The organism is Nitrosospira multiformis (genome assembly GCF_003050865.1).
GTDB classification, from domain to species: Bacteria; Pseudomonadota; Gammaproteobacteria; order Burkholderiales; family Nitrosomonadaceae; genus Nitrosospira; species Nitrosospira multiformis_E.
Genome location: NZ_QAOK01000013.1, coordinates 1 through 57,671, shown reverse-complemented (window position 1 = coordinate 57,671; position 57,671 = coordinate 1). Strand labels below are relative to the sequence as shown.

49 protein-coding genes and 4 tRNA genes (1 of these 53 running past the window's edge) are annotated in these 57,671 nt (G+C 54.6%); 21 read left to right on the top strand and 32 right to left on the bottom strand.

Going from position 1 to position 57,671, the window contains the following annotated elements:
• The 14 genes from rpoB to C8R21_RS08345 all read right to left on the bottom strand — a co-directional run.
• Positions 1-2,201, bottom strand: the 5' portion of a protein-coding gene (gene rpoB / locus C8R21_RS08405) for a DNA-directed RNA polymerase subunit beta (protein ID WP_107762294.1). Its footprint begins 1,873 nt before the window's first position; 2,201 of the gene's 4,074 nt are visible here — the first part of the coding sequence; it begins with the start codon at positions 2,199-2,201; its stop codon lies beyond the left edge, outside the window.
• Positions 2,202-2,367: 166 nt separating this feature from the next.
• Positions 2,368-2,748, bottom strand: a complete 381-nt coding sequence (rplL, locus tag C8R21_RS08400; RefSeq protein WP_107762293.1) for a 50S ribosomal protein L7/L12 — start codon at positions 2,746-2,748, stop codon at positions 2,368-2,370.
• Positions 2,749-2,826: 78 nt separating this feature from the next.
• A complete protein-coding gene (rplJ, locus tag C8R21_RS08395; RefSeq protein WP_107762292.1) occupies positions 2,827-3,351 on the bottom strand; it encodes a 50S ribosomal protein L10 in 525 nt (174 codons plus the stop codon).
• Between the two features lie 424 nt (positions 3,352-3,775).
• Positions 3,776-4,468 (bottom strand): 50S ribosomal protein L1, encoded by a 693-nt coding sequence (rplA, locus tag C8R21_RS08390; RefSeq protein ID WP_074971993.1) that lies wholly within the window; start codon positions 4,466-4,468, stop codon positions 3,776-3,778.
• A gap of 1 nt (position 4,469) precedes the next feature.
• Positions 4,470-4,901, bottom strand: a complete 432-nt coding sequence (gene rplK, locus C8R21_RS08385; protein WP_011380112.1) for a 50S ribosomal protein L11 — start codon at positions 4,899-4,901, stop codon at positions 4,470-4,472.
• A 110-nt stretch (positions 4,902-5,011) separates the two neighbouring features.
• Positions 5,012-5,545: a transcription termination/antitermination protein NusG gene (gene nusG, locus C8R21_RS08380; protein ID WP_074971995.1), complete on the bottom strand. Its 534-nt coding sequence runs from the start codon at positions 5,543-5,545 to the stop codon at positions 5,012-5,014.
• Positions 5,545-5,889 carry a preprotein translocase subunit SecE gene (gene secE / locus C8R21_RS08375; RefSeq protein ID WP_074971997.1) on the bottom strand — a complete coding sequence of 115 codons (345 nt, stop codon included), beginning with the start codon at positions 5,887-5,889 and terminating at the stop codon, positions 5,545-5,547. The genes nusG and secE overlap by 1 nt, the downstream gene beginning before the upstream one ends.
• Positions 5,890-6,054: 165 nt before the next feature.
• A tRNA-Trp gene (locus C8R21_RS08370) sits at positions 6,055-6,130 on the bottom strand.
• A gap of 110 nt (positions 6,131-6,240) precedes the next feature.
• Complete coding sequence (tuf, locus tag C8R21_RS08365) at positions 6,241-7,431, bottom strand: elongation factor Tu (RefSeq protein ID WP_107762298.1); 1,191 nt, start codon at positions 7,429-7,431, stop codon at positions 6,241-6,243.
• A gap of 47 nt (positions 7,432-7,478) precedes the next feature.
• Positions 7,479-7,553 (bottom strand) — tRNA-Thr (locus C8R21_RS08360).
• A gap of 88 nt (positions 7,554-7,641) precedes the next feature.
• Positions 7,642-7,715: transfer RNA gene (locus tag C8R21_RS08355), tRNA-Gly, on the bottom strand.
• Positions 7,695-7,838 (bottom strand): hypothetical protein, encoded by a 144-nt coding sequence (locus tag C8R21_RS15880; protein ID WP_166636953.1) that lies wholly within the window; start codon positions 7,836-7,838, stop codon positions 7,695-7,697. Before C8R21_RS15880 ends, C8R21_RS08355 begins: the two co-directional genes overlap by 21 nt.
• Positions 7,839-7,924: 86 nt before the next feature.
• Positions 7,925-8,009: transfer RNA gene (locus C8R21_RS08350), tRNA-Tyr, on the bottom strand.
• A gap of 170 nt (positions 8,010-8,179) precedes the next feature.
• Positions 8,180-8,641, bottom strand: coding sequence for an FKBP-type peptidyl-prolyl cis-trans isomerase (locus tag C8R21_RS08345; protein ID WP_107762291.1), 462 nt, complete (start codon positions 8,639-8,641; stop codon positions 8,180-8,182).
• Positions 8,642-8,813: 172 nt separating this feature from the next.
• On the opposite strand from C8R21_RS08345, the gene C8R21_RS08340 reads away from it, so the two are divergent.
• On the top strand, positions 8,814-9,290 hold the full coding sequence (locus tag C8R21_RS08340; protein WP_107762290.1) for a YbaN family protein: 477 nt from the start codon (positions 8,814-8,816) through the stop codon (positions 9,288-9,290).
• A gap of 194 nt (positions 9,291-9,484) precedes the next feature.
• On the opposite strand, the gene C8R21_RS08335 is transcribed toward C8R21_RS08340, so the two are convergent.
• From C8R21_RS08335 to C8R21_RS08325, 3 genes are all read right to left on the bottom strand, one after another.
• On the bottom strand, positions 9,485-10,162 hold the full coding sequence (locus C8R21_RS08335) for an OmpA family protein (protein ID WP_107762289.1): 678 nt from the start codon (positions 10,160-10,162) through the stop codon (positions 9,485-9,487).
• A 243-nt stretch (positions 10,163-10,405) separates the two neighbouring features.
• Positions 10,406-11,317, bottom strand: coding sequence for a site-specific tyrosine recombinase XerD (gene xerD, locus C8R21_RS08330; protein WP_107762288.1), 912 nt, complete (start codon positions 11,315-11,317; stop codon positions 10,406-10,408).
• Complete coding sequence (locus tag C8R21_RS08325) at positions 11,304-11,807, bottom strand: methylated-DNA--[protein]-cysteine S-methyltransferase (RefSeq protein ID WP_107762287.1); 504 nt, start codon at positions 11,805-11,807, stop codon at positions 11,304-11,306. The genes xerD and C8R21_RS08325 overlap by 14 nt, the downstream gene beginning before the upstream one ends.
• A gap of 201 nt (positions 11,808-12,008) precedes the next feature.
• Here C8R21_RS08325 and C8R21_RS08320 point away from each other — a divergent pair, with 201 nt between their 5' ends.
• The 3 genes from C8R21_RS08320 (at position 12,009) to C8R21_RS08310 (ending at position 14,469) form a co-directional block, all read left to right on the top strand.
• Entirely contained in the window at positions 12,009-13,565 is a 1,557-nt protein-coding gene (locus C8R21_RS08320; protein WP_107762286.1) for a leucyl aminopeptidase, read from the top strand.
• Complete coding sequence (locus C8R21_RS08315; protein WP_107762285.1) at positions 13,562-13,984, top strand: DNA polymerase III subunit chi; 423 nt, start codon at positions 13,562-13,564, stop codon at positions 13,982-13,984. The genes C8R21_RS08320 and C8R21_RS08315 overlap by 4 nt, the downstream gene beginning before the upstream one ends.
• A 77-nt stretch (positions 13,985-14,061) precedes the next feature.
• Positions 14,062-14,469 carry a hypothetical protein gene (locus C8R21_RS08310; protein WP_107762284.1) on the top strand — a complete coding sequence of 136 codons (408 nt, stop codon included), beginning with the start codon at positions 14,062-14,064 and terminating at the stop codon, positions 14,467-14,469.
• Between the two features lie 81 nt (positions 14,470-14,550).
• Here C8R21_RS08310 and C8R21_RS08305 read toward each other — a convergent pair whose 3' ends face one another.
• Entirely contained in the window at positions 14,551-15,501 is a 951-nt protein-coding gene (locus C8R21_RS08305) for an HAF repeat-containing protein (protein ID WP_258192324.1), read from the bottom strand.
• Positions 15,502-16,193: 692 nt separating this feature from the next.
• Here C8R21_RS08305 and C8R21_RS08300 point away from each other — a divergent pair.
• The 6 genes from C8R21_RS08300 (at position 16,194) to C8R21_RS08275 (ending at position 25,233) form a co-directional block, all read left to right on the top strand.
• Positions 16,194-18,974, top strand: a complete 2,781-nt coding sequence (locus C8R21_RS08300; RefSeq protein ID WP_107762316.1) for a valine--tRNA ligase — start codon at positions 16,194-16,196, stop codon at positions 18,972-18,974.
• 110 nt (positions 18,975-19,084) lie between these two features.
• Entirely contained in the window at positions 19,085-19,738 is a 654-nt protein-coding gene (adk, locus tag C8R21_RS08295; protein WP_074972014.1) for an adenylate kinase, read from the top strand.
• Positions 19,739-19,928: 190 nt separating this feature from the next.
• Positions 19,929-21,188 carry a 6-phosphofructokinase gene (locus tag C8R21_RS08290; RefSeq protein ID WP_107762283.1) on the top strand — a complete coding sequence of 420 codons (1,260 nt, stop codon included), beginning with the start codon at positions 19,929-19,931 and terminating at the stop codon, positions 21,186-21,188.
• A 151-nt stretch (positions 21,189-21,339) separates the two neighbouring features.
• Positions 21,340-23,373: a sodium-translocating pyrophosphatase gene (locus C8R21_RS08285; RefSeq protein WP_107762282.1), complete on the top strand. Its 2,034-nt coding sequence runs from the start codon at positions 21,340-21,342 to the stop codon at positions 23,371-23,373.
• A gap of 88 nt (positions 23,374-23,461) precedes the next feature.
• Positions 23,462-23,872, top strand: a complete 411-nt coding sequence (locus tag C8R21_RS08280; protein ID WP_107762281.1) for a GlcG/HbpS family heme-binding protein — start codon at positions 23,462-23,464, stop codon at positions 23,870-23,872.
• A 290-nt stretch (positions 23,873-24,162) separates the two neighbouring features.
• On the top strand, positions 24,163-25,233 hold the full coding sequence (locus C8R21_RS08275) for an AI-2E family transporter (RefSeq protein ID WP_107762280.1): 1,071 nt from the start codon (positions 24,163-24,165) through the stop codon (positions 25,231-25,233).
• A 54-nt stretch (positions 25,234-25,287) separates the two neighbouring features.
• Here C8R21_RS08275 and C8R21_RS08270 read toward each other — a convergent pair whose 3' ends face one another.
• A complete protein-coding gene (locus C8R21_RS08270) occupies positions 25,288-26,112 on the bottom strand; it encodes an SDR family NAD(P)-dependent oxidoreductase (RefSeq protein WP_107762279.1) in 825 nt (274 codons plus the stop codon).
• A 247-nt stretch (positions 26,113-26,359) separates the two neighbouring features.
• On the opposite strand from C8R21_RS08270, the gene C8R21_RS08265 reads away from it, so the two are divergent.
• Positions 26,360-27,061: an SDR family oxidoreductase gene (locus tag C8R21_RS08265; RefSeq protein ID WP_074972025.1), complete on the top strand. Its 702-nt coding sequence runs from the start codon at positions 26,360-26,362 to the stop codon at positions 27,059-27,061.
• Positions 27,062-27,115: 54 nt separating this feature from the next.
• Here the strand turns inward: C8R21_RS08265 and C8R21_RS08260 are convergent, their stop codons facing one another.
• Both C8R21_RS08260 and C8R21_RS08255 read right to left on the bottom strand, forming a co-directional pair.
• Entirely contained in the window at positions 27,116-27,436 is a 321-nt protein-coding gene (locus C8R21_RS08260; protein ID WP_107762278.1) for a heavy metal-binding domain-containing protein, read from the bottom strand.
• 90 nt (positions 27,437-27,526) lie between these two features.
• Positions 27,527-27,799 (bottom strand): hypothetical protein, encoded by a 273-nt coding sequence (locus C8R21_RS08255; protein ID WP_107762277.1) that lies wholly within the window; start codon positions 27,797-27,799, stop codon positions 27,527-27,529.
• A gap of 82 nt (positions 27,800-27,881) precedes the next feature.
• Here C8R21_RS08255 and C8R21_RS08250 point away from each other — a divergent pair, with 82 nt between their 5' ends.
• The 3 genes from C8R21_RS08250 to C8R21_RS08240 are packed head-to-tail and all read left to right on the top strand — an operon-like array spanning position 27,882 to position 31,717.
• Positions 27,882-28,895: a Fe(3+) ABC transporter substrate-binding protein gene (locus tag C8R21_RS08250; RefSeq protein WP_219906631.1), complete on the top strand. Its 1,014-nt coding sequence runs from the start codon at positions 27,882-27,884 to the stop codon at positions 28,893-28,895.
• Positions 28,896-28,917: 22 nt separating this feature from the next.
• Positions 28,918-30,615, top strand: coding sequence for an ABC transporter permease (locus C8R21_RS08245; protein ID WP_107762276.1), 1,698 nt, complete (start codon positions 28,918-28,920; stop codon positions 30,613-30,615).
• Positions 30,616-30,640: 25 nt separating this feature from the next.
• Positions 30,641-31,717, top strand: a complete 1,077-nt coding sequence (locus tag C8R21_RS08240; protein WP_107762314.1) for an ABC transporter ATP-binding protein — start codon at positions 30,641-30,643, stop codon at positions 31,715-31,717.
• Between the two features lie 220 nt (positions 31,718-31,937).
• Here the strand turns inward: C8R21_RS08240 and C8R21_RS08235 are convergent, their stop codons facing one another.
• The 9 genes from C8R21_RS08235 to glgC form a co-directional block, all read right to left on the bottom strand.
• Entirely contained in the window at positions 31,938-32,396 is a 459-nt protein-coding gene (locus tag C8R21_RS08235; RefSeq protein WP_107762275.1) for a hypothetical protein, read from the bottom strand.
• A 175-nt stretch (positions 32,397-32,571) separates the two neighbouring features.
• Positions 32,572-33,225: a response regulator gene (locus C8R21_RS08230; protein ID WP_107762274.1), complete on the bottom strand. Its 654-nt coding sequence runs from the start codon at positions 33,223-33,225 to the stop codon at positions 32,572-32,574.
• Positions 33,226-33,237: 12 nt separating this feature from the next.
• A complete protein-coding gene (locus tag C8R21_RS08225; protein ID WP_258192323.1) occupies positions 33,238-34,680 on the bottom strand; it encodes an ATP-binding protein in 1,443 nt (480 codons plus the stop codon).
• A gap of 160 nt (positions 34,681-34,840) precedes the next feature.
• Positions 34,841-35,905 (bottom strand): lytic murein transglycosylase B, encoded by a 1,065-nt coding sequence (gene mltB / locus C8R21_RS08220; RefSeq protein ID WP_107762272.1) that lies wholly within the window; start codon positions 35,903-35,905, stop codon positions 34,841-34,843.
• Positions 35,906-36,042: 137 nt separating this feature from the next.
• Positions 36,043-39,639 (bottom strand): UvrD-helicase domain-containing protein, encoded by a 3,597-nt coding sequence (locus C8R21_RS08215; protein ID WP_107762271.1) that lies wholly within the window; start codon positions 39,637-39,639, stop codon positions 36,043-36,045.
• Positions 39,636-42,428, bottom strand: a complete 2,793-nt coding sequence (locus C8R21_RS08210) for a PD-(D/E)XK nuclease family protein (RefSeq protein ID WP_107762270.1) — start codon at positions 42,426-42,428, stop codon at positions 39,636-39,638. Before C8R21_RS08210 ends, C8R21_RS08215 begins: the two co-directional genes overlap by 4 nt.
• Before the next feature lie 25 nt (positions 42,429-42,453).
• Positions 42,454-42,777 carry a ferredoxin FdxA gene (gene fdxA, locus C8R21_RS08205; protein WP_107762269.1) on the bottom strand — a complete coding sequence of 108 codons (324 nt, stop codon included), beginning with the start codon at positions 42,775-42,777 and terminating at the stop codon, positions 42,454-42,456.
• 712 nt (positions 42,778-43,489) lie between these two features.
• Entirely contained in the window at positions 43,490-45,190 is a 1,701-nt protein-coding gene (locus C8R21_RS08200) for a glycoside hydrolase family 57 protein (RefSeq protein WP_107762268.1), read from the bottom strand.
• Positions 45,191-45,239: 49 nt separating this feature from the next.
• Positions 45,240-46,517 (bottom strand): glucose-1-phosphate adenylyltransferase, encoded by a 1,278-nt coding sequence (gene glgC / locus C8R21_RS08195; RefSeq protein WP_107762267.1) that lies wholly within the window; start codon positions 46,515-46,517, stop codon positions 45,240-45,242.
• A gap of 503 nt (positions 46,518-47,020) precedes the next feature.
• Here glgC and C8R21_RS08190 point away from each other — a divergent pair.
• The 4 genes from C8R21_RS08190 (at position 47,021) to glgA (ending at position 51,627) form a co-directional block, all read left to right on the top strand.
• A complete protein-coding gene (locus C8R21_RS08190) occupies positions 47,021-47,245 on the top strand; it encodes a hypothetical protein (RefSeq protein ID WP_107762266.1) in 225 nt (74 codons plus the stop codon).
• Between the two features lie 48 nt (positions 47,246-47,293).
• Positions 47,294-47,566, top strand: coding sequence for a zinc ribbon domain-containing protein (locus C8R21_RS16660; RefSeq protein WP_219906630.1), 273 nt, complete (start codon positions 47,294-47,296; stop codon positions 47,564-47,566).
• 166 nt (positions 47,567-47,732) lie between these two features.
• Positions 47,733-49,973, top strand: coding sequence for a 1,4-alpha-glucan branching protein GlgB (gene glgB / locus C8R21_RS08180; protein WP_107762265.1), 2,241 nt, complete (start codon positions 47,733-47,735; stop codon positions 49,971-49,973).
• A 163-nt stretch (positions 49,974-50,136) separates the two neighbouring features.
• Positions 50,137-51,627 (top strand): glycogen synthase GlgA, encoded by a 1,491-nt coding sequence (gene glgA / locus C8R21_RS08175; RefSeq protein ID WP_107762264.1) that lies wholly within the window; start codon positions 50,137-50,139, stop codon positions 51,625-51,627.
• 66 nt (positions 51,628-51,693) lie between these two features.
• On the opposite strand, the gene glgP is transcribed toward glgA, so the two are convergent.
• Positions 51,694-54,252 (bottom strand): alpha-glucan family phosphorylase, encoded by a 2,559-nt coding sequence (glgP, locus tag C8R21_RS08170; protein WP_107762263.1) that lies wholly within the window; start codon positions 54,250-54,252, stop codon positions 51,694-51,696.
• A 79-nt stretch (positions 54,253-54,331) separates the two neighbouring features.
• Positions 54,332-54,886: an oligoribonuclease gene (orn, locus tag C8R21_RS08165; RefSeq protein ID WP_107762313.1), complete on the bottom strand. Its 555-nt coding sequence runs from the start codon at positions 54,884-54,886 to the stop codon at positions 54,332-54,334.
• Positions 54,887-54,993: 107 nt separating this feature from the next.
• On the opposite strand from orn, the gene C8R21_RS08160 reads away from it, so the two are divergent.
• The 3 genes from C8R21_RS08160 to rsgA are packed head-to-tail and all read left to right on the top strand — an operon-like array spanning position 54,994 to position 57,561.
• A complete protein-coding gene (locus C8R21_RS08160) occupies positions 54,994-56,250 on the top strand; it encodes a M48 family metallopeptidase (RefSeq protein ID WP_107762262.1) in 1,257 nt (418 codons plus the stop codon).
• A 31-nt stretch (positions 56,251-56,281) separates the two neighbouring features.
• Entirely contained in the window at positions 56,282-56,623 is a 342-nt protein-coding gene (locus tag C8R21_RS08155) for a 4a-hydroxytetrahydrobiopterin dehydratase (protein WP_107762261.1), read from the top strand.
• Entirely contained in the window at positions 56,620-57,561 is a 942-nt protein-coding gene (gene rsgA, locus C8R21_RS08150) for a ribosome small subunit-dependent GTPase A (protein ID WP_107762260.1), read from the top strand. The genes C8R21_RS08155 and rsgA overlap by 4 nt, the downstream gene beginning before the upstream one ends.
• Positions 57,562-57,671: the final 110 nt, after the last annotated feature.

Genomic DNA, 57,671 nt, shown 5'->3' with positions numbered 1-57,671 from the left:
GCGTCAACATAATCCACCACGCCGCCCCGCACCGCTTTTACGGCAGTGCCGGAGTCGACAGCTACGACCCGCTCGATTCCCGTTCCGACCAGAGGTTTCTCGGCCCGCAGGCAGGGCACCGCCTGCCGCTGCATGTTGGAGCCCATCAATGCCCGGTTGGCGTCATCATGCTCCAGGAAAGGAATCAGCGAGGCAGCGACCGAGACAATCTGTGCAGGCGCTACGTCCATATATTCAATCCGGTCGGGAGTCGCCAGGGTAAACTCGTTCTTATGGCGACAGGAAACGATGTCATTGATAAATCTGCCGTCTCCATCCAGTTCGGCGTTTGCCTGGGCAATTACATATTGCCCTTCCTCAATGGCTGAAAGAAAATGAATCTCATCAGTGACCAGACCATTTGTTACCTTGCGATAAGGCGTTTCCATAAAGCCGTATTCATTGGTCTGGGCATATAACGCCAGCGAGTTGATCAAACCAATGTTGGGACCTTCTGGCGTTTCGATCGGACATACCCGGCCATAGTGAGTCGGGTGCACGTCACGTACCTCAAACCCCGCCCTCTCGCGCGTCAGGCCACCGGGTCCAAGCGCGGACACACGGCGTTTGTGCGTGATTTCAGAGAGTGGATTGGTCTGGTCCATGAATTGCGATAGCTGGCTGGACCCGAAGAATTCACGCACCGCCGCAGATACCGGCTTGGCATTGATCAGGTCATGAGGCATCAAATTCTCTGATTCAGCCTGGCTCAGGCGCTCTTTTACTGCTCTTTCGACCCTCACCAGGCCAGAGCGAAACTGGTTTTCCGCCAATTCACCGACGGAGCGTACGCGACGATTGCCCAGGTGATCGATATCATCAATTTCCCCCCGACCGTTACGGAGTTCCACCAGAATCCTGATCACCGCAATGATATCTTCGTTGGATAGCGTAGTCGCTCCATCCAGCTCGGTCTTACCGACCCTGCGATTGAATTTCATTCGCCCGACCACTGAAAGGTCATAGCGTTCGGGGGCATAGAACAATCCGGTGAAGAGCGCTTTGACTGCCTCCTCAGTAGGGGGTTCACCCGGGCGCATCATGCGGTAGATTGCAACCTGCGCCGCCATCTCATCTGCGGTTTCGTCTATCTTGAGAGTTTGCGATATATATGCGCCCTGATCGAGATCATTGGTATAAATCGTACGGATCTCTTCCACATCGGCATCCCGCAGTTTGCCCAGCAAGGTTTCCGTAATCTCATCATTGGCAAGCGCGAGAATTTCTCCCGTTTCCTTATCCACTACGTTGTGGGCCAGCACCCGCCCCAACAGGAAATCTTCCGGCACCTCAAGCCTGTCTATGTCGGCCTGCTGCATTTCGCGCACATGCTTTACAGTAATGCGCTTGTCCTTCTGGACGATGACCTTGCCGTTTTTCGACAGGATATCGAAGCGCGCGGTATCACCCCGCAAACGCTCCGGTAACAGTTCAAAAAGAATACTTTTCCGCGATATATGGAAAGAGTCAAAAGAAAAGAAATTCTCCAGGATCTGCTCGGGCGTGTATCCAATGGCCTTCAGCAATACGGTAATAGGCATTTTGCGGCGCCTGTCGACCCGAAAATAGAGGTAATCCTTGGGATCAAACTCAAAATCAAGCCAGGAACCGCGGTAAGGGATGATACGGGCGGAAAAAAGCAATTTACCGGACGAATGCGTTTTACCGCGATCGTGCTCGAAAAATACTCCGGGCGAACGATGCAACTGGGACACGATCACGCGTTCAGTGCCGTTAATCACAAATGAACCGGTGTTCGTCATGAGCGGAATCTCGCCCATGTAAACTTCCTGCTCCTTTACTTCCCTGACGGTCGGTTTGGATGCCTCCTTATCCATAATGGTCAAGCGCACCTTCGCCCGCAGGGGAGAAGCATAGGTAAGACCGCGTTGTTGACACTCCTTTACGTCGAAAGGAGGTACACCGAGTACGTAGTTGACGAAATCGAGGCGTGCATTCCTGGAATGGCTCTCGATCGGGAAGATCGACAGGAAGGCGGCTTGCAATCCCTCCGGAGCGCGTTTATCGGGGTCGACACTGGCTTGCAGGAAAGCAGCGTAAGATTCGATTTGCGTAGCGAGAAGAAAGGGAATCGGCAAGACGCTTGCGCGCTTGGCGAAACTTTTACGAATACGTTTTTTCTCGGTAAACGAATAACTCATGGAATCTCCGGGAGATCAGAAGATGGATTGACAGAAAATAGAGAACAGAGTACTTGTTTTGGCTAGCGCACTTCGTGTTCTGCCGCACAAACACGCCATCAAAATCCAAAAAACGCCAGAACCGGCGGCATGAGTAATGCCGCCGGCTTTTCTTACTGTTTTTCTTTTATTTGATTTCAGCAGTGGCGCCTGCTTCAGCAAGCTGCTTCTGGATGGCTTCCGCATCCGCTTTGGCAATACCTTCCTTGACTGGCTTGGGTGCGCCGTCCACCAGATCTTTTGCTTCTTTCAAGCCAAGCCCGGTAACGGCACGCACCACCTTGATCACATTTACCTTGCTTTCACCCACTGCGGTCAGCATCACGGTAAATTCAGTTTGTTCCTCTACGGGTGCCGCCCCGGCACCTGCTGCGGGCGCCGCTGCCACAACTGCGGCAGCGGCAGCGGAAACACCGAACTTCTCTTCCATTTCCTTGATGAGCTGGGAAAGCTCCAGCACAGTCATATTTGCAATCGCATCCAAAATTTCTGCTTTGGCTATAGCCATGATTTTCTCCTGATAATTAATCCAATAACTATGATGGTGTAACGGTCCCAAAGTAACTCAAAGCGACTGGGCCCCGGATCAAGCGGTTTCTTTCTGGTCGCGAACAGCAGCGAGGCCACGAACAAAACGTGCGGGAACTTCATTCAAGGTCCGCACAAAATTGGCGGCAGGCGCCTGCATCGTGCCCAGCAGCTTGGCAAGAAGCTCCTCGCGACTTGGCAGAGAGGCCAGACTGGCAATCTCACTGCTGGAAATCACATGGTTTGCCATGGCGCCAGCCTTGATTACCAGTTTGTCGTTGCCTTTCGAAAACTCATGCAGCACCTTGGCCGCCGCCACCGGATCACTGCCAATGCCGTAAGCGAGAGGCCCCACCATATGCTCGGATAATCCGGAAAACGGGGTATCCGAAACCGCTCTGCGTGCCAGCGAGTTTTTAAGCACCCGGAAATATATTCCCGACTGCCGTGCCTTCGCCCGCAGTTGCGTCATATGGCCGACCCCCAGCCCGCGGTACTCCGCGATGATGATGGCCTGCGCTTTGGCTACCTGCTCACTCACTTCGGCGACCACCGCTTTTTTCTCATCTAAATTTAGACTCAAGGTACTTCTCCATCAGTTAAAATGCGGCGGTAAGTGTGGTATGCTGGCTTGGGAAGCTTAACTTCGGATTGACCCGAGATTCTGACCTCCTCCCCCGTACCTGATCTCACACCGCGAAACCGGCGACCTTAAATCAGGAGTTGGATCTTTTCCTGTTTCTGGGTACGCCATCTGCGCTGGGTAGCAGGGAAATACGGAAAGTGCAACCCGGCATGGAACACCGGCTGCAAGCCCCTTCACCATGCAGATTAAGTTTTGGACAATGGCTCACTCAATAATAAACTGAGCAACAGATTGAGCGAGTCACCTCGCCTGCCATGCCAATACCCCAGCGGTCTTTGATAACCCGCCGGAAAAGCGTCCTGCCTTTCCCGACGGCCCAAAGTCTTACAATATTTATAAACAGGGAATCCAGCGCATGCACCTATCGCATGCTTGTCTGATCCACGCGCACGCCTATTCCCATTGTGCTCGAGACTGATATCTTCCTTAGATAGATGCCTTTGGATGCAGCAGGCTTGGATTTATTGAGCGCATCGATCAGCGCCATCATATTCTGGGTCAGGGCATCCACCGTGAACGAGGCTCGTCCGATGGTGCACTGTACGATACCTCCTTTGTCGGCGCGATACTGAACTTGACCGGCTTTCGCGTTTCTTACCGCACCGGCTACATCCGGCGTTACCGTCCCCACCTTGGGATTTGGCATCAAGCCGCGTGGACCGAGTATCTGCCCCAGTTGCCCTACAACACGCATTGCATCGGGACTGGCGATAGCCACATCGAATTCGATATTGCCCGCCTTGATCTGCTCGGCGAGGTCTTCAAAGCCGACAATATCTGCCCCCGCTGCCGCCGCTTCGCGGGCCTTGTCGCCCTGCGCGAATACAGCCACCCGCACGGTCTTTCCCGTCCCCGCAGGCAACACCACAGACCCACGCACTGCCTGGTCAGATTTTTTTGCGTCTATCCCAAGATTAACGGCCACATCGATGGACTCGTCGAACTTCGCGATCGCTGTTTCCCTGACAAGATTGAGTGCATCCTGCAACGGGTAATATCTTGTGCGATCCACTTTTTCCGAGATCGCCTTGAGACGTTTGGATATGCGCGCCACGTTATGCGCCCTCCACTTCTATACCCATGCTGCGAGCACTACCCGCAATGGTGCGAACTGCCGCGTCCATGTCTGCGGCAGTCAAATCCGGCATCTTTATCTGGGCGATTTCTTCCATTTGCTTCCGTGTCAACCGACCTATCTTATCTGTATGAGGTTTCGCGCTTCCCTTGCCAACTCCCGCTGCCTTCTTTATCAGCACGGTAGCGGGTGTGGTCTTCATGGTGAAGGTGAAGCTCTTGTCGGCATAGGCCGTTATGACGACCGGAACCGGCAGGCCGACTTCCATTTTCTGCGTTGCCGCATTGAATGCCTTGCAGAACTCCATGATATTGAGTCCCCGCTGCCCCAGAGCGGGTCCTATTGGCGGGCTGGGATTTGCCTTCCCCGCCGGCACCTGCAACTTGATATAGCCGACTATTTTCTTTGCCATTTGCTCTCCTATCGGGTTCAAACGAGCCTTTGAGGCTCTCCCCGTTTAATAATATGCGATATGCAATATGTGACCGAGGCCTTCCGATGCTTCCGGAAACCTTTACTGCCCTAGGCTTTCTCGACCTGGCTGAAATCCAGTTCCACAGGTGTGGGACGCCCAAAAATGGACACTGAAACCCGGAGCTTGCTTTTGTCGTAATTGACGTCCTCCACGTTGCCGTGAAAGTCCGTAAATGGCCCTTCCTTGACACGAACCGCCTCGCCCGTTTCGAAAAGAATCTTGGGCTTGGGTTTTTCCACCCCTTCCTGAATCTGATGGAGAATGTTCTGCACTTCCTTCTCGCTGATAGGCGTAGGATTCATGGCCGTACCGCCAATGAAGCCCGTCACCTTCGGCGTGTTTTTGACCAGGTGCCATGTTTCGTCGGTCATCTCCATCTCGACCAGCACATAGCCTGGGAAAAATTTCCGTTCGCTGAGATTTTTCTGCCCTGCTTTCATCTCGATGACTTCTTCCACAGGAACGAGTATCTGTCCGAACTTGTCCAGCATTCCAGCGCGACTGATCCGCTCCTTCAGCGTACGCTGCACACTCTTCTCGAAACCGGAGTAGGCATGAACCACATACCACTTCTTATCCATCACCCTTCCTGTCCCATGAGATATTTCACCGCCAGCAGCAGGCCTGCGTCTATCATCCACAGGAACATGGCCATTACCAGAACGAAGGCAAAAACGATACCCGTCGTCTGCACCGTTTCCTTCCGGTTCGGCCATACCACCTTCTTGGTCTCTTCCCACGATTCCCTGCTGAACGCGTAAAACTGCTTGCCCTGAGTGGTAAACGACACCACCACGGTCGCAAGAACGAGGCCTCCGAGAACTGAAATGACGCGAATTACCATTGCGTTATCGCTCAGGTAATAAAATCCGGCAATACCCGCAATCAGCAGCAGAAGCGCGAATCCCAACTTGATCTTATCCACTAACCTATCCCACTCTGCCTTTTAATGCCTGCCAGCAGACGAAGCGGTGCGCGAGCAAAATTCATGCGCAACCTCACTGCACGACCTGATACCACGACGTATTACGAGGCCCTGCTTCCCCTGGAAACATGCAGTTATTGATGATTTTGAAATGACATTTCCTGATGGCAGGCCAGGAGGGCATCGAACCCCCAACCTTCGGTTTTGGAGACCGACGCTCTGCCAATTGAGCTACTGGCCTGTGCTTTGAACAAAGACAAAAAAATGAAAGACTCACCTGAGTTCATATGAATGCAAGCCTCTTTCTGAGTGCAAGGCTCTTCAACGATGGAGTCGACCTCGGGCAAGACGCTATTCGATAATTTTTGCCACGACACCTGCGCCAACGGTCCTGCCGCCTTCACGAATCGCAAAACGCAGGCCTTCTTCCATCGCAATCGGCGCAATCAGGTTTACCGTCACCGATACATTGTCCCCAGGCATCACCATCTCCGTGCCCCCAGGCAACTCGATTGCACCCGTCACATCCGTCGTCCGGAAGTAAAACTGCGGCCGGTATCCCTGGAAAAAGGGAGTATGACGCCCACCCTCTTCCTTGCTCAGAACATAAATCTCGGCTGTGAACTTGGTATGCGGGGTGATGGTCCCAGGCTTGGACAGCACCTGTCCGCGCTCCACTTCTTCGCGCTTGGTGCCCCGCAGCAACACACCCACGTTGTCTCCTGCCTGCCCCTGGTCCAGAAGCTTGCGAAACATCTCAACGCCCGTGCAAACAGTCTTGATAGTGGGCTTCAAGCCTACTATCTCGATGTCTTCCCCTACCTTGATGACCCCACGCTCAACGCGCCCCGTCACCACCGTCCCACGACCAGATATGGAAAAAACGTCTTCAACCGGCATCAGAAAAGTCCCGTCCACCGCCCGCTGAGGCTCCGGAATGTAGCTGTCCAGCGCTGCCGCCAACTTGTAGATGGAGGGCTCGCCTATGTCGCTCTGGTCGCCTTCCAGCGCCTTCAGGGCAGAACCAATCACTATCGGGGTGTCATCCCCGGGAAAACTGTATTTGGACAGCAACTCGCGCACTTCCATTTCCACCAACTCCAGAAGTTCCGCATCGTCCACCATGTCCGCCTTGTTCATATAGACGATAATGTAGGGAACCCCTACCTGCCGCGCCAGAAGAATGTGCTCCCGCGTCTGCGGCATCGGTCCATCCGCCGCTGACACCACCAGAATCGCACCATCCATCTGGGCTGCACCCGTAATCATGTTCTTCACATAGTCCGCGTGTCCAGGACAGTCAACGTGCGCGTAATGCCGCTTCTCCGTCTCATACTCCACGTGCGAGGTGTTGATCGTGATGCCCCGCGCCTTCTCTTCAGGCGCCGAGTCTATCTGCGCATAACTCTTCGCCTCGCCACCAAACTTCTTCGCCAATACCATCGTGATCGCCGCCGTCAACGTGGTCTTGCCGTGGTCCACGTGTCCTATCGTCCCTACGTTGATGTGCGGCTTCGTCCGCTCAAATTTGCTCTTTGCCATGATGATCCTTTTTAAAGCATTTTTTTGAGTTCTGTAATCGACGCCTATGGAGCCCATGGCCAGGATTGAACTGGCGACCTCTCCCTTACCAAGGGAGTGCTCTGCCACTGAGCTACATGGGCAAGCACGTCCTTGCCTAAACAATACCCCGCAACAATTTTGCCAATTTTCTAATGTTTTTAATTAACGCTCATTTCTCCGCTTCAAGTCTGGAGCGGGTGAAGGGAATCGAACCCTCGTCGTAAGCTTGGAAGGCTTCTGCTCTACCATTGAGCTACACCCGCATCGGGCACGATCAGGACCAGAAAATCCAGTGAAGCATTCAACAGCTCTTCGGAGAAAAAATCATCGAACCGCACAGCCAACGCACCATCTGCGCTCCCATTCACCAGAACCAGACCCGCCACGCAAAGCGATCAAGACACAAAAATCTCAAGACACAAAAATCTCGAGACACAAAAAACTACAACGCCCGCATTATCAGCTTCTGATCTGGTGGAGGGGGAAGGATTCGAACCTTCGAAGGCAGAGCCGTCAGATTTACAGTCTGATCCCTTTGACCGCTCGGGAACCCCTCCAAACGAAACCGTTAATTGTGAATGTTTCATGCGGATAAGTCAACGTGGATTTCAGGGTTTTTACTCTGGTATCGGCGTTATCCGCGCGAGGGGAAAACAACGAGTTGAGTTGCTGAATCGGGTAGAATTCGCATTCCCGCGGCGAGGCAGCCACGCGCGAAAATCGGTGATCAGTGTGTCGAACCCTGACGCAATCCCAAAAGCTCTACCTCGAAAATCAGGGTAGCGTTTGACGGGATAGCTCCCCGCCCTTCCGGTCCGTAGGCCAACTGGGGCGGAATGATCAACGTGCGCTGGCCTCCCACTTTCATCCCGATCACGCCCCGATCCCAACCTTTGATGACCCGCCCCGCGCCGATCAGAAACGAGAAAGGCATACCACGGTCGCGCGAGCTGTCGAACTTCTCACCCTTTTTGTCAGGAGCGCTCGCATCGTAAAGCCAGCCTGTATAGTGCACCTCAACCATCTTGCCCACCGCCGCTTCTTCGCCGCTCCCTATTTTGGTATCCTGCTTGATGAGCTGCGTCACGGCTGATGCGCCCTGCCCCGTTTCCGAAACGGCGGATTGGGGCAACAGCAACGCACCCAACATGAATATTCCCAAACTGATCAGTGTATTTACTCTGGACATGAGGACCTCGAAAATTGAAATGAAAACCTTCCATACTTACTGCCTCTTATTATACCGTCAACCCGTAGGGCGACTGTAGCGTCATGAAGGCTTTCGTTCAGGGATTCCTTGCTCATTGCTCATTGCTCATGTACTCATTTAATCGAGGCGCAAAGCGTATGAAGGAGAGTTCATGCAGGATCGCTTAAGCGAAAAGGTCGAAGAGGTATTTACCAGCAAAGAGACGTGTTCCAGGCAGGCGGGAGGATCACCTGCGCGCCTGCATGACTCGCGCCTTGTGCGCTCCCTCTACCTCGTGGCCGGATTCGTTGCCCTGATACTCGGCGTAGTGGGAATTGTGCTGCCAGTACTCCCGACAACCCCTTTCGTGCTGCTGGCAGCCGCCTGTTTTGCCCGCAGTTCCACGCACTTCCACGACAAGCTCCTCTCCAATCCCATCACCGGTCCCATTATTCGCGAATGGATGGAGCATCACAGCATTCCGCGCAAAGTGAAGCGTTGGGTATATCTGTTGCTGGTGCTGTCGCTGGGGAGTTCGGTCCTGATGATGCCCTCTGTCTGGCATCAGGGGATGCTCGTTCTGCTGGGTGTCATCCTGATAGCCTTCATCTGGCGAATTCCGGTCAGAGAACCGGATGCTGACACATGACGAGCATGGCCGCGCTGCCGCCCGATGGCAAGACGGCAATTACAGGCTGCAAGCTTCTATCCCACACTGGGGGAACACCTGCTTCCAGGCATATGAGTGCTTCCGTCGGCTCCTCCAGGCTCCCCGGGCGGCACGCGTCCTCCCCGAGAGGACGCATTGCTGCAAAATGTTTACGCTTCCTGAATAATCCTGACTCAATATTGCTGGGAAGCCTCTTGCGGTTCGGCAACGTAGATTTCAACCCGCCGATTCCTTGCCCTGTTCTGAGGTGTGTCATTGGCGACAATAGGCTCCCGGGAGCCGCGACCATCAATCCTTATGCGGTTTGGAGAAACCCCTCGACTCACCAGATAATCCCGCGTGCTGGCCGCCCGGTTCACGGAGAGGGGATTATTGATCGCATCGCTGCCAGAGCTGTCCGTATGGCCGATAATGGTCACCACTGTAGCAGGATTATTGTTCAGGCCGGTGGCAAAACTATCCAGTACCGGCTTGAAGTTCGGCCTGATGCCTGCACGGCCGGCATCAAATGAAATATCGCTGGGAATATCCAGTTTCAGTCTGTTATCCGGAGTTTTTACAACTTGTACTCCTGTTCCCGCTGTGGCCTGCTCCATTTCCTGTTTCTGCTCTTCCATTCTCCGGGACCAAACGTTTCCGGCGATGGCACCGAGGCCAGCCCCGGCCGCTGCACCGATTGCCGCGCCTTTCCCCTTACCCGCAATTGCTCCGATCAATGCGCCTGTACCAGCACCGATGCCCGCGCCGATGGCAGTGTCTCTCGTTCTGGTGCTCTGGATTTCGGGTGAGCTTGCGCAGCCACCCAATGCCAGGACTATTGCTATTGAAATAACCGATAATTGATTACGCATGACTTCTCCTGTTTTGTGGGGAATTATTGCTTGAGAACTCCTGCTATCGCTCTTCAGCGGTTCCTTAGACTTTAGCAGAGTTGCAGGCATATTCAACGGCAGATGCAATTCACTCTTGAGCATCAACCGCTTGCCGACTGGCGATCTGGGCTGACTGAGGTCACCCTACGTCGGCATGGTTTGTTTCTTGTGGAGGGGAAAACGATTTTCTTCGATCGGGATTCCGGCCCGTAAAATTTTGCCTCACCCTCTCGGATGATGCATTTGGTGGATTCTTTTCAATCTTTCGCGTGCGACATGAGTGTATATCTGTGTGGTTGAAATATCCGCATGGCCGAGCAGCAGTTGCACCACACGCAGATCAGCACCATGATTGAGCAGATGAGTCGCAAAGGCATGACGCAATCCATGCGGCGACAACGGCTTCGTGATACCGGCCTGCCGCGCATAGCGTTTAATCAGATACCAGAAAGCCTGACGAGTCATGCCTGCGCCGCGGTAAGTGACGAACAGCGCATTACTTGATTTTCCATCCAGCAGGGCAGGGCGGATTTCCTTGAGGTAGCGGATCACCCATTCCAGCGCCTCTTCCCCCAGCGGCGTCAGGCGCTCTTTTCCGCCCTTCCCCATGATGCGCACCACGCCCATGTCCAGGCTGATCTGCCCGCTTTCCAGGCTTACAAGCTCTGAAACCCGGAGGCCGCTGGCATAGAGCACCTCGAGCATGGCGCGATCCCGCAATCCCAACGGAAGGTTCACAGCGGGTGCGCCAAGGAGGGCTTCCACGTCAGTCTCGGTCAAGCTCACCGGCAGACTGCGAGGAACCCTGGGTGTATCGATGTTGAGGGTGGGATCTGCATTGATCTTTCCCTGGCGCAACAGAAAGCGGTAAAACCGCTTTAGGCTCGAGAGCTCGCGGCTGGTGGTGCTGGCCTTGATTCCAGCGGAAAACCTCCCCGTCATGAATCCCAGCAGATCGGAATGCGTGACCGTCAGGAAACTGCTATCGCCCGGCTTCTGTCGGGCGAACCAATCACCGAACTGCTCCAGATCGCTGCGATAGCTCTCCATTGTATTGCGCGAGAGCCCATCTTCCAGCCACAGCGCATCGCAGAATTCGTCGAGCAGTTCCGCGTCCTGCTCAGATACCCTCATGCTGCAATAGCCAGCGCTTAATGGCGAGCGGCAATCCATCGCTGGCGTTCATGAATCCTCCAAGGCTCCCGCTTTTGGCGATAACACGATGACAGGGAATAACGATGGGCAACCGGTTGGCTCCGCAGGCCTGGCCTACTGCGCGCGGGGCGGAATGCAGTTCCATTGCGATAGCGGCATAACTGCGCGTCGCGCCAGCCGGAATATCCTGGATGGCTTGCCAGACACGACGCTGGTGAATCGTTCCGCCAACGTGCAATGACAAATCGAACGCGAAACCAGGATCGGCAAGGTATGCCTGTAATTGATTACATACTTCCATGGCGAGAGGATTTTGCGGAGCGAGAGTGGGCGTATCCGGCGGCAGATATTCTATATCTGTCAGCCAGTCTTCGTCCGTGCGAAGGCCGAGCACGGCAAACGGTGTGGCAAGCTTGGCCTGATAATCTTCTGGGGGCTTCACCCGCCGTATCGACTTCTGTCTGATCATCCATTCCTCCCCCATCGCTCTGACAACTCCGGCACTGCCGCTCACCGTTACAGCCGCATTGCAGGGTGAACAGGAATTCTATTACGAGATTTTTTGAAACGGCGTGTATCTGCTTTGACTTTATGCGAATAGTCCGGCGATAATCGAAGCATTATCCGGTTTGAACAATCTGCCCGCAAGCCTTGAATCGAGGAGCAAGCTGTGAAATTTAATATAAAGAACGGAACACCCGAGAAACAGCGCAGTGCCTGTGTGGTTGCAGGCATTTTCGAACAACAAAAATTAACCCCTGCTGCCGAAGCCCTGGATAAATCCGCAAACGGCTACATTACCGGCATCCTGGGCCGGGGAGATATGAAGGGCAAAGCAGGCTCGACGCTGATGCTCCATAACGTGCCCAACAGCGCCTGCGAGCGCGTATTACTGGTGGGGCTCGGCAAAGAGCAGGAACTCGGCGACAAGGGATACCGCGATGCAGTACGGGCAGTGTTCAAGGCGCTATCTGACACCAGCGCTGCCGATGCCACCCTGTTTCTGCTGGAAGCGCCCGTAAAAAACCGCGATCTCTCCTGGAAAGTCCTGCAAATCGCAGTCGGCGGACTGGAGAGCATGTACCGCTTCGACCGGCTGAAAAGCAAGGTCGAGGAAGCCGAACCGAAGCTGCACAAAATTACCCTCGGTGTCATCAAGCCGCTCACCGGAGAGGAACAGGCCGCCAGTGAGGAGGCTCTGCAGCAAGGACTGGCCGTGGCCGATGGCATGAGCCTGGCCAAGGATCTGGGCAATCTTGCGCCTAATATCTGCACCCCTACCTATCTTGCGGAGCAGGCCATGGATATGGCCAAGACCTATAAGCTCAAGGTGACGGTGCTGGAGCAAAAGGATATGGAGAATCTTGGCATGGGCGCATTGCTGGCCGTGGCTCGCGGTAGCCGCCAGCCTCCCAAGCTGATTGCTCTGGAATATTGGGGTGGGGCGAAGAAGGGAAAACCTGTTGTGCTGGTAGGAAAAGGTGTCACCTTCGATACGGGCGGCATTTCCCTCAAGCCAGCGGCGGAAATGGATGAAATGAAGTACGACATGTGCGGGGCCGCCACCGTACTGGGCACCATTCACGCTGTTGCAAAAATGGGCCTTCCAGTCAGTGTGGTCGGCATTATTCCAGCCACCGAAAACATGCCCGGCGGCAATGCCACCAAACCTGGCGACGTCGTCACGAGCATGTCGGGACAAACCATAGAAATTCTCAATACGGATGCCGAAGGCAGGCTGATCCTGTGCGATGCGCTGGCCTACACCGAACGCTACGAACCGGAAGCGGTAATCGATGTTGCCACGCTCACCGGCGCCTGTGTCATAGCGCTCGGTCACGTTGCCTCGGGCCTGTTGAGCAATGATGACGAACTGGCCCGGGAACTGCTGGACGCCTCGGAGCGCGCGGGGGATCGCGCCTGGCGCCTGCCGCTGTTCGACGAATATCAGGAGCAACTGAAAAGTAATTTCGCCGATATAGCCAATATCGGAGGCCGTGCTGCGGGCACCATTACCGCCGCCTGCTTCCTGTCGCGGTTCACCAAAAAATATCGCTGGGCGCATCTCGACATAGCCGGCACGGGCTGGAAATCCGGCAAGGAAAAAGGCGCGACCGGCCGCCCGGTACCGCTGCTCACCCAGTTTCTGATCAGCCGGACTACCAGACAATCCGGTAACACCGGCGAGACCGGCAGCCGCAAGGGCCGGCGCAAATCGAAGGAATGACGGAAATCGACTTCTACTCGGGCGAGGGGGACCGGCTCCATACCGCCTGCCGTCTGGTTGCAACAGCAGCGCGGAAAGGATTCAAGGTCATGATTTACGCGCCTGACATGACTACAGTCGAGCAGATCGATAAATTGCTATGGACTTTCTCTGCGATTGATTTTATTCCACACTGCAAGGCAGGCGACAAGCTGGCTGAGTTCACGCCGGTAATACTCAGCGATAGTGGAAGGAATCCGCCGCACGATGATGTATTGCTCAACCTGGGTCCTGAGAATCCCCCTTTCTTCAGCCGCTTCCGGCGACTGATTGAAATTGCCGGCAACACGGATGAAGATACCCGGGCGGCAAGGAAACGCTACCGGTTCTATCAGGACCGTGGCTACGAAATACGGCATCATCGCCTGAGCTCCGTATAGCCTGGCGGCTCATCAAATCACGCCACAGGCATCAATTCCCGGGATTCCGCCACCTCCCTTTACCAGCCGGCATTTCAATGAGAAACAGCAAAAAAGCTTCGCAGGGTGAATATGACGAAATTCTGCACAAACTGGAAATACTGCTGAGCAGGCACCAGGACATATCATCCACGCCACTGACTGAAAACGATAGCCACTTGACCGCCGGCTCATCCCGTTTGTCCGGAACCGCGACGAAGCAGGCACGGGCAGACAATATCCCCACCCTCACAGAGGTCGCCGCCAGGCAGTCCCCGTCCGGTACCAGCATACCCACCCTCACGGAAGTCATGCATTCCACGCCCTCGACACTTTCCCCTACCGATATAACCGTACTGCTGGAGAAAATTCTGGATGAGGCGCTGAATGAAACCGGCACCGCCTTGAATCCGAATGCACGCACGGCACTGATACAGACCCTGAAATCGCGCCTGTTCGGTCTTTGAAAGCGATAGTGGAGCAGGCGTCCATTCCGGCCCGTCGTGCTTGACCTGGAAATGAGCAGGATCAGCGGCGGCACATCGGTACTAGGCTTTGCTTCCCGACTTCTGCCACCATACCAGAAACCCGACCAGGCCCAGGCCCGCGAATATCAGCATATAGGCGTTGGGTTTGGGAATATTGGCAATAACGATCACCTGTCCCGCGTTATTGATGCTGATGGCGCCCGTTATAACATATCCCGGCGGCAACCAGGTCAGTGAATTGAGGTCTGTCATGCCTACGCCATTGGGACCGGTGATAAAGGCATGCTCATCACCGGTAGCCATGGTGGACCATCCCACCACCTGTCCGGCATCGTTGATGTCAGTGGCGATACTGTAACCTCCACCCAGCGTCCCGAGATCGGTCATCCCCACGCCATTGGGGCCGGTGATGAAAGCGTGCGTATAACCAGCAGCCGTGCTGGAATCTCCCACCGCCTGCCCGGCATCATTGATGCCATAGGCGACACTGGAGTCTCCACCAAGCGTCCCGAGATCGGTCATCCCTACGCCATTGGGGCCAGTGATGAAAGCGTGCCTCACGCCTCTCCCAACCACCTGCCCCGCATCATTGATATCGTGAGCAACAGTTGTGAGTCCATCCGGCAGGCTTCCCAGGTGGGTCATACCCACGCCATTGGGACCGGTGATGAAAGCGTGCCGATACTCCTTGACGGTGTACCCCGCCACCTGGCCAGCATTATTGATGCTGGTGGCGTAACTGGCATGTTCTCCCAGCGTCCCCAGGTCTGTCATGCCCACACCGTTAGGCCCGGTAATAAATGCATGCAAATTACCTGTGGCTGTCTGCGAGTACCCTACCACCTGCCCGGCATCATTAATGCCAAAGGTTACGCTGGAACCACCACCCAGCGTCTTGAGATCGGTTCTGCCAGCGCCGTTGGGACCGGTGATGAAAGCGTGCCGATATTCCTTGGCGGTGTACCCCGCCACCTGGCCAACGTTATTGATGCCAGTAGCGTTACCAGTCATTCCACTCGGCACAAGAGTGATCAGTCGGTTGCTGTTGAGGTCCAGAATGTATAAACATTGTAGCTGTGCAAAGGCAGGGAAAACAAAGCACAATCCGGTACTTAAGGCCAACAGCGGGATCAAGCTCTGCATTCTGGAATTACTGGTCATTTTCATCATTCTCTCTCCAGTAAATGGTTTTCAGAGATGCGAGGCTTCCCGATTTGATGAAACATGCTGGCAACGCTCCTCTTCGCGCCACATGACTCTCACCTGCCATTACAACAATCCAGCTTAAAATCTGTCAGGCAAAAAATATATGAGCCGATCGGTCTATCCAGTCAGGGCAAAGCGCTGTGTTTTGAGCAGTAATGAAAACTCAAGCTGAGACACGGGTTTGGTGAGTTATCAACAGACCTGTCCACGCCAATCGGGGAAAACCTTGATCGGAATCTACGTTCCAGTGACGTTCAAAGCACGCCATTATTGATTGGGCTGGCTTCCGGTTTGGCTGGATTCCCGCTCAGACCCGGAATGACGAGATCCATAGTATTTTCTGGCTGGATCAATAGGGATGGCGGGACAGATTCCCAATGCTTTCACGGAATGCTCCTGACCGGACAAGATGGGGGCACAGTTAAGAGGGAGAGCTGCGCTGCCGGACCTTGCGCCTTCCGTTATAATTGCGGGTTTTCCGCCAAACGATCGACAGTATGGAACTCGAAAAAAGCTTTGATCCCCGGACTATCGAATGCCGCTGGTATTCGCGCTGGGAGGCCGAGGGCCATTTCCGGCCTGGACCGACGGGGACTGCTGGTAATCAAGCCCCTGCATACTGCATCATGCTGCCGCCGCCCAACGTAACCGGCACGCTGCACATGGGACATGCCTTTCAACATACCTTGATGGATGCGCTGACGCGTTATCACCGCATGCGTGGAGATAACACATTATGGCAGCCGGGCACCGACCACGCCGGAATTGCCACCCAGATCGTGGTGGAACGCCAACTGGATCAGCAGAACATTGACCGGCGCACTCTGGGACGTGAAGCGTTTCTCGCCCGCGTGTGGGAATGGAAAGAGGAATCCGGCTCCACCATCAGCCGCCAGATGCGCCGTATGGGCGCCTCCTGCGACTGGTCGCGGGAACGCTTCACTATGGATGAAGGGCTCTCCCGCGCCGTGACTGAAGTTTTCGTGCGGCTTTATCGCGAAGGCCTCATTTACCGCGGGGAACGTTTGGTGAACTGGGACCCTGTGCTGCAAACTGCCGTTTCCGACCTCGAAGTGGTATCGGTAGAAGAAGAAGGATCGCTCTGGCATATTCTTTATCCCTTCGAAAAGGATGCCGGAGGGAATCAGGATGGGGCAAAACCGGAAGGACTGATTATTGCCACTACCCGCCCGGAAACCATGCTGGGCGATATGGCGGTAGCCGTGCATCCCGACGATGAGCGCTACCGGCATCTGATCGGCCGCCACGTCCGCCTGCCATTATGCGAGCGCAGCATACCCATCATCGCAGACGCCTATGTCGACCCGGCATTCGGCACGGGGTGCGTCAAGATCACTCCCGCGCACGATTTCAACGACTACCAGATAGGACAGCGGCACAAACTCGTTCCGCTCGGTATTCTTACCTTGGATGGAAAGATCAATGACCTGGCGCCCGCCGAGTATCAGGGATTGGATCGTTTTGCGGCCCGCAGGAAAATTGTCGCCGATCTGGAAGGACAGAATCTGCTGGTTGAAACAAAACCGCACAAGCTGATGGTGCCGCGCGGTGATCGCACCCAGGCTGTCGTTGAACCGATGCTTACCGATCAATGGTATGTCAGCATGAACGGGCTGGCGAGGCAGGGCCTGGAGGCGGTGGCGAGCGGGGAAGTGAAATTCATTCCGGAAAACTGGACACACGTATATGACCAGTGGCTCGAAAATATCCAGGACTGGTGTATTTCCCGCCAATTATGGTGGGGCCATCGGATTCCCGCATGGTATGACGAGGACAATAACATCTTTGTCGCGCACAGCCTGGAGGAAGCGCAACAGCTGGCGGACGGGCGCAAGCTGGTGCAGGACGAGGATGTGCTGGATACCTGGTTTTCATCCGCACTGTGGCCATTCTCCACGTTGGGTTGGCCGGAAAAAACACCGGAGCTTGAAACATTTCTGCCGACCTCGGTTCTGGTTACCGGCTTCGACATCATTTTTTTCTGGGTAGCGCGCATGGTGATGATGTCCCTGCATTTCACCGGCAAAGTGCCTTTCCGGGAGGTATATATCACCGGCCTCATCCGCGATGCGGAAGGGCATAAGATGAGCAAATCCAGAGGCAATGTGCTGGACCCACTGGATCTTATCGACGGCATTGCACTGCCGGATCTGATCGCTAAGCGCACCAGCGGCCTAATGAACCCGCGGCAGGCCGAATCTATCGAAAAAACCACGCGTAAGCAGTTTCCGGAGGGAATCGCGGCGTTCGGCGCAGACGCGCTGCGCTTTACTTTTGCCAGCCTCGCCTCTCACGGCCGCGACATCAAGTTCGATATGCAGCGCTGCGAAGGCTACCGGAATTTCTGCAACAAGCTCTGGAATGCGGCGCGCTACGTGCTGATGAATTGCGAGGGCAAAGATACCGGTCTGGCGGAATCGGCGCCTCTGGAATATTCGGATGCCGACCGCTGGATCATCAGCCGGCTGCAACAGGCGGAAACCGCGGTCGCGCAGGCTTATCAGGATTACCGTTTTGACATGGCAGCCCGCGAAATCTACGAATTCGTCTGGGATGAGTATTGCGACTGGTATCTGGAGTTCGCCAAGGTACAGCTGAATTCCGGCAACGAAGTGGTACAGCGCACTACCCGCCGCATCCTGGCTCGTGTCCTGGAAACGGCTTTAAGACTCGCCCACCCCCTCATTCCATTTATTACCGAAGAGCTGTGGCAAAGCGTGGCTCCGCTCGCTGGCAAGCAAGGGGCGAGCATCATGTTGCAGCCTTATCCTGAAGCCGATCCCTCCAAATTCGATGAAGCCGCGACCGGGAATATCGCTGCGCTCAAGGAAATGATCAACGCCTGCCGCACACTGCGGGGTGAAATGAACCTTTCCCCGGCATCGAGGGTACCGCTTCTGGCTGCAGGCGACGGAAAAACACTCGCCAGCTTTTCTCCCTATCTGAAGGCGCTGGCCAAATTATCGGATGTCGAAATCGAACAGAATCTGCCCCCCGCCGAAGCACCGGTGGCGATCGTGGGTGAATTCAGACTGATGCTGAAAATCGAGATTGATATTGCTGCGGAGCGTGAGCGGCTGACCAAAGAGCTTGATCGTGTCCAGGCGGAAATGGAGAAGGCGCAAGCCAAGCTCGCCAACAGTAATTTTTTGGCGCGCGCGCCGGCAAAGGTGGTGGAGCAGGAAAAAGAACGCCTTGCCAGTTTCGGTGCGACATTGGGGAAACTGAAAGAGCAACTTCAGAAACTGGGTTGCTGAATCGGGTCAAAAAGTTCAAGAGGCGGATGGCCTGCGCTATAATCCCCCGTTTGACAACGAAATGAATTTCGCCCCCGCCTCGCCCGCGGGCTTTATAAAAAGGAGGAATAATCATAATCGTCTTATTGGGTGGTCCCGGTGCGGGAAAGGGAACTCAGGCCAGCTTCATCAAGGAACATTTCGGCATTCCGCAGATATCGACAGGGGACATGCTGCGCGCAGCCGTCAAGGAAGGCACCGAACTGGGTCTCATGGCCAAAAAGATCATGGACGAGGGCGGTCTTGTTCCGGATGACATCATCATCGATCTGGTGAAAGCGCGCATTGCACAGCCGGATTGCAGCAAGGGTTTTCTGTTTGATGGTTTTCCCCGCACCATCCCGCAGGCGGATGCGATGAAGGCTGCCGAAGTGCTTGTCCAGTTCGTCATTGAAATTGATGTATCCGACGAAGAGATTGTCAGGCGCCTCTCCGGTCGGCGCGTACATCCTGCCTCGGGGCGCATTTACCATCTGATATTCAATCCGCCCCGGGTCGATGAGAAGGATGATGTGACCGGCGAGCCCCTGATACAGCGTGATGATGATAAAGAGGAAACGATACGGAAACGGCTCGAAATCTATCACGCCCAGACCGAACCATTGGTAGAATACTACGCCAGATGGTCAGCTAGTGGCGAAAAAGATGCTCCCAGGTATGTGAAAATCACGGGGGCCGGATCAGTGGAAACAATCCGCGACGCCATTTTCGCGTCGCTGAGATAACTTCAGTCAAACTCCTGGTGGAACTCAAGCCTGGTATCACCGCCGTTTTAATTCGCTAAGAGAGCAATACGCAACGGCAGTAATCCTCGTTGCCGTCTGCATGCATGGCGCCGGCACTGTTGCGCCACGGGAGAAAGCGTGCGTACGCTGACGGTAGATGTTGGAAGATTTTAATAATCGGGGGAGAAATATGGCAGCAAAAAATGCTTTTTATGCTCAATCCGGCGGCGTTACCGCCGTCATAAACGCTTCCGCAGCCGGTGTAATTGAAACCGCCCGCAAGCAAAGCGGAAAGATAGGCAAAATTTATGCGGGGCGCAACGGGATCATCGGCGCGCTTACCGAGGATCTGATCGATACCGGACAGGAATCCGATGCCGCAATCAGCGCATTGCGGCACACGCCCTCCGGAGCGTTCGGGTCCTGCCGCTACAAACTGAAAAGCCTTGAACAAAACCGGCGGGAATATGAACGCCTGATCGAAGTATTCAAGGCTCATGACATCGGCTATTTCTTCTACAACGGCGGTGGCGATTCAGCGGACACGTGTCTCAAGGTATCGCAACTGTCCGGCACGCTTGGCTATCCCATTCAGGCCATTCATGTGCCAAAAACGGTGGATAACGACCTTCCCATCACAGACTGCTGCCCTGGCTTCGGCTCGGTGGCGAAGTACATCGCCGTATCCACGCTTGAAGCCAGTTTCGACGTGGCAAGCATGTCAGCAACGTCAACGAAGGTGTTCGTGCTGGAAGTAATGGGACGGCATGCCGGCTGGATAGCAGCCGCCGGAGGCCTGGCATCCAGCCCGGAGCGTGAAATTCCCGTCATCATTCTCTTCCCCGAAATCAGGTTCGACAAACAGAAATTCCTCGCCAAAGTGGACAGTTGTGTCAAGAAATTCGGCTACTGCTCGGTGGTGGTATCGGAGGGCGTAAAAGGAGATGACGGCAAATTCCTCTCCGACCAGGGTGTGCGTGACGCCTTCGGGCACGCGCAATTGGGAGGAGTAGCGCCGGTGGTGGCGAACATGGTAAAGGAGGGACTCGGACTCAAATATCACTGGGGTGTGGCGGACTATCTGCAACGCGCGGCGCGTCACATCGCGTCCAAGACCGACGTCGAGCAGGCGTACGCCATGGGCCAGGCCGCCGTGGAATTCGCGGTCCAGGGGCACAATTCGGTGATGCCCACCATAGAGCGCATTTCCGCCAGGCCCTACCAGTGGAAAGTAGGCATGGCGCAGTTGTCGCAAGTCGCCAATGTCGAAAAAATGATGCCCGAGAACTTTATCACCGAGGATGGTTTTGGCATTACTGACCTGTGCCGGGAATATCTGGCACCGCTTATCGAGGGTGAAGACTATCCACCCTACAAGGATGGTCTGCCGGACTACGTACGACTGCAGAATGTGGCGGTCCCGAAAAAATTGAGCGGCTTCACGCTTTGAGCCGCTTTAACCTGGCGTAACCGGAAGCGCATACATATTGTTCACAGGAGCGCTTATGGGCAGCAAAGCAACCGCTGAGCAACGCTCTCTGTGAACATAACGCTGCATCTTGTATGCGTTTCCCCGTAGCCGATTTTAACTGGAGATTTAAATGAGTACTGGTTTAATCATCGCAATTGGTTGCGCGATGGCGGCACTCCTCTATGGAGTGGTTTCGATAAGGTGGATTGTAGCGTTGCCGGCAGGCAATGAACGCATGCGGGAGATTGCCACGGCGATTCAGCAGGGCGCCTCGGCTTATCTGAACCGCCAATACACCACCATAAGCATAGTGGGTGTTATTCTGCTGATGGCAATCTTTCTTGCTCTGGGCTGGCAGACCGCCGTTGGGTTTGCTCTGGGCGCATTTTTGTCGGGGCTGACCGGGTATATCGGCATGAACGTATCGGTGCGTGCAAATGTACGCACAGCGGAAGCAGCGCGGCACGGTCTCAATGCCGCGCTGGATGTTGCCTTCAAGGGGGGGGCCATTACCGGTATGCTGGTGGTTGGCCTGGGTTTGCTGGGCGTGGCTGGCTACTTTGCCCTTCTGGTCGGCATGGGCGCAAGTGAATCGCAAGCCACTCATGCGCTCGTGGGTGTTGCCTTCGGCAGTTCGCTGATCTCCATTTTCGCCCGTCTTGGCGGGGGAATTTTCACGAAGGGTGCTGACGTTGGCGCCGACCTGGTAGGCAAGGTAGAAGCCGGTATCCCTGAGGATGATCCACGCAACCCGGCGGTTATTGCCGACAATGTAGGCGACAACGTGGGCGACTGTGCAGGAATGGCTGCGGACCTGTTTGAAACCTACGCCGTTACCATTATCGCGACTATGCTGCTGGGCGGACTGCTCATCACCGATGCTGGTCCCAACGCGGTGCTTTATCCGCTGGTACTAGGTGGCGTTTCCATTATTGCTTCCATCATCGGCTGTTACTTTGTCAAGGCACGTGAGGGCGGCAAAATCATGAATGCGCTTTATCGTGGCCTGGCGGTTGCCGGTGGGCTGGCGGCAATTGCCTACTATCCCATCACGACTATCATGCTCGGTGAGGGCGTAATGATCGAGGGGAAGCTGGTCACGTCGACAAATCTTTACCTCTCTGTACTGGTTGGCCTGGCACTCACCGCCGCGATGGTATGGATTACTGAATACTACACCTCTACCGAATTCAAACCGGTACGCCATATCGCAGAAGCCTCCAGCACCGGGCACGGCACCAATGTCATTGCCGGTCTGGGTGTTTCGATGAAGGCAACAGCGTGGCCGGTTATTGTCGTATGTCTTTCCATCTGGATCACATACGAACTGGCAGGTCTGTATGGCATTGCCATCGCCGCCACCTCGATGCTTTCGATGGCCGGAATCATCGTTGCGCTGGATGCCTATGGTCCCATTACGGATAACGCTGGTGGCATTGCCGAGATGGCCGGCCTGCCGTCGGAAGTACGTGATATCACCGATCCCCTGGATGCCGTTGGCAATACCACCAAGGCTGTGACCAAGGGCTACGCGATCGGCTCTGCGGGGCTGGCTGCGCTGGTTCTGTTCGCCGACTACACCCATGCGCTCGCGAGCGGCGGCAAGAGCGTAAACTTTGATTTGTCCGACCACATGGTCATCATCGGCCTGTTCCTCGGCGGCATGGTCCCCTACCTGTTTGGCGCCATGGCAATGGAAGCCGTGGGCCGTGCCGCCGGCTCGGTAGTGGTGGAAGTCCGGCGCCAGTTCAGGGAAATCCCTGGAATCATGGAGGGAACAGCCAAGCCCGACTACTCGCGTGCGGTCGATATGGTGACAAGGGCGGCGATCAAGGAAATGATCCTTCCCTCCCTGCTTCCCGTTGCCGTTCCCCTGATCGTCGGCCTCATACTGGGTCCGGTTGCTCTTGGCGGGGTACTGATCGGCGCGATCATTACCGGTATTTTCGTGGCGATTTCGATGACCGCAGGGGGCGGCGCCTGGGATAACGCCAAGAAATACATCGAAGATGGCCATTTCGGTGGAAAAGGCTCGGAAGCGCACAAAGCAGCCGTTACAGGTGATACAGTGGGCGATCCTTACAAGGACACCGCTGGTCCGGCCGTGAACCCGCTCATCAAGATCATGAATATCGTGGCGCTACTGATTGTGCCGCTGTTGTAATTTCTTGCGTTCCCCAAAACACGCCGGACCTTCCGGCGTGTTTTGTTTTGGGACCTCGCACCTCACATATACCCGGAGGGCTTGCTTTATGAATAAAAAAGACGTGCTCACGCTCGATGATGCCAAGGTTATTGCCACCGCCGCGGAAGCAGAAGCCATGCGCAACAACTGGCCAGTGGCGATTGCGATCGTCGATGACGGCGCCCATCTTGTCCACTTGCTGCGCCTCGATGAAACGCAATTTGGCAGTGTCGAAGTTGCAATACAAAAGGCGCGTGCAGCCATTGCATTCCGCCGTCCGACCAAAGTCTGGGAAGAACATGTGGCTGCCGGAAGCATCCGTTATCTTGGTCTGCCGGGCACTCTGCCCATCGAGGGAGGTTTGCCGATCGTAGTGGAAGGGCAATTCATCGGTGCAGTGGGAGTAAGCGGTGTGCGCTCCTACCAGGATGCGCAGATTGCCCAGGCAGGACTGGATGTGCTCTTCAAAAATGCCTGAGAAAACTGCTTGTGACGTAGGATACAGCGGGTATCCTACGCTTAAAGCCTGCTGTCCTTCCTCCTGGCAAATCCGAAGCAAATTCGGGGCAAGCCCCGGCAGAAGAATATTCCCTCTTGCGCGCCCCTATTCTCAGGCTTCGTACCTCCAACCTTGCGATCGACTCTATCTGTTCGCCACCTGAGTTTGTTTTTAATTTTCTTTTTCGTACCCTCTATCAACTTAAGCTTGAGTTAAGGTAGGATGACTCCATAACGTCATCGTAACCGGTTATTAAACGTTCTCTGCACATGAACTCCCCCGAGTTGCGGCAAAAGGCCTTTTTACTGATGTTGATTGCCGTCTCCGTGGCATTCATCTGGATACTGCTGCCTTTTTATGGCACGGTATTCTGGGCGGCAGTTCTTGCCATCATATTTACACCGTTTCATCGAAAGGTGCTGAATGCCATGGGGCAGCGGCGCAACCTTGCCGCATCCACCACGTTGTTGCTCTGTGTCGTCATCGTGATTCTTCCGGTCACCATAATGGCAATTTCGCTCCTGCAGGAAGGAGCCCTCATCTATCAGAAAATCCGCTCAGGGGAATTGAATTTCGGCATGTATTTCCAGCAAATCATGAGCGCTGCGCCGCCGTGGCTAGTCAACCTGCTCGACCGTTCAGGGCTCACCAATATCGCGGAGTTGCAGGACATGCTGTCAAGCGGTGTCCTGCGCGGCAGCCAGTTCATTGCTACGCATGCTCTCAGCCTCGGCCAGAACGCTTTTGAATTTCTGGTGAGCTTCGGCATCATGCTGTATCTGCTCTTTTTTCTGCTGCGCGATGGCGACGGCCTGGCGGCCAAGATCAAGCAGGCCATGCCTCTTACCATGGAACACAAGCGGCACTTGTCCAGCAAATTCACTACGGTCATTCGCGCAACCGTCAAGGGCAACGTCGTCGTTGCTGCCATTCAAGGCACCCTGGGGGGTCTGATATTTTATTTTCTCGGCATTCAGGGGGCCTTGCTGTGGGGCTTCATGATGGCGTTTCTTTCCCTGATACCGGCAGTCGGCGCCGGCCTCATCTGGATCCCTGTAGCCATCTACTTCCTGTTTACCGGCGCTGTTTGGCAAGGTACCGTTCTCATCGCGTTCGGCGTGTTCGTAATCGGATTGGTTGACAACCTCTTACGCCCCGTCCTGGTGGGACGAGATACGAAGATGCCGGATTACGTGGTGCTCATCTCGACACTCGGGGGACTGGTCCTGTTCGGCCTCAATGGCTTTGTGATCGGGCCAGTTATCGCAGCCTTGTTCATGTCCGCTTGGGACCTCTTCGCCGCAGCGATGGATACCCCCAGGGTCGAAAGAAAAGACTGACGCGCAAGCCAGGGTCTTGCATGAACGTGATCAGAGGTCATCTAGATGGGTAGCTTATTCCCGGGAAAATTTCATTCGGAACCGAACCGCCCAGGCGAAAATACGCCCCCCAAGCAGCCATCTTGCCATAACCGACATTTTGGAATCGAGAGGTAGTGCGTGGCGGACGGGAGGAGTGGGCGCCTTCACGGCCTCCAGTACTGCCTTCGCAATGATTTCCGGACCTGGGGCTTCGGGTTCACCCGCCACCAGATTGTGTACACCGGCAAGAAGTTTTTCATAGGCTACAGGGTGCGGGATTTTCTCCATCGCCCTCAACTCGTTTGGCACAAACTCGGTCTTTATCACTCCCGGTGCAATCAGGACGACCTTGACGCCAAACTCCATCACCTCCCCTCGCACTGCATCGGTGAGTGCTTCAATCGCATACTTCGAAGCCGAATACCAGCCGAAGCCGGGGACTGAAATCCTGCTCAGCACGGAGACAATGTTGACGATACATCCCGATCTCCGCTCCCGCATGTGTGGAAGCACCGCCTGCATGAATCGGGCATAGCCAAAAAGATTGACCTCGATCTGCCGATGCGCGATTTCGAGCGGAACACATTCAACCGCGCCCGGCTGGGAGATCCCAGCGTTATTCACCAGCACATCGATCCGCCCGCGAGTCGATATAATGTGGGCTACCGCCTGCCTGACAGCTGCATCATCGGTCACATCGAGGCAGATGGGCTCGATATGGCTGGAGCGTATTTGTTCCAGCCTGTACATGCGCCGGGCGAGAGCGAATACATAATATCCGTTCTGGGCAAGAAGTTCTGCTGTTGCCCTGCCGATACCACTGGAAGCACCGGTTACCAACGCGATCTTGTCGGCCATATGTTTCTTCCTTTTATGGTTGCCATTCCTTGGGCTTTCTATACATAATGAGTCAGGCACACGGCTCGCCGGACAATTCCTGGTTTTGTTACCGGGACAGGTATCCGAGGTTTCCCTGCCTGGAACCGCAATACTGGCTTATCATGCCGTAAAATTCATCCTCTGATACTTCTTTATAGTACCTGTCACGCCACGAGCCCGTCTCTCCCGAGTATCTAATCCGTATATCCCCAATGAGGAGAAGATTATGAAAACTGCACTGATCACAGGCGCAAACCGCGGGATTGGACTTGAATTCGCACGTCAATACGCAGCGGAAGGCTGGCGTGTTCTTGCCTGCGCGCGCCATCCCGCGAAAGCAGGAGAACTTCAAATGTTGGCAAACCAGCATCCGGAGCGGGTGAAGGTACATACGCTTGATGTTGCCGATCACCGGCAAATCGACGAACTGGGACGGTCTCTTTCCGGCGAATCCATCGATTTGCTTCTCAACAATGCCGGCATCTACGCAGAGGCGCATCGTTCGGGGATATTCAGAAGCGAGGATTACGACGCCTGGATGCGCACGTTTCTGGTCAATACCATGGCTACACTCAAGATGGCGCAGACATTTGCATCACAAATCGCCCGGAGCAGTCAAAAAAAGATTGTGACCATCAGCAGTAAAATGGGCAGTATCGAGGACAATGATGGTGGGGGAAGCTATATGTACCGGTCCAGCAAGGCGGCGGTGAACATGGTGGTCAAATCGCTTTCGATTGACCTGAAACAGGCGGGAGTAATTGCAGTGGTACTTCATCCGGGATGGGTGAAAACAGACATGGGTGGGTCCAATGCCTTGATCTCGCCTGCTCAAAGCGTATCCGGCATGCGGCAGGTGATCGATCGCCTCACCCTTAAGGATTCCGGCAGGTTCATTGAGTACGACGGGAAACCGGTGCCGTGGTAGAGGATTCCTGCCGGATTGATTACTGGTCTGGCCACAATAAGCTCCCACGCCCGGTTATTCGACGATTACAGCCGTGCCGCTTGCGGAAACCATGAGCATGCCATTTTCTTTTCCCAGTACCTCGTAATCGATATCGATACCCACTACTGCATTCGCTCCAAGGTCGTGCGCACGCTGCTGCAGTTCTTCGAGCGCGATGTCCCGCGCGCGCTGCAACTCTTTCTCGTAGGTTCCGGAACGTCCACCCACCAGATCGCGGATTCCCGCAAAGAGGTCCTTGAATATATTGGCGCCCAGAACTGCTTCGCCCGCCACCACCCCGCAATATCGCGTAATACGCTTCCCGTCGATGCTCGGTGTTGTAGTAAGTTGCATATTTCTCCTGTTCAGAATTAGGGAACTATTAAAGGTCAGGACGCTTCCATCGCACCGGTAGCGAATCCCGTCCCCAACGGGAGATACCCCTCATGATCCGCCTGCTTTGGGGGGCCGCTTGCGAAGTTTCTTCAGGGGCCTTCGCCCTGGCCCTGGCGTACCATCCCGGGACCTGGGTTGTTCTGAAGGTACGGCACCTTTACGGCGGACATTCCGGTCCGGCGTGGTGGCCCGGTTTACTGGCGTAAGCGCGATTTCGAGTTCGTTGATCTCATCCCATTGAGCTTCGGTACGCTGCCTCTCCGGTATCGCAAGGAGCTGCTGCAAGCGCTGATACGGAAGAACTTGTTCTGGCTCATCCATGATATATTAACGTGCCGCTTTGCTGATAATTATTATCATTTATAATATTAGCCTTTCTGCCTTTATATCCGGAGTAAATCAAATGCCCAGTGCGCGCCTCAATCGTTATCTTACCGCAATGATATGCTGTGTCACGCTATTTACCGCGAATGCATCCGGGGCGGAGGAAGTCGTCGTCTATTCGGCACGCATAGAGCAACTCATCAAGCCCATGTTCGATGCTTTCACCAAGGATAGCGGCATTGCTGTCAAATTCGTCACCGATAAGGAAGGCCCCTTGCTCGCGCGCCTCAAGGCAGAAGGCAAAAACACTCCGGCTGACGTACTGCTTACCACCGATGCCGGCAACCTGTGGGAGGCGGCGCGGGAGGGACTGCTGCGTCCGGTGGAGTCAGAAATACTGGAAACGAATGTTCCTGCTCATCTCCAGGATCCTTTGAACCGATGGTTCGGCTTATCGATACGCGCCCGTACCATCGTTTACAACACCAACAAGGTAAAACCCTCCGACCTTTCAACCTACGAAGCGCTGGCAGATCCCAAGTGGAAGAACCGCCTGTGCATACGCACTTCCAAGAAAGTATACAACCAGTCTCTGGTGGCAATGATGATTGCCGAGCATGGAGGACCGAAAACCGAGCAGATCGTAAAGGGCTGGGTTGCCAATCTTGCAACCGATCCTCTTTCGGATGATGCCAAGGCTATGGAATACGTTGCCGCAGGGAAATGCGACGTCACTATTGTCAATACTTATTATTACGGGCGTCTGATGAAAAAGAACCCGAAATTACCGCTTGCGATTTTCTGGCCGAACCAGAACAACAGCGGAGTCCATGTAAATATTTCGGGTGCAGGCGTGACAAAATATGCGCATCACCCTCATGCGGCGATCAAGCTGCTCGAATTTTTATCCTCGGAAAAAGCGCAGAATCTGTTTGCCGACGTAAACATGGAGTATCCGGTGAACTCCAAAGTCAAAACTGATCCTGCCGTAGCCGCGTGGGGCAGTTTCAAACAGAATACGATAAATGTGAACAAAGCCGGAGAGCTGCAGGCGGAAGCAGTAAAACTGATGGATCGCGCCGGCTACAAGTAAGATATAACCGGGTGATGGTCGGGTGGAGGTAAAAGCGCTTACCGGAACGGGGACGGGGACGACGGATAGTCAAAGCACAAAAAAGGGGTTTTTCAGTTTTCCTGCCTCGAGCCGTCACGCTTCCCATGGCTGGCGGCTGATACCCCTTCTGGTCGCAGCACTCGTGCTGATACCTGTCGGCACAGTCGTTTCTTCGCTTTTTACACCAACTGGCGAAGTCTGGCGGCACTTGGCCGAAACCACGCTTCCTGACTTGTTGACCAATACATTCTGGCTTGCACTGGGCGTACTTGCCGGCGTGACGCTGTTGGGCGTGAGCCTGGCGTGGTTTACCGCCGTCTGCGAATTTCCCGGACGTCAATTCTTCTCGTGGGCGCTGTTGCTGCCATTTGCCATGCCCGCGTACGTGGCCGCATTCGTGGCACTCGGCCTCTTCGACTATATCGGTCCTGTCCAGACCGCGCTGCGCGAGTGGTTCGGTCCTGACCTCTTCTGGTTTCCAAATGTGCGCAGCAGGACGGGTGTCATCATCGTCATGATTCTGGCATTTTATCCCTATGTCTATCTGCTGGCGCGCAATGCCTTCCTCACCCAGGGCAAACGCTCGCTGGAAGCGGCGCAATCGCTGGGGCTCAGCCGTACACAAGGTTTTTTCAAAGTGGCGCTTCCCATGGCTCGTCCGTGGATCGCGGGCGGCGCCATGCTGGCTTTGATGGAAACCTTGGCGGACTTCGGCACGGTAGCGGTCTTCAATTACGATACCTTCACGACCGCTATTTATAAAGCCTGGTTTGCCATGTTTTCCCTCCCCGCGGCCTCTCAACTCGCGTCACTGCTTATTGTGATTGTCTTTGCCATGATCATCCTTGAACAACAGTTCCGCTCCCAGATGCGCTACGCGGAAATCCGGCAGAGTGCGAGGGCTCACCTCATCACGCTTTCTGGCTGGCAGAAGTGGGGAGTCACAGGCTTTGCCTCGGCCATACTATTTCTCGCGTTCCTGCTGCCGGTCGCGCAGCTCGCTGTATGGACAACGCGCGTTTTTGCACGTGATTTTGACCAAAGATATTTGGAATTCCTCTGGCATTCGCTCCTGTTGTCCGGTTTTGCCGTCCTGCTCACCTGCTCGGTCGCCCTGCTTATGGTCTATGCGGCGCGCCGTCATCCCAGCCGCGCCACACGGGCAGCAGTGCGCATTTCCACCCTTGGCTATGCCTTGCCCGGGACTGTTCTGGCAGTGGGAATTTTCATCCCGATAGCCTGGCTCGACAACCAGTTGAGCGAAATGGCCATGCAGCTATTTCACATGGAAACCGGACTGCTTATTCAGGGTACGCTCGCTACCATGCTGATCGCCTATATGACCCGCTTTCTCGCAGTGAGCTACAGCCCTATAGACAGCGCCATGCAGCGTATCACCAGCAGCATCGATGAGGCAGCTATGGGTCTCGGCTTGAGTGGATGGTCGATGTTGCGCCGCATCCACTTGCCGATGCTGAGGAGTGGAATATTTACCGCAGCAACCCTGGTGTTCGTGGATGTCATGAAAGAAATGCCGATCACGCTGATGACCCGGCCTTTTGGATGGGATACCCTGGCGGTAAGAATTTTCGAGATGACTTCCGAAGGCGAATGGGAGCAGGCTGCACTGCCTGCGGTGGCACTGGTGCTGGCAGGTCTGCTGCCGCTGATATTTTTCATGCGGCAAAGCGAAAAATAGTTTGCAGAAAAGGTTGAATCGCACCATGAAAACGCTGCTTGAGCTAAGCGATATCCGCCATGCCTATGGGCAGCAAAGGGTGGTGAACGACCTGTCACTCACCCTCGGGAAAGGGGCCATCGGGTGCCTGCTGGGACCGAGCGGTTGCGGCAAGACAACAGTGCTGAGGTGCATTGCCGGTTTTGAGCCCGTTTCTGCTGGGAAAATCCTCCTCAATGGCGCAGTGATCAGCAGCAGTAGCGTCATGATTCCCCCTGAAAGGCGTCATATCGGAATGGTGTTTCAGGACTATGCGCTATTTCCCCATCTGTCCGTCGTGGACAACATCGGCTTTGGCCTGCACAGCATGCAAAAAGCCGAACGTTCTGCACGCATCGCCGAGATGCTTCAAACCGTAGCCCTTGCTGATTCCGCAAAAAAATACCCCCACCAGCTCTCGGGAGGGCAGCAGCAGCGGGTAGCGTTGGCGCGCGCTTTGGCGCCACGTCCGGAATTGCTATTGCTGGACGAACCCTTCTCGAATCTGGATGTCAGCCTGCGCGGTCGCCTGAGCCTGGAAGTCCGCGACATCCTCAAAAGCCAGAATGCCACGGCTATTCTGGTAACGCACGATCAGGATGAAGCGTTTGCCATAGCGGACGAGATTGGCGTGATGCACCACGGTGAAATCCAGCAGTGGGATACGGCCTACAATCTCTACCACAAACCCGCCAATCGATTCGTTGCCAACTTCATCGGAGAAGGCGTTTTTCTTCCCGGAAAAATGCTCGACCGGCAGCAGGTGGAAATCGAACTGGGTACACTGGCTGGGGACGTACCGCATCGATGCACGCCGGACTGCCAGCTATGCCGGGAGGGAAACGTGGTGGATGTGCTGATCCGCCCGGACGATATCGTGCATGACGATGCCAGTCCCGTACAAGCCAAGGTTATGCAAAAAGCATTCCGGGGCGCCGATATCCTGTATACCCTGCAACTGTCCGGCGGCAGTACCGTCCTGTCGCTCGTTCCAAGCCATCATAATCATGCGATAGGGGAAAAAATAGGAATCAGGCTTGAAGCGGAGCACGTCGTGGCATTCAACCAGTCTGTACCAACTTAAACCGGGTTGTCCCGTCATGTTGACTGATTCATTGCCCACGCGGCTTATTGGTCCGGCCGGATACCATGAATCTCGTCATTCCGGGCCCGCCTCGAGTCGAGCCAAACCGAAATCCAGTCAAACCAACAATGACGTACCTTGAACGTCACTGGATGCCGGCTTCCGCCGGCATGACGTTTGTACTGTTTGCTCGCAGACTCAGCAGGGCGTTGCCAGAACTTCAGATACGGTCTTTGGAGTCTGATCCGATCCTGGCGTTATTCTCGTAGTTTGATTCGGGCGGTGTTTCCGCTGAAGTGGAATAATCGCGGTGGGCAAGTTCCGATGTCATTCTCTGATGAAAGGCAGCCTGCTTTAAAGTTTCCTCCGCGGCTCGCTCGTATTTATGCAATAAAGCTGAAGTATACGATTGCTTATCTTGCGCTTGTCTTCCATAAAGATAGCTTTTTTCTTCGTAATGCTGGAGTAGTTTCTTTTGATCTTCTACTTTTATCAGCATTTCTTTTGCAGCATTTCGATATTGCTTCGCCAACTTATCGTGGTCGGTATAAGTTCTCGCATTCTTTACAGCCTTGTGAAGATCATCATTCTGCGCTTCGAGAGGACTCATTTGCGCGCAGGAAGCCAATAGAGCAATCGCGGACAAGATCGCAACAAATGTTCCTGATTTTGTTTTCATGATAGTAATGAACCCAAATAGAATGAAAGCAGCTTCATCCTAACTCAGTCCATACTATTGAGTATATTGGGGAAACCCTGGTTTTTTACTAAGGGAAACCCTTATGCAAGTTTATATGGCGAAAGTCCAGAAAACGTCCTGACCACCTGACATAAAACGCCCAGTCAATGCCCTGCTATTGCGCTTCGCTCCAGTGGGTGGCATAACGTATCAAATCGGCGCCGTCTTTCAAGTTCAATTTGGTACGAATGTTGAAGCGGTGCGTTTCGATAGTTTTAATACTGCGGCTAAGCAATTTGGCAATTTCCTGACTGCTATGTCCGGACCCAATCAAATGCAGCACCTCAAACTCACTGGGGGTCAGGCTGTTAATCAAAGGCTCAGGCTCGGAATTTCCGCCTGCGACCCGATTCAACAGCTTGGCATGCATTGGCTTGCTCAAATAAATATTTCCCTTTAATACCTCGTGGATAGCGGTTACCAGCACTTCACCCGGCTCCTGCTTCATCACGTAGCCGCGCGCCCCGGCCCGCAAAGCGCGTTCCGCATACACGCCTTCATCGTGCATGGAGACGACGAGTACGGGTAGTGCGGGGAGCAGGATGTGTATGCTTTTTATGACCTCAAAACCGGAGAGAGTCTTGAGAGACACATCCATTAAAACGATATCGGCATGATGTCCCGCTTTGAGTGTGGCCAGCGCTTCGTCGCCGTCGCCGGCTTCTGCAAATACCTCCATATCTGGCTCGAGATTGATAAGCATCGCCATGCCGTGCCGCAACATGGCATGGTCGTCCACCAGCATTACCTGTGCTTTCGAAGCTGGCATACCGGGAAACTCCTACATCATTCGCATTTCGAGCCGCACTTCCACTCCACCTTCGGGATGTGACACGAATTCCAGTGTGCCGCCAAGCTGCCTGGCGCGATATTGCATGATTTTAATGCCCATTCCTGGCGTCGCCCCATGTTTTGTATTAAGGCCGGCAAAACCGCTGCCATCATCGCGTATCGACAGATACAGCATTTCTTCCTCGGAACCCAACAAAATTGTCACATGTTGTGCGCCGCCATGACGTATTGCGTTATTGGTAGCCTCCTGGGCAATCCGGTAAATATTAAGCGCAAGATCCTTATCCTTGATAACGACTTCCTTTTTGCATATAAAATCACAGGTAATCTTATAAGTGATTGCGATTCTCGATGCAAATGCCCGCAGCGCGGCCATCAAGCCATTGGTCTCCAGTTCAAATGGAAGCAGCCCCTGCGCGAGCTGCTTGCATTGCATCACAGCGACCTGCGCTTGAGCCGCGATGGAAGCAGCGAGCGTTGCCGCCTCCATACTCCCCGATGAGGACATTTTTTTCTGCAGCGCCTTGGCCTGATAACCAATCGCCGCAATCTGTTGCCCGAGATTGTCGTGCAAATCCTGGCCGATCGAACGCTGGTTTTCTTCCGCGATGGAAACCAGTGTCTGTTCGAGATGTTTGCGCTCAAGCCATCTCTCCAGATCACTCGCAACCGCGTCGATAAGCCGCTGCTCTTCCGGCACCAGGAATGGTTTGTCTTCGGGATAGAAGACACGCAACTGGCCGCAGGGATTGTTGTTGGCGCTAATCTTCGATTTCAGCTCGTGCCTAAGACCCTGACCGTGATTCTCGGAAGTGAAGCGCCTGCCATCGAGCTCGATCATGGCGGTAGCAATTTCCGGAAATTGCATCGCGGGTATCAGGTGCTGGAAAATCTGCTGGCAGACATTATCCAGCGATAATTCCACTCCCATGCCATGGCGAATCTCGTAGAGACAAGTGATTTCTTTCAGACGCTCGCCCAACGCCTCATCGATCTGTTTGCGCTCAAACCACCTCCCCAGATCAGTCGCGATCGCATCGATGAGCCGCTGTTCTTCCGGTACCAGAAATGGTTTATCTTCCGGATAGAAGACACGCAACTGGCCGCAGGGACTGGTGTTGACGTTAATCGTCGCTTGCAGCTCGTGCGTAAGGCCCTCTTCGTGCTTCCCGGAAGTGAAGCGCCTGCCATCGAGCTCGATCATGGCGGTAGCAATTTCCGGAAATTGCATCGCGGGTATCAAATGCTCGAAAATCTGCCGGCAAACATTATCCACTGATAATTCCGGCCCCATACCACGGCGAATTTCGTAGAGACAGGTGATTTCTTTCAGACGCTCCCGCAGCGCCTTACTTGCGTCAGCATGCTCATCCATAAGGGGATGGGCAGAGCTGGCGTGCCTTTTATCCTGGCTGATCATTGAAGGCTTCATAGTTCGATCGATTCAATCTCCCATCTCGGTCGTTCTATGACATGAATTTGAATATTTCGCCTAGTTTATTCTTCTGTACGGTCCTCAGGCAAAGGATATTGAAGAAAGCAGAAGGCTTTACAAAACATAAAAGAAGAAATCGCACGAGAGTTCCTCACCGCTATAAATTCGAAGCTCTCGCTGCCCGAATCTCTTCCGCCAGCTGCAACACTGACATTGCATAATTTACGCTGCGGTTGTAGCGGGTAATGACATGGAAATTATTGAAAGCCAGCCAGTACTCTTTTCCATTCTTCATCTCGAGTTCCACAAGCGTGGCCAGCCGGCTACCGGGAGCATACCAGCGGGGCGTCACACCCCATTGTCCAATCTCCGATACGGTGTAGCGCGGAGGGTGTCCAGAATATAAAACTTCCCGGTAATCTTCGCCATTCACCATTGCAGGGACCGCTATCAACTGGCCTGCTTCCCATCCGTAGCTCTTCAGGTAATTGGCAACGCTCCCGATTGCATCCGTCGCGCTGCCGGATAAATCGATCTTGCCGTCATTATTGAAATCCACCGCGTACCGCCGGTAACTGCTGGGCATGAATTGCGGAATCCCTATTGCCCCTGCATAAGAACCCCTGATATTCAGGAGGTCCGCCTGCTGGTTTCGCCCCATCAGGAGGTATTGCTCCAGCTCGCCGCGAAAGAAGGCCGCGCGCCGGGGATAGTTGAATGCAAGCGTAGTCAGGGAGTCAAGTATCCGGTGCTTGCCGTTTTGCGTCCCATAAAAAGTTTCGACACCGATTACGGCTGCGATGATCTCCTCGGGAATTCCGAAGTCCCTGCGGGCACGCTCCAGGTCTGCGGCATTCGTGTTCCAGAAGGCTACACCCGCGGCAATACGCTTCGGCGTGACGAAGACGGGGCGGTATGCATACCAAGGCCTTGCTGTAGCAGGCTGCGAAATCGCTTTGATGATTCCCTCCTGATACTGAGCCTGCCCAAGAATGTCCTCCAGTTCAACCTGGACAAAGCCGTGTCTTTCGACCATTTCGCCGATGAAATTTTCGATCTCCCCTTTGGTCTCCCCTTCGATCTTCCCCTCAATCTTCCCTTCGATCTTTCTTTCGATCCCCCCTTCGATCTCCGGGCGCGGCTCAGCGGTCGGAGGAGCTACCGAGGTTGTCACACATCCCGCTAGTGCAAAAAAACCGAATGCATATATCAGAAAGCGCATAAATTCACCTGCATATAAAAATCCAATGGTTTACTTCCTACTGGTCGTGTCGTAGGGGTTGTCGGGATAGCCAATAGTTCGGGACGTATCAGGAATACCTCGGCAAATAAATGTACGGTTGGTTCTACTTTCATCCTTCAAGTCTCGTCACCCCATTCCCGCCATCCCTTGAGCAGGGGAAAATACAGTCCTCGCCTTACCGGCTGTCCTTCCGCTGCCTGCATGAGTGCAGCGTAACGATCCAGCTGATCGCGATAGCGCTCCTGCTCGCGATCGAGAAAGCCCTCCACATCAGCGCCTTCATGGCTGCTTGTCTTGTAGTCAACGACCCATCGCTGACCCTCCGCATCGCGAAAAGTACGATCTATCACGAAATCCATGTATTGGCCCGCAATGTTACCGGTCATGTGTAACTCGCTGCGCGCCTCCTGCTGCGATTCCAGCAGCCAGCGCCCGCGCGGCTCGCTCACCGCGTGAGTAAGCGCTGCCATCACTCTTTTTACGGCATCATCAGAATCATCCTTACCCGTGCTGATAGCGCCGCATGCAATCAATTGGCGCCGGAAGATATCCCGCAGCTCCGTGATTCGAGGGGCGTTCCAGTCAGCCAGCCCGTCCTCTGCAATGCGTTCCAGCCATTTGTGGACTATATTGCCGACAAGCCGGGCTGTCTCGCCAGCCCAGGAATATTCGACTTCCCCCCGGATGGGCAAAGGAGGCTGGCCTGCCTTCCACTGTAGGGCGCGCGGGGCGGGCGGAAGCTCCCAGCGGGATATCAGACGGCGAAGCGACTGGTCGATCATGGGTTTGTCTCTTGCCTCCTGCTCTTTATTGTCGCCGCGTGACGGGGGGTCTGAAAAAGCTGCTTTTGCTGCGGCCTCCATATAAAAGGATTCGACCACAGGCCAGATTTTGCTCAGCAAAGTCCTGGCGGGCGGAGGTTTGAGTTCAATCCCGCCTTCATTGCCGCTGATAACGCCAGTACTGCCGAGAAGATGCAGACGCTTTCTGGCGCGTGTTGCAGCTACGTAGAGCAACCGTCCATCCTCCAGGCATTCCTTCTCGTCATCGAGCTTTTCGATCCACGAATAGATTGGATCGCTCCCGGAACCGGTTTCCTGGATGGGTGCGAGCAACAGATCATTCCTCCCCCTGCTTTCCTCCTCCTCTTCCGTTTCCGGCCATTCGTCGCGCAAATGCTCCATCCACATGAAAAGCTTCTTGTCATCACTGCGCGACAAGCGGCCCAAGCCGGGTACAATCACGCAGTCGAACTCCAGTCCCTTGGCCTTGTGGATGGTCATGATTTGCAGGCTATCGTCCGCTTTCGCATCGGGCAAGGCGGAAAGGCCTGCTAGTCCTTCCTCCAATGCCGCGAGACTGCGAATGCTTCCCGCTTCCTCATGCGATTCAAGATAATCAAGGTAGGCTGAAGCGTCTTCCAGTCCTGTCTCATCTTCGACGCACGCCGGCCCCCCCAGCGCCAGCCAGGCAGCTTCAACCGCTGCCCGCAGGGATTGCCGGTTCCGGTTGGCCATGCACGCCTTCAATACATCGCGCAGCCGCAGCAGCCGTTCATAGCCGTCGGCCGATATCGAAGCGATGCGATTCGCATCCTGAAGCCACTCCCATGCGGTACCGGGACCGATCCCGGCGTTTTCCTCCCTCTCTTGCGCAATGTCGGAGACACTCGCCTCGTCAGATTGACGAGGAGCAGCCGATACAAGAGCGTGGAGGTCTGCCAGCGTAAGGCCGCACCACGGAGCTCTCAACAGCGCAAGCCATGCCAGTCGGTCCGCCGGGTGCATCAGCGCACGGGTGAGGACCAATAGATCCTGCACTACGGGCTGCCGGCCCAGCCCTTCGATTTCGATCGCGCGGAAACGTAATCCGGCTTTTTTGAGCCGAGGCAGGATTTCCGCCAGATGGCTGCGATTTCGAACCAGAATGGCAGTCGTAGAGCAATCCTCATCACGCTGCACGCGCGTGACAATCTCCACCACTTTCGCTCCCTCGGCTCCATGATCATCGTTGAAGAATGGATGCACACTGACAGCAGCATCCGGCAATGCGGTGCGCACGGCAACCGAGGGCGAGTAGCGTACCGAACCCGTTGAAATATTCTCGTGCTGCGGCATGACAATTGCGAACGTCGCGTTGACCCAGTCCACGATACCGCGCTGCGACCGGAAATTGGCGGAGAGCGAAACCGGACTGAGTGTCACGTTTCCAAATCCGGTAGCGCGAGCACGCAGGAACAGCCCGACTTCAGCCTGGCGGAAGCGATAGATGGACTGCATCGGGTCGCCCACCACGAACATACTGCGTCCGTCTCCCGGCTCCCATCCTGTCGTCAGTTTTGTAACCAGATCATACTGGCTGATCGAAGTATCCTGAAACTCATCTATCAATAAATGCCGAATGCGATAATCGAGCGCGAGCGCAAGATCTGTCGGCGCCTCGGGATCACCCAAGGCGCGCAATGCTGCCTGCGCCACTTCGCTAAAATCCACCTTATCATGCCGCTGAAATGCGAGCTTCAGCTGTGCAACAGCATAGGGCAGCAGCCGGATAATCGAGCCGAGTATTTTCCACTGTCCCTCGGTGTAAGCAGGTGGCGGCAGCAGGCGAATGTCGCACAGCGACTGGCGAAGCGAATCATCATCATTTGCGGCCAACCGGGAAATCAGCTGTAATGCCCGGTCTTTCCAGGATTTTGCAATCTCTTTTTCAGCTTTGGCACCAAGTGCGCCGGGTGGAAAACCTTCCCTGACGGTATGCTGCTTGCGCCAGTCTCCTCCTTTGGTGAGGAGCAGTTCCGAAATGGCGCACCAGCAGGAAACATCCTGCTCCTCACAACCCGGCAGGGTGTCGAGCACACTGAGCCGTTCGTATTCAACTGACACGCCCCCGGCGCTCGCCAGGTTGCTGCCGGCATATCTTGTCAGCGCGACCAATTCGTCCTGCATGGCAAGAGGATGGGATGTCCACAATGTATGCAAGCGCCGCAATGCCTGCCGGCGAGCGTTCTTTAATACCGCTTCCAGCTCATGCCGCTCTCTGACATGAATATGCCGCAACCAGTGGTCCCGGAGGGCCAACATTTCTACCAGAAGTTTTTCTATACGGCCGATATCGTTATCGAGATGCTCCAGCAAGCACTCAACATCGCCAGCAATCGCATCGCCCTCATCGAGCAGATCAAGGGTGGCGCGTGCCGCCTCGAGATATAGATCGGATGCATCATCCACCGTTTCCGGCTGCCCCCCGAATCCGGAGAGCACTGGCATCTGGCGTGTAAGGGATGCACACAGCGAATCGAATGTTTGAATGCGCAGCCGCGCAGGATGAGCAGCAAGGTGCCACCGCGCCTCCGCATCCCGCTGCAGCACCGCATGAGCCAGTGTCCGGGTCATTTTTTCATGTTCGCTTTCCTGCCCGGTTTCCTGGGCTCCGGATGAATGAGTCGCCTTCTGGGCGGAGGCCAGCGCGGCCACCAGCCGCTGGCGCATCTCGGCAGCCGCTTTGCGCGTGAACGTGATCGCCACCACCTCCTCAGGTTCTTCGACGCAAGCCAGCAGTTTGAGATAGCGTTGAATCAGAAGCCCGGTTTTACCGGATCCGGCCGGGGCTTGCACAATGAATGAGCACGCAGGATCGAGAGCCTGGCGCCGTTCCGCCTCATCCGGCGGAACACTCGATGCATTCTGCTGCAGTGAGAGCGCATTACTCATTCTTCCCCCCCTTGCTCGGTGAAATCCATGGCTGCGCGCTCGTAAATACGGCACAAGGGACGAACATCGCATGTGCGGCAGGTCTGTGGATATTTCTTGGGGTCGACTTGTGAATGACCGCTGGAAAAATCGGCAGCGACGCTTGCAAGAGCATCAAACCACGCTGCGACGAGTGCTTCCCACGAGTCATATCGATCGATATGGCGTGATTCCGCAAACCCCTTTACGCCCGGCAAAAGATCATTGTCGCGCGCAAGTGCGGTATACCGCATTTCCCCGCTTCTGACTTGTGCAAAGGCAATGGCGGCAGCATCCGCCTCAGCGGCCACAAGATAGAGCGGCAGTTGAGGCTCGTCCGGGCGCTCGCCCAGCATCGCGTTAACGGAAGGCGCCCGTGTTTTGTAGTCGATGACAATCCGGCGACCGTCGGCGAGCTCATCCACGCGGTCCAGCCGGGTGCTCAAGGCGAGTCCAGCGATTTCGATGCTCCTTCTGGCTTCGGTAGAAACTACAGTGAAATCGCTTCGCTTCCTCTCTTCCTCGAGCCATTCCCGGGCCAATCTTATCAGCCGCCGCTGCTCTATCCGGACAAGACGTTCTGACAAGGTGTACGGATGCCTGACGCTCATGCGTGCAATGACCTCTCCCGCAGCGCTGGTCAGCAGCGTTTTCAACTCGTCCTCAGCCAAGGCGTCCAGCGTGCTTTTATCCCTGATCCGCCTCCATACCTGGGCAAGCATCTCGTGAACCAGCGTGCCGCGCTCTGCCGCATCCAGTCCAGAATGAGGCGTCTTCAAGCTTTCCGCACTCAGACGATGTAGCGCCAACGCGCGAAATGGACAGGCGGCCTGGTCTTTTATCACCGCCACGCCGCCGCGGGCCCTGCCATCTCCTCCTTTGCCATGGACTATCCTGGGCGCCGGATCATCCTTTATTCGCTCAAGGCGGCGTCCCTGATGGATCAGATCGCGATGTTTCACATAAGGAAGCAGGTTCGGAAGCTCGATGTCGCTGGCAGCAATATGTGCGATCAACGGGCTTGGCGCCAGCTCGCGCGTATCGCTGCTCCCGCTATGCCGGGCGTGGCTCAGAATAACTTCCTGGGATGCGGCCAGCCATCCATCGGTAAAGCGGGACACAAGTTCGAGAGTGGTTGCCGGCGAGCTCAGGGGCAGCCTTTCAGCGCGCTGCAGTTCGATCGGCAGGAACGGATTCGGGCGCGGTTGCAGCGGCCACGCCTCATCTGACAATCCCATTACCCAGAGATGATCGAACATCATTCCGGCAGCTTCAAAGACGCCGAGTATCTGGATGGGAACATCCGGCGTCTCTGGCTGAAACAAGATATCAGCAGCCATCCCGCGCAGATATGAGACGGCCTGGCGATAGCTCATGCCGGTCGTAACGTTATCAAGAAGGGCGAAACCCGATAGGACGTTCTGCCATTTTTTGAGCGTCTGGTACTCTGAAGAGTCAGGAGTTCTTTCACCCGGAAATCCGACAAGCCGCAGGATATCGGAAATTGCTCTCGCCAGGGCGGAAGGACGCTGCTTGTCCGTCGACATTTTTTTGCAGAACTTTTCGCAGACCGACAACAGCCTCGCCAGGACCGGACAGTTTGCGTTGTTTTCACGCTTTACCAGTCCAAGCAGGCGGGCGAGTGTGATCACAGGCTCGACATGCTTGCGTAGTTTTGCATCAAGCTGCGCACGAGGAAGCATTTCGGCTTCCGCCCCGGCCAGGAAGGGGGATCGTAACAAGAGGCTTGCACGCTCGAACTCGATTTCTCCCTGGATGAGCTCAAGCACAAGGAATGCAGCATGTACGAGCGGATACGAACTCAGCGCAACACCCAGGGATATGTTGAATGGCATGTGCCGCGGTGTGCCGGGAAGGGCTTGACGGACATCCGGTTCCATCACGGAGTTGAAAATCCGTACGAGGCTGCTCCGATACTCGGAAAGCTGTGGAACCACTATGCCGATGCGAGCGGTGCTATCCCTCTCGATTCGGGCCCGCGCCCACACCGCGGCGCGATAAATCTCATCATTGCTGACGTCGCATTCCACCCGATGCACAGTCCGATTTGCGAAGTACGGCATTTCGAACCGCTGCACAGGCGGAGCGGTTTCTCTCACCTCATCGACCTCACAACCCGCTTCCTCAAGCTTTGCCAGCAGCGCAGTCCACTGCGGCGTGACGCTGTCGAAACCATAACAAATCAGGCGTTGCGGTATTGCGATGCCAGGGGAACCGCACAAGCCGGTTACAAGCGTGCAAAGACGTGCATGGTCGATCTGGCGAGCCTTGCGGGTGACATTTTCATAGCGGCGCGACCAAGCGCTGAATGCCCTGCAATCTTCGTTCAGCACGAATTTCCCGAGCCGGGGGATCAACTGCCACTCATGGGCCAGCACCCACGCCTCTCGCGCCAACCGTGCGGTTTCTGCCACGGAGAGCAAGACGGGAGCACCCGCCGCTCGGGCGACAGCCTCTTCCCACAAGAGCTGCTCCTGTGCAGATGTAAGCAGCTGGGGTAGATGAGACGCATGAGTGGAATAAAGCGCATCTTCGTAGATGCGCTCGATAAATGCGGAAACTGGCAGAATGTCGGCTGAAGCCCAGGCAGAAATTCCTTGCGCTGCCTGGATTCGATCGAACTCGCGCCTGAGGGTGATGGCGAGCCGGGTGTTGGGAGTCACAACCGTATCGCCGGCTTCCAATCCGGCGATACGGCTTACAACAACTTCGGGGAAAGGAATTTTTAGAGAATGAGGAATGGCAGGCATGCCGCGGCAAGCTACCGCTATTGAATCAGCGTTCCAGCTTTTCCAGCTTTTCCGTCACTTTTGCCCAATCGTCGGCATCAGGCGGGGCATCCTTTTTCTCGATGATAGGTTTCCAAGATTTGGATAATTCAGCATTGAGTGCGATGAAATGTTGCTGAGTTCCCGGTACATCGTCCTCAGAGTAAATAGCCTCTACCGGACACTCAGCCACACACAAAGTGCAGTCGATGCACTCGTCAGGATCAATCACCAGAAAATTGGGCCCCTCCCGAAAGCAATCCACTGGACACACGTCCACGCAATCCGTGTATTTGCATTTGATACAACTTTCAGTTACCACATAAGTCATGACAGATCCTTGCTGAGCTCTTGGAGAATCCGCAATTTTACCAGAAATTTTATGAACATCACTATAGCCCCATGACTCCGAACCATACTGCAATCATGGGTTTAAGGCCCTGTGGCGTCACCTGCTCTGTCACTGGGCTGTGTCGGACTCGAAAGAGTCTGCGGTTCGATCAAGCGGATGAGCGCGAATATGTCGGAGCGCACTTTGTCCAAGTGGCTACGGGTACATGGCTTCCCCCGTTTTGCTTTACAGCAGGAATAGAAACAAGGAATAAAAGCAGGGCTTAGGGAGCCGCCTGAACAAATCCCTCGTAGGCGCGACGGTGGCTTTGCAGGATGAGATGCGCGAAAGGCGACGACGCGAATGGTTGATCCCCTTCGCTAGGAGCCTGACAAAGCAGATGGCCGGCAAGGCCCCGTCCCATAGGGGTTCCAGCAAAATCGGCCGGCGACCGCGGAGAGAGGAGCAGTGTCTTCCGAAGGAAGATGCGACCTCGAAGCGGGATGCTGTGCACTCACGGGGCAAGCTGGACCGCAGTCGTGGCACTCGACGCTGCTCGATCCCGCTTCGCGAGTCCCTCGGGCGACCCTAGAGTGCCACTTCGTTGCGCTTCTTGGCATCGTAGTCCAAGCTACGACCTTCGTCGCGCGCCTCGTGATCATCCCGATTTTGACAGCAACGCGCTCTACAGAGGATTTGTTCAGACGGCTCCTTAGGAGGCACGCCGCATTGCACCACTCGTTTCATGCACCCCTCCCCCATGGCTGATGGGCTCAGTGACAGAGGCGGGTACCGGCAGTTTCAGCAGGACATAAAGATTGGCAAGATTGTCGCGAAATAACTGGTCGAAGCTCGATACCGCATAAGGCGGATTATAGTCCCCCAACCACCAGAACCAGTCGGAACTTTCACAGGATGCAAGCTGCCGCTCCGCTTTCTCTCTTTCGTCAGGAGTCAGGCGTCCGCTTTGCATGACAAGATCATAGCTTTGCTTGGCCGCGCTCAGCAGATCCCACGCACGGTTCTTGTCCCGATCCCCGATCCAGGTGGAGAAGGTTCCATACACCCAGCTCCCCGCCGTCAGAACCGGCAAGCGCGCTGCTTCCGTCTCTTTCTCGGCTGCGATATAGTCGCGATAGGTCGTGGAATGGATGGAAGAGTGGTTTTCAAGAATTTCATACAGATCATTGAGGAAATAATATCCATTGTAGGGATAGTATTCCCAGGCATTCTCACCGTCGAGAATCACGCTCACGACCGGTTTCTCTCCCGGCAATGCGCTACCCCCGATCTCCTCCAGAGCTCGTACCAGATGTTCAGCAGCGTCCCGGCCAAACCACTTGGCATACTCGAAACCGATCATGTCCGACAATTTCTCATCCCGGAAGAAGCAAATGACATCGCCTGCTTTTCCGTCAACCCGATATGGCCGGTAAAGAAAGCGGCTCCTCTCCGGCAGAGGCTCGCCCGGATAGGAGTGGTGCAGACTGTTTGCCAGCACCCCTTCGCCACTGGCAGACCACTTGCAACCTTTTTCACCCAGTATCTCAAGTAGCGGTGCTGATACGGCTCCTTCCGCAGGCCATACCCCCTCGGGTCTTGCGCCAAAGCGCACGGCATGGCTTTCAATGGCGGAAACCAGTTGGGATGCAACACGGCTTCGCCCTCCCGGATAAACTGACTCGGCTGGCAGAGCCGAACTTGGCATGCTCTCGCGAGCGGATGAAAAATCGATCAGCAAGGGTGCGAGCGGATGGTAATGCGGTGTGGTGGAAAGCTCGATCTGCCCCGATTCCACCAGTTTGCGATAACGAGGAATCAAGCCCTGCACAACCTCTCCGATCACATCGAGCAACTGCAGCCGGTCTGCATAGCTGAAACCCTTCGCCTGGGTCATCAACTGGATCACGACCTCACTGCTTCGCCGCACGCTTTCACCCGTCCAGGCCAGGTGATACCAGACCAGCAGATCCGCAAGATACTGGCCGGAAAGATAGGCCAGTTCCCCGTCCCCGTATTCCCTCAACATTTCATGGATGTCGTACAGGCGTTTGTACGCAGGATACGGCTGCATCATGGTCAGATGATTGCTGCGAAAACAACTGTCGAAGGCATGTAACCGATCTTCCTGGGAAACGTCATCCAAACTGGGAGTGGCCAGCAATCGCAACAGCGGATCCCGGATCTCTCCGGAAGCAAACTGGGTGGCATAGTCCTCGAGCTGATCCAGCAGCACTGGCACGAAATTGACCACTGCCTTCATACGGGGGTGGGCCTCAAGGTGAGCGACCATATCGCTGTAATCCTTGATCGCGTGCAGGTATACCCATGGGAGCATGAATTCGCCGGTCTCGTAATTGCGATAATCCGGCTGATGCATGTGCCACAGCAAGACTAATTGTACTGGTTGCATATCTCGTACACCTGTTTAATCAACCTTATTCAGATCCGATCCGTTTCTATTATCTTACATAATGTATCTTTTGCCCCAGCATTTCCGGAGTGACAAGCGTAACACCCGTTTCCGTCACATAAAAACGCTTTCTGTCTTCCACCGGATCAAATCCCACCTCCAGACCGGGAGGAATGATGCAGTTCTTGTCGACCACTACCCGCCTCAACCGGGCGTTTCGACCTACATCCACGTTCGGCAATATCACCGAGTCTTCAAGGCTGCTGTAACTTCGCACCTGCACATTGGAAAACAGCAGCGAGCGGCGCACTGTTGCTCCGCTGATAATGCAGCCCCCGGAAACCATGGAATCCAGCGCCTGTCCCCGCCGGTCATCATTATCAAAGACAAATTTGGCTGGAGGCAGTTGCTCCTGGTGCGTCCAGATCGGCCAGTCCTGATCATACAGGTTCAGATCGGGCGTCACCTGAACCAGGTCGAGATTGGCCTCCCAATACGCATCGACTGTGCCCACGTCGCGCCAATACGGTACGCCAGAAACCATGTTCACGCAACTGTCCGAGAAGCGGTGGGTGAATACACGGCTCCGTGGAACAAGATGCGGGATCAGATCCTTGCCGAAATCATGCGACGAGTTCGGATCGTCGTGATCACGTATCAACTGATCGAAAAGAAATTCAGCGTTGAAAACGTATATTCCCATGCTGACAAGTGCATAGCCCGGACGGCTTGGCACCGCTGTGGGAACTGAAGGTTTTTCGTTGAAACCTGTCACCCTTCCGTCCTTGATTACACTCATGACTCCGAAAGCGCTCGCCTCCTCCAGAGGAAGATCAATACAGGCAATAGTCATCTCGGCGGATTTCGCAATGTGATCGGCCAGCAATTTGGCATAATCCATCTTGTAGACGTGATCGCCCCCCAGGATCAGTACATAGCCCGGATTATGACTCCGCAGGATGTCGATATTCTGGTATACGGCATCCGCTGTTCCCTGGTACCAGCTTTCTTCAGTCCTCTGCTGTGCCGGCAACAGTTCGATGAATTCCTGGAACCGTCCGTCAAGAAATCCCCATCCTTGCTGGATATGGCTAATCAGGCTTTGCGCCTTGTATTGGGTTGCGACACCAATGCGACGAATACCAGAATTCACGCAATTTGAAAGAGGGAAATCAATGATGCGGAATTTGCCGCCGAAAGGAACTGCGGGTTTTGCCCGCCAGTCGGTCAGTTGCCGCAGCCGGGTGCCGCGGCCACCCGCCAGTATCATTGCTATCGAATTACGTGTGATCTGGCTATAAGAGCGCAAGTCAGCCGGCAATTTCATTCAGACCTCCCTTGAATTGTCGCATGGACGACTCTTTTACCACTATATTATTGCAGTTGCAGCAGTTTTCTGCAGCTAAATTGAAGGAAGCGCAGACGCCTTGTTTGCGCCAGGCTGTTTCTTCCCCACCTGTTCCTCTTATGGCCCGCCCCACCCAAGCCAAAGCCTGAGGTTGCCAAAGTCATTGTGGAACGAGCTAAAATAGCGAAACAAATTATTGTGCGGGGCGGACGGATTCCAGCATTGCCGGTTCGCTTGATAGTCCGCTGGCCGTGCACGTACGGCCCGCGATTTTTTTAATAGCGTACCTGAGCCAGGATCACGGCTTTTCCGTACATCCTTATAGAGCAAGGATAACTATTAGCGTGAGGATTTTGAACATCTCCACTCCTAAAAAATATCCCTCTTTCCCTCTTTCCCCCTTGGGAACAGGAACAATATTCCTGTGTAGTGTGAATCATGCAGCAACCGATTAACCAGGCCAAATCAAGAGGAGAAATAAAGTGGCAGCAACCAGAAGCTACAAAATCATCTTCGCCAACAGGGGGTCGTTTGCAGTCAACGCGCTCGCCCTTGCATGTGAGGGCTCGTGGCGAGATGCGGTCCAGCACTACAACGGTAAGCATGATCTGGCGTTTATCGACGTAAAAGAAGAGAACGCGGCCCACCTGGAAGAAATGCTGGAGCAGGACGACAATGTTCTCTCCTACTTATGTACTGATCATTAAAAAGAGATCATCCGCCGAAATCCGCTGCACCGTTGGGCTTTCCGCCAATTGCAAACCTTTGTCGAGTACAAGGCCAGTGCGGCAGAAATTGCGGTCGAATACGTCAACCCCGCCCATACCAGCCAGACGTGTTCGGAGTGTGGCGGCATTGGTAAACGCGCCAGGCATCGTGTGGAGTGTTCGTGTGGTCTCCGGGCGCACGCCGACTTGAATGCAAGTCGAAACCTTGCCCGGATTGGCAGGACTGCTGTCTTGCCAAGGGCGATTGTAAATACGCCTTATGTTGGAAATGTGGCTGGCAGTATCCATATTTCACAATAAAGCCTAGACTTCAGTCACGGGTTATTTACGTGGCTGTAAGAAAACCTCAGTAATTGACGAGATCTTTGGCGTGTCCAGGCGATCCCGGCGAGCTCCCGTAAATCAGTCCTGTTCGTATGCAGTTCCGCCATCGCTATCCCGGGCTATCCCACGCTATAATCGATACATGCGACCGCATCTTACAATACAGCGTTCCTCCATCAAGGGAGACCACCGGCTGCATGCCCTGCTGGCCGGGCGCCTGCACGATCCTTTCAGCTTCCTTGGCGCCCATGCGGAACATGAGCATTGGGTGGTGCGCGCCTTCCATCCTCATGCTGCAAGCCTCTGGATTGATACAGGCGGCGGTTTCGAAAGCATGACAAGAGTCCATCCTGGGGGAATTTTTGAATGGTGGGGACTTATACCGCCGCGCCGGCCTTATCAGCTACGCATCGAGGAGGCTTCCTTCGAAGCACCAGCACGTGTGTACGATACTTATGACGCCTATGCGTTCCCTCCGCAAGTTTCGGAACATGACCTGTATCTGTTCAACGAAGGCCGCTTGCATCAGGCTTATAGGACGCTCGGCTCTCATCGGGTGGAAATGGAAGGGGTTGCCGGAGTTCGTTTTTCCGTCTGGGCGCCGAATGCGGAACGCGTCAGTGTGGTGGGAAGCTTTAACCGTTGGGATGGGCGTATCCATCCGATGACCTCCCATGGTCAGAGTGGAGTATGGGAATTGTTCATCCCCGGTGTGCCGACGGATTCATTTTATAAATATGAAATCCGGAATCGTGATACCGGCGCGATCTTTCTTAAAACGGATCCTTATGCCCGCCATTATGAAGTACGCCCCGGCACTGCCGCCCGTACCCCGCCCGACAGCAAGATGACGTGGAATGATGCGCAGTGGATGACCCAGCGCGCAGGATGGGATTGGCTTAGCACTCCGCTCAATATTTATGAAGTTCATGCCGGGTCATGGAAACGGCACGCGAATGGAAGTTTCTATTCATACCGCGAGCTTGCCGGTCATCTGATCCCGCATGTACGGGAAATGGGGTACACGCATATCGAGTTGCTCCCCATTTCGGAACATCCCCTGGATGAATCCTGGGGTTATCAGACGACGGGTTATTTTGCCGCAACCAGCCGGTACGGCACATCGGACGATCTGAAATTTTTCATCAACGCCTGTCATCAGCAGGCAATCGGCGTAATCCTGGACTGGGTTCCCGCGCACTTTCCACAGGATGCTTTCGCCCTGGCCCGATTCGATGGCAGCGCGCTATATGAACATGAGGATCCCCGCATGGGCCTGCATCAGGACTGGGGGACGCACATTTTCAACTACGGGCGTAATGAGGTGAAATCATTTCTCCTTTCCAGCGCCCACTACTGGCTATCGGAATTCCATCTTGACGGGCTGCGCGTCGATGCTGTCGCTTCCATGCTCTATCTCGACTATTCGCGGCTTCCGGGCGAATGGCTGCCGAACAGATATGGTGGCAGGGAGAATCTGGAAGCCATCGATTTTCTGCGGGAACTGAATATCATGGTGCATCAGGAATTCCCGGGCGCGCTGACACTTGCCGAGGAATCCACCGCATGGCCGGGTGTGTCCCGCCCCACTTACCTCGGCGGCCTGGGTTTTTCCATGAAGTGGAACATGGGCTGGATGAACGACACTCTGGCGTATATGCGCAATGATCCGGTCTACCGGCGTTTCCATCACGACCAGTTGACATTCGGCCAGTTGTACGCATACAGCGAAAATTTCGTGCTGCCGTTCTCCCATGATGAAGTCGTTCACGGCAAAGGTTCGCTCTTGGGCAAGATGCCGGGAGATGCATGGCAACAATTCGCGAACCTGCGCCTGCTGTTTACCTATCAGATGACATATCCCGGAAAAAAACTCAATTTCATGGGGAATGAATTTGCCCAGGGGCGGGAGTGGAATTCATCGCGCGAACTCGACTGGTATCAGTTGGCCGATAGCTGGCATCATGGAGTAAAGATGGCAGTGCGTGACCTCAACCAACTGTACAATACCGTTGCTGCATTGCATCAACGTGATTTTGAGCCGGAAGGCTTTTCGTGGGTGGATTGTCACGATGCGGATAACTCCGTGATCAGTTATCTGCGTTTTGCACGGAACGGTTCGTTTGCTCTGGTGGTACTCAATTTTACGCCGGTGCCACGCAGCCGTTACCGCATCGGCGTGCCTGCAGCCGGGAGCTATCAGGAAATCTTCAACAGCGATTCTCGTTACTATGGAGGCAGCGATCTCGGTAACATGGGAAGTATCCAGACAACTGCCCAGCCTTCCATGGAACAGGCGGATTCAATTGTTATCACCCTGCCCCCGCTTGCCGGGCTCATTTTCGTTCATACTGATCTGCCTGCAACCAGCACCGACGGATAAGGGAGGCAGGTTGATCCTCCGGAATGAGTCCGTAACCGCAATAATGCCGCGGCAATAATCAATAACGCACTTTGGCATGCGAGCGCCACGTAGCGTCATGCCTATGCTCCTGCCCAGTTAACTCCGGCTCCCATATGACAATGAACAATAAACGGAAAAACTCATGACTCCTGCGCGATCACATCCGCATCTCGACGTTCTGTTCATCACGCCCGAGATTCACCCTCTTAACAAAACCGGGGGGCTGGGTGAGGTGAGCGCTGCCTTGCCCACGGCCTTGAGCGAGCTTGGAGCAGACGTGCGCATACTCATTCCGGGCTATCCCCAGGTGCTCAACGGATTGAAAAACAAGCAGAAGATAGCGGAGTTTGCCGCTCAATCCTCATTTCCGGCAGCAACGCTGCTGTCGGCAAAACTGCCATTTGGCACTTCTGGCAATGTTCCCCTGTTCATTATTGATTGCCCGGAACTCTACTGGCGTGACGGAGGCCCCTACACCGACGCCCAGGGACACAACTGGCCTGATAATGCGATACGCTTTGGTCTTCTCTCAAAAATCGGCGCCATTCTGGCAAGCGATGCCAGCCCTCTGGACTGGAATCCAAACGTTGTTCATTGCAATGACTGGCAAAGCGGCCTGGTGCCTGCCTATCTCCATTTCCATGAGGGAACGAAGGCAGCGTCTCTGATGGTGATTCATAACCTCGCTTTTCAGGGGGTATTTTCCCCCGAAACTGTGCCTCAGCTGGGATTGCCTCAGACCAGCTTCCATCCGGAAGGGGTGGAATACTATGGAGGCATGTCTTTCCTCAAGGCTGGACTCTACTATTGCGACCACATCGTCACTGTAAGCCCGACTTATGCGAGGGAGATTCAGGAGCCGCCTCTCGGTTTTGGCATGGAAGGACTACTCTCCCTGCGGCACGAATGCATCACGGGCATCGTGAACGGCATCTCCGATGAGTGGAATCCTCTCCATGATCCCCATCTCGAGCAAAACTATTCGATGGATGATCTGGCCGGCAAAGTCATCAACAAGACCGTGCTGCAACAGCAACTGGGGCTTACCGTCGATCCTGATGTTCCGCTGTTTGGCGCGGTGAGTCGCCTCACTTATCAGAAAGGCTATGATCTGCTTTTGCAGATCGTCACACAACTGATTGGCATACCGGGGCAACTCGCTATTTTGGGGAGTGGCGAAACGATGCTGGAGCAGGAGCTGATGCGGATGGCAAGAAATCATCCCGGAAAAATGGCGGTACGTATCGGTTTTGACGAAAAACTGGCGCACCTGATAGAAGCAGGGGTTGACAGCTTCCTGATGCCATCGAGGTTCGAACCCTGCGGCCTGAATCAGATGTACAGCCAGTGCTACGGCACTCCTCCCCTCGTCCATGGGACAGGCGGCCTGCTCGATACCGTCGTTGACTGCACCCCGGAGAGCCTGGCTGATGGAACCGCCACGGGTTTCGTATTTCATGAACTGACGCCCGAGGCCTTTCTGGACGCATTGGAGAGGACTGTTGCGGCGTATCGTGACAAACCGGTGTGGCATCGTTTGATGCGAAACGGTATGGCGCAGGATTTCAGCTGGCGTGCCAGCGCAGCCGACTACCAGAAAATCTACCTGTCGCTGCTCAACCAGAAACGATAGGCCCGCAAGCTCCATGTCCGCGACGGACAGAGGCGGGTAGAGAAGACAAAGGCAGATGGAGGAAACCTACAGCCACACCATCATCCCCATTTCGAATGGATGGGTCAGCAAAGCATGATACGGATAAACCCGGATATAGTAGTCCAGCTTGCCGCACAAGTCGGGCGTATGATCCAGTTCGAACAGGTGCTCGGCCGATTCTTCCTCGATACCGCTGAACTCGAAGCGGACATGCTTGAACGAGCATAGCGTAGTCTTTTTCAATCGACGACAGATCATCAGTTCGACCACTACATCCTCCGGTTGTAGCCCGTTCAGCCTCACTGCGACACGAAAATCCACTGCCTCGCCGAAACTGATCTGGCCAGAGGGCGTAACCAGCCGCCGGATCGTAACGCCTGGCCACGCTTTTCTTACGAATGCTTTCCAGGCCGCTATCTTTCTTGCGTTGCTGAAGTCATCCGCCGCGTAAAGCGCACCCTGCTTTTTTGCCGGCAGGTAAAACTTTGTAGTGTATTCAGTCACCATGCGGGTGGCGTTGTAACGCGGCAGCAGCGACTTCATCGAATTCTTGGCCATCTTTACCCAGCCCGAAGAATAGCCCAGCTTATCGCGGTTATAGTAAAGGGGAGCCACATGGTCCTGCAGCGTTTCATAAAAATCCTTGCTTTCCTCCTTGTCGCGACGCACTACATCCATATTCTCGGGCCCCGGCTTGATAGCCCAGCCATTCTTTCCGTCATAGCCTTCCCCCCACCACCCATCAAGGACGCTCAGGTTGATTGTTCCGTTGATGCCTGCCTTCATGCCGGAGGTTCCGCTCGCCTCCAACGGATACACGGGACTGTTGATCCATACGTCCACACCGGCCACCAGACGGCGGGCAAGGCGGAGATCATAGTCTTCGACCAGGAGAACCTGGCCTTCGAATTCGGGCATTCGTGCAACTTCACTCACTCTCCGGATCAGATCCTGTCCAGGCACATCCGCAGGATGCGCTTTTCCGGCAAAGACGATCATCACCGGTCGTTCCTGGTGGAGCATGATTCTGCGCAGCCAATCGAGATCCTCGAATAGCAGGGTCGCGCGTTTATAGGTGGCAAAGCGCCGACCAAAGCCCAGTGTCAGAATGTTCGGGTTGATAGGATCGGTGAAGCGCAGAAGCCGGTCAATATGTGCTTCAGAACCATGATTGCGGGTATTCTGCGTGGTGAGGCGCGCGCGTATGCCATAGAACATCTGTGATTTCAGAGTTTGGCGGACACTCCAGAACAGATGATCAGGAATGGTGTCGATGCGCGACCAGTATTCCGTCTCGCACATGTTATTACGCCACTCGTATCCCAGGTAGCGGTCGAACAGGTCGGCCCATTCCTGTGCGAGAAACGTGGGAACATGCACTCCGTTCGTGATGTATGACATCGGATTTTCTTCCGGCTCGATCTGCGGCCACACCTCCTTGCAGATACGCGCAGAGACATTCCCGTGGATCTTGCTTACGCCATTCTGATAGCGTGAGGCGCGGATGGCGAGATCGGTCATGTTGAAATCGTCACTTCCCGGGACACGGCCAAGCCCGATAAAGTCCTCACGAGTAATATGGAGATCACGATAGAACGGCTCAAAATAGGCGTTGATCAAGTCATCACTGAAATGATCGTGCCCCGCGGGCACTGCTGTATGGGTTGTAAATACGGTGCTTGCAGCTACGGCTTCGAGTGCTGCGGGAAAATCCAGACCCTGCTGCACATGGCCGCGAATGCGCTCCAGCATCATGAAAGCTGCGTGGCCTTCGTTGATGTGCCATATCGTCGGCTCGATGCCCATTTCCCGTAGTGCGCGGATCCCGCCCACACCAAGCATGATTTCCTGCTCGATGCGCATCACTCTGTCGCCCCCATAGAGCTGATGCGTGATGTCGCGATCGCCCACCGAGTTTTCAGGCAGGTCCGTGTCCAGCAGATACAGGCTTACATGTCCTATTTTTGCCCGCCAAACCTTTACCGCTACCCGGCGTTGCAACAACTCCACTTCTATTCGTACTTCAGATCCATCCTGCCGCAGGACTGGCGCAACAGGCAAATCCGAAAAATCCGAATCAGCGTAAATGACCTGTTGGTTCCCCTGGTTATCGATCGTCTGGAAAAAATATCCCTGACGGTAGAGCAAGCCGATGCCGATCAATGGCAGGCGCAAGTCGCTGGCTGCCTTGCAGTGATCACCCGCCAGAATGCCAAGTCCTCCCGAATAAATCGGGAAACTCTCATGAAAACCGAATTCGAAACAGAAATAGGCGATTTTGTCGCTCGGGTTCAGGCTCGTATTAATGCCATTCCACAACGTCTCTGAATGATAGTAGTCATAAGCGGACACTATGCTGTTGTAATTGGCCAGAAAAACCTGATCTTCGGCTGCCTTGAGCAGCAGTGTTTCATCCACACGCTTGAGGAAAGCTTTCGGGTTATGTCCGACGGCTCCCCACAAGGTCGGATCGAGACGTGAGAACAGCGAGCGCGTGGCTCGATCCCAGCTGTACCAAAGATCGTTGGCAAGATCTTCGAGGCGTTCCAGCCGGGGCGGTATCTTCGGGGTGACAGCAATGGTAAACAAGGTACCTTTCGACATGCTCAATCTTCCCTGAGAGGTTGAAAAATGGGGTACGGAAATAGTCGGCCTGATCCCGGGTTTTTTATATCGACCCGGCTCATGGCTCTACCGCTTGCATGAAATGTTCACGGTAATACTTCAGCTCCGCAATGGAGTCGTATATATCCGACAGCGCTTCATGCTTGCACTGTTTTGTCACGCCGCCCAGAATTTCTGGTTTCCAGCGCTTTGCCAGTTCCTTCAAGGTGCTTACGTCGAGGTTCCGGTAATGGAAATAGGCTTCCAGCCGAGGCATCCAGCGTGCCAGAAAACGCCGATCCTGGCAGATCGAATTGCCGCACATTGGCGAAACTCCGGCAGAAATATGTTCTTGAAGAAAAGCAATCATACGTGCTTCCACTTCGGTTTCCGTCAGCCCGGATGCCTGCACCTTTGCCACCAGGCCCGATTTCGCATGCGTGGATTTGTTCCAGCTATCCATTCCATCGAGCACCGATTCAGATTGCGACAAGACCAGCACCGGGGCTTCTGCAAGAATATCCAACCATGAATCCGTTACGACCAGAGCGATTTCGAGTATGCGGTCACTGTCCGGGCTGAGTCCGCTCATTTCCATATCGATCCAGATGAGACGGCCATTGTCTTGTGTCATAATTGAATCACTCTGAATTTTCGACATGTAATTGTGTCATATCGCTATTGATCAGTCATCCTTCAACCATAAATCCTGATTTGGAGCAGTACAACTTTCACTTGCACATGTCTATTTTCACTATCATTTTTCTTACCGTCCTGACCGTCACTTCTCTTACGCGAATATGGCTGGCGAAACGGCACATCGACCACGTCATTTCACATCGCGATCAGGTTCCGCAGGATTTTTCGTCACAGATATCATTGAAGGCGCACCAGAAAGCAGCCGACTATACCTGCGCGAAAACCCGTCTCGGATATGTCAGCATCCTGCTCGATGTTGTGCTGCTGTTGATACTCACCCTCGGAGGCGGGCTGAACGCTCTCTATACCGCTGTATCGAATTGGACGAACGATCCGTTGATGCACGGGGTGGCGCTTATCGCAAGCGTCATGTTCCTGACGAGCGTAGTCGGCGTACCCCTGAGTTACTATCGCACCTTCGTAATAGAAGAGCAGTTCGGCTTCAACAAAATGAATCCGCGCATGTTCTTCCTTGATCTGGCAAAGCGGTTTACCCTGGGAATCGTGCTGGGCATGCCGCTGCTGCTTGCCGTCCTGTGGTTGATGGAAAAAATGGGTGAATACTGGTGGTTTTATGTCTGGCTGGCATGGGTGATCTTCAACTTGCTGGTGCTGGCGATCTTCCCTACCTGGATCGCTCCTCTCTTCAACAAATTCACTCCGCTGGACGATGTTTCTTTGAAGACGCGGATTGAAGAGCTGATGCGGAAATGCGGCTTCAAGTCCAGCGGTCTTTTCGTGATGGATGGATCGCGCCGCAGCAATCATGGCAACGCCTATTTCACAGGATTCGGCAAAACAAAAAGGATTGTCTTCTTCGATACCCTGCTGTCCCGGCTCGATGCACAGGAAATTGAAGCGGTGCTGGCGCACGAGTTAGGGCATTTCAGGCGTCACCATGTCATAAAGCGCATTGCCTGGACATTCGCTATGAGTCTGCTGTTTCTCTGGGGGCTTGGCTACCTGATGCAACAGGACTGGTTTTACCAGGGATTGGGCGTCCCGGTTGCGACAGTGCCCTCCACAGGGATGGCCTTGCTGCTGTTTTTCCTGATAATGCCTGTGTTCACTTTCCTGTTTCAGCCACTGGCAAGCCTGTACTCGCGCAAACACGAGTTTGAAGCGGATGAGTATGCCGCGCACAATGCTTCCGCAGCCGATCTCGTGCGCGCGCTCCTGAAACTTTATCAGGACAATGCCTCGACACTTACGCCGGATCCTCTGCACTCGACATTTTATGATTCTCACCCGCCTGCCGCGCTGAGGATAGCGCGATTGAGAAGTCTGGCGCATAATTAACTCTGTTCTATATTGATCAGCAGGAGCGCGAATGAATACCACTGTCAATGATCTCGCTACAAAACAATGCAAGCCTTGTGAAGGAGCGATGCCTCCTTTGTCACAGGAGGAAATAACTCAGTTGATGCGGCAGCTCGATGGCTGGAACTATCTTGGAAAAATGATTCGCAAGGAATTCAGTTTCAAGAACTACTATCAAACAATGGCATTCGTTAACGCTATAGCATGGATATCACACCGTGAGGACCATCATCCCGACATTACTGCAGGTTACAACAAATGCCTGGTGGAATACACAACCCATGCTATCGGTGGTTTGTCGGAGAATGACTTTATTTGCGCCGCGAAAATTGACACGCTTTTTCAAATTTGAGATCGCCAGGCCGCCCATCAGTTACCTCACCTCCCCTTCATGGAGAAATCGTAGCGGCATTCGGCAGACATTTCCTCGTTAAAACCGCGGATAACTCGACGCTCATATGCGTGTTACGTGGAAAAAAGAGCGGGGCGGCATGCGGCGATCAGGTTGAAATCCATCAAACGGCGCCTGAGCAGGGAGTTATCGAAAGGATCTTGCCACGTAGCGCGCTTTTATACCGTAGTGATATCTCCCGCGAGAAACTCATCGCAGCCAATGCGACTCAGGTAATCATTGTAGTGGCCGCAGTCCCAAGCTTCAGCGAGGAACTGATAAACCGCTGCCTGGTTGCCGCCGAAAGCCAGCGGCTCAATGTTCTGATCGTACTCAACAAGACAGACCTGGCAGGCTCTAGCAGCGCTGCGCTGGATAGGCTCTCACTCTACCGCGAGCTTGGCTACGCTTTGTTACCCATCAGTGCCAGAAACGACATAAAACCCCTGCTATCCCATCTGGAAAACCATCTCAGCGTACTAGTGGGTCAATCCGGTATGGGAAAATCCACCATTATCAATGCGCTTGTTCCTGCCGCTGGGCGTGCCACTGCCGACATTTCCGCCACACTCGATGCAGGGCGTCACACGACAACTCATGCGCGGCTTTATCATCTCGACAGGAATACCCGGATCATAGATTCTCCCGGAGTTCAGCAATTTGGCTTGCAGCATCTGAGCATTGAGGATATCACCTGGGGATTCAGGGAATTTCGTCCCTACATCGACAAATGCAAGTTCAATAACTGCCGTCATTCAAGCGAACCAGGGTGCGCGTTGATGGATGCGATGCAGGAGAATAAGGTGAGCGTACGCCGCATTGATCTCTACCATAAACTCATCACCTCACTACGCACGAATCGTATTCCGTCTTCTCCCTCCCGGACGAAAATCCAGTAACGGGTTTACAATCCATGATCTGCTTTAGGAATTCAGGACCAGACAGAAAGTGAGTTTTTCGGCAAACTTGACCTTGAAAGGAGGGCTGTTTGCCATGAAGAAGAAGCGGT

What these genes read in the sequence shown, in the direction of transcription:
- xerD (WP_107762288.1), bottom strand. Translation starts at nt 11,317, where the DNA reads ATGAGGGTATCTGAGCAGGACGCGGAACTGCTCGACGAATTCTGCGAT.
- C8R21_RS08225 (WP_258192323.1), bottom strand. Translation starts at nt 34,680, where the DNA reads ATGAAGCCTTCAATGATCAGCCAGGATAAAAGGCACGCCAGCTCTGCC.
- C8R21_RS08200 (WP_107762268.1), bottom strand. Translation starts at nt 45,190, where the DNA reads ATGCAACCAGTACAATTAGTCTTGCTGTGGCACATGCATCAGCCGGAT.
- C8R21_RS08265 (WP_074972025.1), top strand. Translation starts at nt 26,360, where the DNA reads ATGAAAACTGCACTGATCACAGGCGCAAACCGCGGGATTGGACTTGAA.
- C8R21_RS08335 (WP_107762289.1), bottom strand. Translation starts at nt 10,162, where the DNA reads ATGCGTAATCAATTATCGGTTATTTCAATAGCAATAGTCCTGGCATTG.
- C8R21_RS08290 (WP_107762283.1), top strand. Translation starts at nt 19,929, where the DNA reads ATGGCAGCAAAAAATGCTTTTTATGCTCAATCCGGCGGCGTTACCGCC.
- orn (WP_107762313.1), bottom strand. Translation starts at nt 54,886, where the DNA reads ATGACACAAGACAATGGCCGTCTCATCTGGATCGATATGGAAATGAGC.
- glgP (WP_107762263.1), bottom strand. Translation starts at nt 54,252, where the DNA reads ATGTCGAAAGGTACCTTGTTTACCATTGCTGTCACCCCGAAGATACCG.
- C8R21_RS08300 (WP_107762316.1), top strand. Translation starts at nt 16,194, where the DNA reads ATGGAACTCGAAAAAAGCTTTGATCCCCGGACTATCGAATGCCGCTGG.
- C8R21_RS08215 (WP_107762271.1), bottom strand. Translation starts at nt 39,639, where the DNA reads ATGAGTAATGCGCTCTCACTGCAGCAGAATGCATCGAGTGTTCCGCCG.
- C8R21_RS08285 (WP_107762282.1), top strand. Translation starts at nt 21,340, where the DNA reads ATGAGTACTGGTTTAATCATCGCAATTGGTTGCGCGATGGCGGCACTC.
- C8R21_RS08275 (WP_107762280.1), top strand. Translation starts at nt 24,163, where the DNA reads ATGAACTCCCCCGAGTTGCGGCAAAAGGCCTTTTTACTGATGTTGATT.
- C8R21_RS08315 (WP_107762285.1), top strand. Translation starts at nt 13,562, where the DNA reads ATGACGGAAATCGACTTCTACTCGGGCGAGGGGGACCGGCTCCATACC.
- C8R21_RS08310 (WP_107762284.1), top strand. Translation starts at nt 14,062, where the DNA reads ATGAGAAACAGCAAAAAAGCTTCGCAGGGTGAATATGACGAAATTCTG.
- C8R21_RS08255 (WP_107762277.1), bottom strand. Translation starts at nt 27,799, where the DNA reads ATGGATGAGCCAGAACAAGTTCTTCCGTATCAGCGCTTGCAGCAGCTC.
- tuf (WP_107762298.1), bottom strand. Translation starts at nt 7,431, where the DNA reads ATGGCAAAGAGCAAATTTGAGCGGACGAAGCCGCACATCAACGTAGGG.
- glgC (WP_107762267.1), bottom strand. Translation starts at nt 46,517, where the DNA reads ATGAAATTGCCGGCTGACTTGCGCTCTTATAGCCAGATCACACGTAAT.
- C8R21_RS08230 (WP_107762274.1), bottom strand. Translation starts at nt 33,225, where the DNA reads ATGCCAGCTTCGAAAGCACAGGTAATGCTGGTGGACGACCATGCCATG.
- rplK (WP_011380112.1), bottom strand. Translation starts at nt 4,901, where the DNA reads ATGGCAAAGAAAATAGTCGGCTATATCAAGTTGCAGGTGCCGGCGGGG.
- C8R21_RS08325 (WP_107762287.1), bottom strand. Translation starts at nt 11,807, where the DNA reads ATGATCAGACAGAAGTCGATACGGCGGGTGAAGCCCCCAGAAGATTAT.
- rplL (WP_107762293.1), bottom strand. Translation starts at nt 2,748, where the DNA reads ATGGCTATAGCCAAAGCAGAAATTTTGGATGCGATTGCAAATATGACT.
- C8R21_RS08160 (WP_107762262.1), top strand. Translation starts at nt 54,994, where the DNA reads ATGTCTATTTTCACTATCATTTTTCTTACCGTCCTGACCGTCACTTCT.
- C8R21_RS08270 (WP_107762279.1), bottom strand. Translation starts at nt 26,112, where the DNA reads ATGGCCGACAAGATCGCGTTGGTAACCGGTGCTTCCAGTGGTATCGGC.
- C8R21_RS08235 (WP_107762275.1), bottom strand. Translation starts at nt 32,396, where the DNA reads ATGAAAACAAAATCAGGAACATTTGTTGCGATCTTGTCCGCGATTGCT.
- fdxA (WP_107762269.1), bottom strand. Translation starts at nt 42,777, where the DNA reads ATGACTTATGTGGTAACTGAAAGTTGTATCAAATGCAAATACACGGAT.
- C8R21_RS08345 (WP_107762291.1), bottom strand. Translation starts at nt 8,641, where the DNA reads ATGTCCAGAGTAAATACACTGATCAGTTTGGGAATATTCATGTTGGGT.
- C8R21_RS08210 (WP_107762270.1), bottom strand. Translation starts at nt 42,428, where the DNA reads ATGCCTGCCATTCCTCATTCTCTAAAAATTCCTTTCCCCGAAGTTGTT.
- glgB (WP_107762265.1), top strand. Translation starts at nt 47,733, where the DNA reads ATGCGACCGCATCTTACAATACAGCGTTCCTCCATCAAGGGAGACCAC.
- C8R21_RS08155 (WP_107762261.1), top strand. Translation starts at nt 56,282, where the DNA reads ATGAATACCACTGTCAATGATCTCGCTACAAAACAATGCAAGCCTTGT.
- C8R21_RS08240 (WP_107762314.1), top strand. Translation starts at nt 30,641, where the DNA reads ATGAAAACGCTGCTTGAGCTAAGCGATATCCGCCATGCCTATGGGCAG.
- glgA (WP_107762264.1), top strand. Translation starts at nt 50,137, where the DNA reads ATGACTCCTGCGCGATCACATCCGCATCTCGACGTTCTGTTCATCACG.
- C8R21_RS08340 (WP_107762290.1), top strand. Translation starts at nt 8,814, where the DNA reads ATGCAGGATCGCTTAAGCGAAAAGGTCGAAGAGGTATTTACCAGCAAA.
- C8R21_RS08250 (WP_219906631.1), top strand. Translation starts at nt 27,882, where the DNA reads ATGCCCAGTGCGCGCCTCAATCGTTATCTTACCGCAATGATATGCTGT.
- C8R21_RS08280 (WP_107762281.1), top strand. Translation starts at nt 23,462, where the DNA reads ATGAATAAAAAAGACGTGCTCACGCTCGATGATGCCAAGGTTATTGCC.
- mltB (WP_107762272.1), bottom strand. Translation starts at nt 35,905, where the DNA reads ATGCGCTTTCTGATATATGCATTCGGTTTTTTTGCACTAGCGGGATGT.
- C8R21_RS08305 (WP_258192324.1), bottom strand. Translation starts at nt 15,501, where the DNA reads ATGACTGGTAACGCTACTGGCATCAATAACGTTGGCCAGGTGGCGGGG.
- C8R21_RS08260 (WP_107762278.1), bottom strand. Translation starts at nt 27,436, where the DNA reads ATGCAACTTACTACAACACCGAGCATCGACGGGAAGCGTATTACGCGA.
- nusG (WP_074971995.1), bottom strand. Translation starts at nt 5,545, where the DNA reads ATGGATAAGAAGTGGTATGTGGTTCATGCCTACTCCGGTTTCGAGAAG.